General features: G+C 35.5%; 34 protein-coding genes and 1 pseudogene. 5 read left to right on the top strand and 30 right to left on the bottom strand.

Annotated features, from left to right (window positions below; translation table 11 throughout):
• Positions 1-10 precede the first annotated feature (10 nt).
• From VIG73_RS13705 to ahpC, 6 genes are all read right to left on the bottom strand, one after another.
• Entirely contained in the window at positions 11-511 is a 501-nt protein-coding gene (locus VIG73_RS13705) for a hypothetical protein (protein WP_331642964.1), read from the bottom strand.
• 278 nt (positions 512-789) lie between these two features.
• Positions 790-2034 (bottom strand): MFS transporter, encoded by a 1245-nt coding sequence (locus VIG73_RS13700; RefSeq protein WP_331642962.1) that lies wholly within the window; start codon positions 2032-2034, stop codon positions 790-792.
• A gap of 396 nt (positions 2035-2430) precedes the next feature.
• Positions 2431-2691, bottom strand: coding sequence for a hypothetical protein (locus VIG73_RS13695; RefSeq protein ID WP_331642960.1), 261 nt, complete (start codon positions 2689-2691; stop codon positions 2431-2433).
• Positions 2692-2757: 66 nt separating this feature from the next.
• Entirely contained in the window at positions 2758-4896 is a 2139-nt protein-coding gene (locus tag VIG73_RS13690; RefSeq protein ID WP_331642958.1) for a DUF2339 domain-containing protein, read from the bottom strand.
• A 627-nt stretch (positions 4897-5523) separates the two neighbouring features.
• Complete coding sequence (ahpF, locus tag VIG73_RS13685) at positions 5524-7053, bottom strand: alkyl hydroperoxide reductase subunit F (protein WP_331642955.1); 1530 nt, start codon at positions 7051-7053, stop codon at positions 5524-5526.
• A gap of 16 nt (positions 7054-7069) precedes the next feature.
• Positions 7070-7639 carry an alkyl hydroperoxide reductase subunit C gene (ahpC, locus tag VIG73_RS13680; RefSeq protein WP_331642953.1) on the bottom strand — a complete coding sequence of 190 codons (570 nt, stop codon included), beginning with the start codon at positions 7637-7639 and terminating at the stop codon, positions 7070-7072.
• A gap of 906 nt (positions 7640-8545) precedes the next feature.
• On the opposite strand from ahpC, the gene VIG73_RS13675 reads away from it, so the two are divergent.
• Complete coding sequence (locus VIG73_RS13675) at positions 8546-8668, top strand: hypothetical protein (RefSeq protein WP_331642951.1); 123 nt, start codon at positions 8546-8548, stop codon at positions 8666-8668.
• Positions 8669-9171: 503 nt separating this feature from the next.
• Here VIG73_RS13675 and VIG73_RS13670 read toward each other — a convergent pair.
• From VIG73_RS13670 to VIG73_RS13575, 21 genes are all read right to left on the bottom strand, one after another.
• Complete coding sequence (locus tag VIG73_RS13670) at positions 9172-9579, bottom strand: HIT family protein (protein ID WP_331642949.1); 408 nt, start codon at positions 9577-9579, stop codon at positions 9172-9174.
• Between the two features lie 547 nt (positions 9580-10126).
• Positions 10127-11950, bottom strand: coding sequence for an LTA synthase family protein (locus tag VIG73_RS13665; RefSeq protein WP_331642947.1), 1824 nt, complete (start codon positions 11948-11950; stop codon positions 10127-10129).
• 8 nt (positions 11951-11958) lie between these two features.
• The gene (locus tag VIG73_RS13660; protein WP_331642945.1) at positions 11959-13587 is read right to left on the bottom strand and encodes a GNAT family N-acetyltransferase; all 1629 of its coding nucleotides are present in this window, start codon (positions 13585-13587) and stop codon (positions 11959-11961) included.
• Positions 13588-13592: 5 nt separating this feature from the next.
• Positions 13593-14141 (bottom strand): glycerol-3-phosphate acyltransferase, encoded by a 549-nt coding sequence (locus VIG73_RS13655; protein WP_331642943.1) that lies wholly within the window; start codon positions 14139-14141, stop codon positions 13593-13595.
• 498 nt (positions 14142-14639) lie between these two features.
• On the bottom strand, positions 14640-15908 hold the full coding sequence (locus VIG73_RS13650) for a hypothetical protein (RefSeq protein WP_331642941.1): 1269 nt from the start codon (positions 15906-15908) through the stop codon (positions 14640-14642).
• Between the two features lie 26 nt (positions 15909-15934).
• The gene (locus VIG73_RS13645; RefSeq protein WP_331642939.1) at positions 15935-17164 is read right to left on the bottom strand and encodes a M20 family metallo-hydrolase; all 1230 of its coding nucleotides are present in this window, start codon (positions 17162-17164) and stop codon (positions 15935-15937) included.
• A gap of 13 nt (positions 17165-17177) precedes the next feature.
• Positions 17178-18887, bottom strand: a complete 1710-nt coding sequence (locus tag VIG73_RS13640; protein ID WP_331642937.1) for a S9 family peptidase — start codon at positions 18885-18887, stop codon at positions 17178-17180.
• Positions 18888-18907: 20 nt separating this feature from the next.
• Positions 18908-20425, bottom strand: a complete 1518-nt coding sequence (locus tag VIG73_RS13635) for an AbgT family transporter (RefSeq protein WP_331642935.1) — start codon at positions 20423-20425, stop codon at positions 18908-18910.
• Between the two features lie 705 nt (positions 20426-21130).
• A complete protein-coding gene (locus tag VIG73_RS13630; RefSeq protein WP_331642933.1) occupies positions 21131-21772 on the bottom strand; it encodes a DUF1643 domain-containing protein in 642 nt (213 codons plus the stop codon).
• A 613-nt stretch (positions 21773-22385) separates the two neighbouring features.
• A complete protein-coding gene (locus VIG73_RS13625) occupies positions 22386-22691 on the bottom strand; it encodes a carboxymuconolactone decarboxylase family protein (RefSeq protein ID WP_331642931.1) in 306 nt (101 codons plus the stop codon).
• A 199-nt stretch (positions 22692-22890) separates the two neighbouring features.
• Positions 22891-24855 carry a hypothetical protein gene (locus tag VIG73_RS13620; RefSeq protein ID WP_331642929.1) on the bottom strand — a complete coding sequence of 655 codons (1965 nt, stop codon included), beginning with the start codon at positions 24853-24855 and terminating at the stop codon, positions 22891-22893.
• 273 nt (positions 24856-25128) lie between these two features.
• Positions 25129-25485: a hypothetical protein gene (locus VIG73_RS13615; RefSeq protein WP_331642927.1), complete on the bottom strand. Its 357-nt coding sequence runs from the start codon at positions 25483-25485 to the stop codon at positions 25129-25131.
• Positions 25482-26177, bottom strand: a complete 696-nt coding sequence (locus VIG73_RS13610) for an ABC transporter ATP-binding protein (protein ID WP_331642925.1) — start codon at positions 26175-26177, stop codon at positions 25482-25484. The genes VIG73_RS13615 and VIG73_RS13610 overlap by 4 nt, the downstream gene beginning before the upstream one ends.
• 673 nt (positions 26178-26850) lie before the next feature.
• Positions 26851-27486, bottom strand: a complete 636-nt coding sequence (locus VIG73_RS13605) for a carboxymuconolactone decarboxylase family protein (RefSeq protein ID WP_331642923.1) — start codon at positions 27484-27486, stop codon at positions 26851-26853.
• A 267-nt stretch (positions 27487-27753) separates the two neighbouring features.
• Positions 27754-29052, bottom strand: a complete 1299-nt coding sequence (locus VIG73_RS13600) for a dGTP triphosphohydrolase (protein WP_331642921.1) — start codon at positions 29050-29052, stop codon at positions 27754-27756.
• A 172-nt stretch (positions 29053-29224) separates the two neighbouring features.
• A complete protein-coding gene (locus VIG73_RS15765; protein WP_414648418.1) occupies positions 29225-29452 on the bottom strand; it encodes a YgjP-like metallopeptidase domain-containing protein in 228 nt (75 codons plus the stop codon).
• A gap of 135 nt (positions 29453-29587) precedes the next feature.
• The gene (locus tag VIG73_RS13595) at positions 29588-31534 is read right to left on the bottom strand and encodes a DUF2075 domain-containing protein (RefSeq protein WP_331642919.1); all 1947 of its coding nucleotides are present in this window, start codon (positions 31532-31534) and stop codon (positions 29588-29590) included.
• A gap of 80 nt (positions 31535-31614) precedes the next feature.
• Positions 31615-32658: an NERD domain-containing protein gene (locus tag VIG73_RS13590; RefSeq protein WP_331642916.1), complete on the bottom strand. Its 1044-nt coding sequence runs from the start codon at positions 32656-32658 to the stop codon at positions 31615-31617.
• A gap of 354 nt (positions 32659-33012) precedes the next feature.
• Positions 33013-33429 carry a hypothetical protein gene (locus tag VIG73_RS13585; RefSeq protein WP_331642914.1) on the bottom strand — a complete coding sequence of 139 codons (417 nt, stop codon included), beginning with the start codon at positions 33427-33429 and terminating at the stop codon, positions 33013-33015.
• Between the two features lie 127 nt (positions 33430-33556).
• Positions 33557-35287: an LXG domain-containing protein gene (locus tag VIG73_RS13580; RefSeq protein ID WP_331642911.1), complete on the bottom strand. Its 1731-nt coding sequence runs from the start codon at positions 35285-35287 to the stop codon at positions 33557-33559.
• A gap of 153 nt (positions 35288-35440) precedes the next feature.
• Positions 35441-35788, bottom strand: coding sequence for a zinc ribbon domain-containing protein YjdM (locus VIG73_RS13575; protein WP_331642909.1), 348 nt, complete (start codon positions 35786-35788; stop codon positions 35441-35443).
• Positions 35789-36237: 449 nt separating this feature from the next.
• Between VIG73_RS13575 and VIG73_RS13570 the strand changes: the two genes are divergently transcribed.
• The 4 genes and pseudogenes from VIG73_RS13570 (at position 36238) to VIG73_RS13555 (ending at position 38579) form a co-directional block, all read left to right on the top strand.
• Positions 36238-36789 carry a hypothetical protein gene (locus VIG73_RS13570; protein WP_331642907.1) on the top strand — a complete coding sequence of 184 codons (552 nt, stop codon included), beginning with the start codon at positions 36238-36240 and terminating at the stop codon, positions 36787-36789.
• Between the two features lie 72 nt (positions 36790-36861).
• A pseudogene (locus VIG73_RS13565) lies at positions 36862-36993 on the top strand (transposase); the annotation flags it as partial.
• A gap of 3 nt (positions 36994-36996) precedes the next feature.
• A complete protein-coding gene (gene tnpB / locus VIG73_RS13560) occupies positions 36997-38121 on the top strand; it encodes an IS200/IS605 family element RNA-guided endonuclease TnpB (protein WP_331642905.1) in 1125 nt (374 codons plus the stop codon).
• A gap of 146 nt (positions 38122-38267) precedes the next feature.
• Complete coding sequence (locus VIG73_RS13555) at positions 38268-38579, top strand: hypothetical protein (protein ID WP_331642903.1); 312 nt, start codon at positions 38268-38270, stop codon at positions 38577-38579.
• 110 nt (positions 38580-38689) lie between these two features.
• Here VIG73_RS13555 and VIG73_RS13550 read toward each other — a convergent pair whose 3' ends face one another.
• From VIG73_RS13550 to VIG73_RS13540, 3 genes are all read right to left on the bottom strand, one after another.
• The gene (locus VIG73_RS13550) at positions 38690-42316 is read right to left on the bottom strand and encodes a fibronectin type III domain-containing protein (RefSeq protein WP_331642901.1); all 3627 of its coding nucleotides are present in this window, start codon (positions 42314-42316) and stop codon (positions 38690-38692) included.
• A 149-nt stretch (positions 42317-42465) separates the two neighbouring features.
• Entirely contained in the window at positions 42466-43764 is a 1299-nt protein-coding gene (locus VIG73_RS13545; protein WP_331642899.1) for a GntP family permease, read from the bottom strand.
• 915 nt (positions 43765-44679) lie between these two features.
• Positions 44680-45116 (bottom strand): DegV family protein (locus tag VIG73_RS13540; RefSeq protein WP_331642897.1); only part of this gene is annotated, 437 nt, incomplete at its 5' end.

Genomic DNA, 45116 nt, shown 5'->3' with positions numbered 1-45116 from the left:
GTATCATAAACTATTCATTCTGATTCGCTTCATATTCAACGCTATGTTCTTTTGCTAATTCTTCCATTATTTTATGGTATTCATTAACTAAGTCGACATATTCTTGTTCCAATAAAAGTGCTTTCTCAGTTAAACTGTCGTCATTTTCTTCAATTGCTTTAACTTGTGTTTCGAAAGCATCCAAATATGATTCAAGTGCTCTAACAAGTATTTCATGTGGCTCATTTAATTCAGCAATCGTGGGCTCAATCTTTTGTCCCTTTTCAAGCGCTTTTTTATAAAGAGGAATAACATCATTAACATAAACGTCATATAGCTGATCATCCGTTCCTGATTGATCACCTAAAATACCTTGTAAGTGCTGCTTAGCTTCCTCTTCAATAGCCGCTATTTGACCGACCTCTTCATTTACAAAATCTACGATAGCTTCTTGTTTCTTAGAACTAACAATCTGAATACAGCCCGACAAAAATAATAAAGCAGTCGTCAGTGCTAACGCGGTTTTTTTCACTATACCCTTCCTTTCAATCGCTACTTTGAGTTTTGAACCTAAAGCTGACTTTAAGCGAAAACGAAGAAAGTGAAAGGTCAGATGTCACCTCGTTCACTTTCATTCAAAACACTTTCTCAATATTAGTGTAGATTGAGTAATATGTAAATAGTCCTAAAGTTGTGAGTTTATTTCATCAATCATGGTTATAGTGATATATTTATTGCAAAAGAAAGCTTGCAACTTTTAAGTTGTTTCACAAAAAATAATGAGAGAGTAAACCATGCCAATAGACCTGTTTATTTTATCTTTATTGCCCCTTCCTCTTCGACCTCTTGATAAAAAATCTTCTTGGCAGGTTTCAATACAACGTACGAAAAAACAGAAGATAACAACAGCATGACAAGTGATAAACTGACAATTGTTACACGCAGTGACACAAGATCTCCTGCAAACCCAACGGCAAGAATAAAGACAACTTGAATCACACTTTGAATCAGTTGAAAAATGCTTGTCACTCTTCCCATGACTTCAACGGAGACATTATTTTGATAAAAAGTCATCATCCCTGCATTTAAAAAGACATTAAAAAATCCCAAGATAACAAACCCAACAACAATCGATGCGAAAGACCACGAAAATGCATAAATGACATAACCTATCGTCATCATGATAAGGCCGATGACAATCATGTATCTGAGTGATAATTTATTAGAAAAAATGGATAGTAAAACAGCACCGACAACAGACCCAATTCCTGTGATACTAACTAACAAACTATATTCCATTTCGGAAAGACCGATGATCTGTTGCGTGAAAACGACTTCTTGTGCATCCATCGCAAAGGAAAAAATCATAATCATAACAAAGCCGAGATAAATAAAAAAGACATATCGATTTGCCTTCATAAACCCCTGAACGACGGTAAAGTCACGAATCACTTGTTTAATAGTCAATGACGGAATCGTGTCTTTATCAATCTTTTCTTTTTCCGGTAAAAATAATAAACAGCCAGCTGAGATAACAAAGAATAAGGCATTAATCCATAAAGTCGTTTCAACAGATGTTAATAAGATTAGCGAGCCACCAATAGCAGGTCCGACAATAAATGCTCCTGAAGTTGCAAACGAACGAATTGAATTAAAGCGTTTCCGTTTTTCTTTAGGAACAATAATCGTTGCATACGTCATTGATGACGGGGTGAAAAATGCATTTGCCACACTTAAGACAACAAGTATCCCATAGATAATTGCCATATTAGGCGCCAATGGAATCATACAGATAAACACTGCCCTAATTACATACGTCACCATCATGATTTTTCTCTTGCTACGATAATCTATGAAACTTCCCGTCCAAAATTTCGTTACAATATTCGTTAACGGACCAATAATCCACAGCCCTGCTACAGCCGCTGCTGACTCTGTCAACTGATAGACGATTATATTAATTGCAACTAAGTAAATGAAGTTACCTATGCTAGATATTCCAATCGACATTAATAAAATAGCTGGATTCTTCCAACTTTGTATTTGCTTTGCCATATGAATTCTCCCCGGCATGTTACAATTTTTCATATTATCCTATATTTTCAATACTAACATTTGTTACCTCATTTTAACATAATACGTTTATTTAGTTATTTACACAGATATAATTACTTTTCAACCTTAGTTATCATTAGTTAGACATAAGCATTTGCTATTTTAGACTTTCACAAGAAGCAATTGGTGAATTATTCAAAACTGAAGAGCGACTTCTAAATCAGAAAATCCGGTTGATACTGACAAAAGTGAACTCGAAGATTTCGTTGAAAAGGCTAAAGCCTATGACGCTGAAAATTATTATGAATGAGCACAGACGATATTTTCCGGCATCTATTTATTTGTCACATGATTACACCTTAAGCTTATATACACCAATTGATTGACAAAAAGCTTTTAATTACCTGCAATACCGTGTCCTCTATAATGAGAATCTACCCCACCTAGCCAGCTATAGAACTTATTTTTATCAAGCTCATAGCCAATCTTATATCCAACTAATTTTTCACCGTCTAATGCAAGATTAAATAATAACTTCTGTTTGTCTTTGATTTTATTAACCAAGTTATCGGCTCCGAATACATTTTGATGGAGACTGATACCTTCCATTAAATCAGTACGAGGCATTTTATCTAATACAACATACTTTACTCCCAACGTTATCCCTCTCTTTTATACAAAAAGAGCAGACATATCATCTGCCCGCCCTCTTCTATTATAAAGTTATTTCCCATCCTCTTTAATGAGCGTCCGCGAATACAATAAGCCAATAAGCCCAACAACGATAAACAATATTGCACGAATGAAAATAGAAATATTCGCTAAATCAATAAAGAAGAGCTTAAATAAGCTTAATCCAATGAGAACAGATCCGAGAATGGTGACAGGTTTCCACTTCATTTTTCTGCCAATGGAAATGGATAAAAATGCGAACAAGAACCAAATAAACGTATGGACAAAAAAGACATATTCCCGGTCCCATTGATAAGCATTTGTAATGGCAAAATACCATTTATTTAAAAAGATAAAATGCACAATCTGCATCACAACAGCAAAGGTAGGTATTTTATCCATTAGTCCTTGAAAAGCATTGGTTGACTTTTTTCTTACTAGCATAATAAACGCCAGCGTCAACAATGTGACATAAATGATTTGCACCGCTAGATTAAACTCAAACCATTCCAGATCATACCAATCATAAATTGGCCGTGCGATTAAAGCTAAGCCAAGTATAAAATATTCTATCATTGAAGCATATGTGACATACTTTCCATGTCGCCACTTGTGGAGATAATACATAAATGCTAGCACAATGATAAACACAAGTGCATAGAAATGAAACGCCGTAAAGGAGAGCCAATTTTGATTCAATACAAAGAGATGAGCTAGTTGAGCAATGTAAATTAAGGAAATAATTTGCCCGCCAATTAAACCAGCATCAATTGATGTTATGTTTCCTTTCTTAAACAATGGAACAAATTGATAAAGCGAATAGTAAATAAAAGCGAGCGTTAATAAGAACATGATCCAAACGAGATGCTCCAATGAAACAAAATATTCGATATTAATTCCATTCAAAACGACTAATCCCGATATCCCGTAAATGATTGAACTCATAACAATTGTACGTATCGTCTGATAACGTAGCCCGACCCATAAACCAACCGATCCGTTAATCAATAATAAGATTAATTTCACTTGTTCATTGTCTAAATCAAATGAGAGAATAAAGACACTGATAACAAATATTGCTACAGCTGAAAAAATACCTTGAAAATTACTATGTTTTTTAACAAAGGCATTAGCCGCTAGAACAGTATAAAAAACAGCAATCATCCCGTAAGTCATCGTGTCAAATGGTTGGTCAAGTAACTGTACCCAAAACACAGTAAAGACCGTATTCGTATAAATTAATGTTTCAGTAAAAACTTGTTTGGAAACCCGGCGATCCAAGTAAAAAATTAATAAACAAAGATGCTGAACCAAAACCGAGATGACGAGAATGTGTTTGTCATTAAAACTCATCCCAATCACTGAATAGAAAAGTAATGTTAAATGAAACAATAAAAATGTGATATAAAACGATATTTTATGCTTTTGATTAAGTGACATATAGAATAATGAGACAAACAGTAATGTAATATAAGCAAAAAATTGAATTGCGGATGCTTCGCCGCCTTCTAACAAGAACGGCAATAAAAAACCCGCGATTGCTGAGAAGATTGTTAATGTTTCTGAGCGGGTCTTTTTTGATAAATACAATCCAAGTACGATATAAGCGACACCTATTAAAAACGCCACGGCAAAATTAAAAAATCCGTACAAATGATGGGCTGCAAACGTCGTTAAAATTCCCAATGCGATTAAACCGCCTAAAAGTGTTAAACCAAACATTTTTTTACTTTGTTTCACATACCGCATCCCTAAATAATATAAAATAGCGGTAGCAGCATACCCCATCGCAATGCGCACAGCAGGGGAAATCCAACCTTGATCAATTCCTAGTTTCAATCCCCAAAGGACACCCAATATAAGAACAAACATAAAAACACGTGGTAGCCAAATACCCAATAATTTTTCAAGATTTACTTCTTTTTTTGGTGTTGGAGCTGGGGGTGGCGACTGTTCCACCGGTCGTTTGATTGTTATAAAGTCTGATGATGGCTGTGTCGTATGTACCATTTTTCCTGTAGCTTGTGTGACTATTTCTTTGACCGGATCTAGTTTCAATAGTGGCGTTTCCTCTTTTGACTCGATTTCAGTTTGCTCAATCTTGGTATGGACTAATTGACGTTTTAATGATGCCACTTCTTTCTCTAAATCTGAAACCCGCTTCGCCAGTGCTTTTATTTCATCTTGCATTCTTCTCACCTCACACTACTGTTCGACATATGATTGATTAAATATCTTTCTTTAGAACTGCAAACAAAATTCTCATGACATAAACAATTATCTAGTTTGATTTTTCAGAAATATGATGACCTTCTTATTATAACATAATTATGTCTGTAAATTGTAAATTAATATAAGGAAAATAAATATTTTTGAATGAAAAAAGACCCAAATCGAGGTCTTAATTAAAAATGCTTATTCTTTTAAATTTATTAGATTATTAGTCATTTCTTGTAAGACAGAATAAATCGTGTGTGTATCTTCCGTATGAATCAATGTGTGCTTTCTTCACCATGATTGATGCTTTTGTTCAGAATGGTTCTGATTTTTATTTGATTGGCATCCTATGGCGAACACAAATAACGTCGATAATACAAGTACAGTCAATTTCTCATACCGATTTACTTTCATTCATATTGTTATATATTAGAAGTTAATATGGAACAAGTGTAATTAATATTTCAATTAATCAGGTAAAAATATATTGAGACAAAAAAGATGAACCGCTAAAAACGGCTCATCTTTTTGGTAGATAATGGAAATGAAAGTTATATATGTTAAAGAAAATTTTGTTGGTTAAATCAATAACAGAGAATATTATTTTTCACGAACAAGATAATTGAATGCGTTTAAGCTTGCGTTTGCACCTGCCCCCATGGAAATGATAATCTGTTTGTTTGTAACAGTCGTGCAGTCACCTGCAGCAAATACGCCTGGAATACTTGTTTCGCCATGTTCATTAATAATAATTTCACCAAACTTATTACGTTCAACTGATCCCTCTAACCAGTCTGTGTTTGGTAAGAGACCGATTTGCACGAAGACACCTTCCAGTTCGATGTGATGTTCTTCTTCTGTTTCACGGTCAAGATATGAAATACCGTTAACATTGTTTGTACCAGTAATTTCTGTTGTTTGTGCATTTGTAATGACATTCACGTTTGGAAGGCTGTTTAATTTGTCTTGCAGCACAGAGTCTGCTTTTAGTTCTGAGGCAAATTCAAGAACAGTTACATGTTCCGTTATTCCTGCAAGATCAATCGCTGCTTCAATTCCGGAGTTACCGCCACCGATAACAGCGACACGTTTACCTTCAAACAATGGACCATCACAGTGTGGACAGTATGCGACACCTTTATTTCTGAATTCTTGTTCACCAGGGACGCCGACATTTTTCCAGCGAGCACCTGTTGCTAAGATGACCGCTTTACTTTTCAACGTCGCACCATTTTCTAAATCAATTTCAACAAGATCCTTCTTCTCTAAACGTGTTGCCTTTTGCATATTCATAATATCAATATGATACTCTTTCATATGCTCTTCTAAATTGGCAGCAAATTGTGGTCCTTCGATACGTTTCACACTAATAAAGTTTTCAATTGCAGCTGTATCATTTACTTGACCACCTACACGTTCTGCTAACACACCCGTACGTAGACCTTTACGTGCAGCATAGATGGCCGCACTTGCTCCTGCAGGACCACCACCTACAACGAGTATATCAAACGGGTCTTTCTCATTAAACTCAGAAGCATCTGGCCCGCCACCTAATTGTGTGAGAATTTCTTCTAATGTCATACGCCCGTTACCAAATGGTTCACCATTTAAATAAATCGTTGGAACGGCCATAATGTTTTTACTCTCTGCTTCTTCTTTAAAAGCGGCCCCATCAATCATTGTATGTGTCACATTAGGGTTCAGTACACTCATCACGTTAAGTGCTTGAACGACATCTGGACATTTCGTACAGCTTAAGCTGACATACGTTTCAAAATGGTATTCGCCTTCTAAGTTCTTAACTTGATTAATTAAATTCTCATCCACTTTTGGCGTTCTTCCACTTACTTGCAGAAGTGCAAGGACAAAAGATGTAAATTCATGACCCAGTGGAATACCAGCAAATGTAATGCCCGTGTCTTCTCCAACACGGTTTACACTAAAACTAGGCGTTCTTTTAAGTGTCGTCTTTTCCACTTTAATATGGGATGACATGGTGGCAAGTTCATCAAGTAGTGCCACCATGTCACGGGAAACATTATCGGAACCTGCACTTACTTTAAGTACGACATCCCCTTCCATCATTTTCAAGTATTGGGATAGTTGTGCTTTTATATCTTTATCAAGCATGTATGATTGCTCCCCCTTAAATTTTGCCTACTAAATCAAGGCTAGGCGCAAGTGTTGCTGAACCTTCTTCCCATTTAGCAGGGCATACTTCACCTGGGTTTTCACGAACATATTGTGCTGCTTTAAGTTTGCCGATTAATGTACTTGCATCACGGCCGATACCGTCAGCGTTGATTTCAGCTGCTTGAACAACACCGTCTGGATCAATAATGAACGTTCCGCGTTGTGCAAGACCTAATTCCTCATCAAGTACATCAAAGTTTCTAGTAATTGTTTGAGATGGGTCTCCAATCATAATATATTCAAGTTTGCTAATGGCATCTGAATGGTCATGCCATGCTTTATGAACAAAGTGTGTATCTGTTGAAACAGAATAAACTTCAGCACCAAGCTCTTTTAATTTTTCGTAATGGTTTTGTACATCTTCAAGCTCAGTTGGACATACGAATGAGAAGTCTGCTGGATAAAAAACAACAACACTCCACTTTCCTTTTAAGTCCTCCTCTGATACTTTAATAAACTCATCTTTACTTGCATCATATGCATCTGCTTTGAATGGTAGAATTTCTTTACCAATTAATGACATAATAAAATTCCTCCTTATGTATTTAGTAGTTAAGGGTAATAAAATTAATGTAATCACAATTATCTATTTACATTAATTCTAATTACAAACTTATTATTACATAGAATTTAATGTTCGTCAACTAATAACTTTTTTAATAGCAATTCCTTTTATTACGGCTATGATTCGGTTTGTGATAATGATTGAAGCCTATACTTTATAAGCTATATATTATATACTCACACATTGTGTTAAAAATATACCTTGATTGGAATTAATTTTATAATTAAATATCATTTGTTTTTCTCAATTAGACTGTTTAAATGTAAAAAAATCAAATCTTAACATACCACAATACAGCAATCTACTTCCACCAATACCTCTTCTATGTCATAGACATACTGTATCATTTATTTTATGGTGATGTTACACTCTGAATTTATTAGTATCATAAACAAGGACACATCTTTTCTGAACTTATTCTTAGTCCTGCCAACATGAATATTTTATCCATCTCACATTATTGAATAAACATGTCATGTTTTTGTTACTTATAATGTCGCTATTTAGTTTAATGGTAAGTTGCAGTAAACATACGAATTATGCAACAGACGAACCTGAACCTTTTATTATTCTTTGGTTTTCACCCGCAGGGCCAGACCATATTAAAAGTTTCTATCCACGTTATCCTTGAATTTATGATGCTGGCAGACTTGTTTTATATTCAGAGGAAACGGACGATATTAAAATGGGCGATAATGCTCCTACATTTAAAAAGAATATCACTGATGAAGTAGTTGAAGAAGTGAAAGAAGTGTAGAAAATGAGAAAATCTATCCGACGATAATTCTGTAGATGGTGGTTTTTCATATATAACAGTCAACTTAATAGATAAAACTAAAAGGGCCGGTGGATTAAATCCAAATAATGAAAGGTTTTCGGAAATCAAAAAAATATGTATATGGCTTACTGGACGATGGTGAGTATCGTAATTGGACTGAATATATTGAAGCGCATATTTTACAGATGAATCCAGAATTTGCGGAATAAGCGTTTAGTGTTAAAAACTTATCAAGAAAAAGTTGACACATTCCCATGAATCCTTTTATTGAAATAAATATGATTCACATGGTATAATAAAATTATAATAATATGATAATAAAATGACCGCTAGTTATTAGCGGTCATCAATAGACCAACCCCGACAAGAGGGGTAGGCACAGGAAGGAAGTAATCCCTCAAGGCTCCGCTAAAGCACACGAGGGATTACTTTTTATCTTTATCGGACATGATAAAAGCAATTAACATGCCGAATGAAATCATCAGCGTTAATACGCTTTCCATATCCATAGGCACCACCTCCCTCCATAGGATGATCCTAGAAGGTACGTGTGCCCAATCCCTCATGTAAAGCTAGTCTATTGTAAATTGATTATACCATATTAAATCAAATGGTTGACTTTTATCATCATATTATTAATGTTCATGCCAATACAGAAAAAATGTCTACAACACAGCGCATCATAACACTCAATAGACATACTTCGATTAAATTAATCAGCTTTCCTTTTGTTCTTACTCCCCTTAAACATATATCTTATTCCTTTTCCCGCCAAAGGTTCATCTTCATATCTTGGTAAAACATGAAAATGTGCATGGAAAATATGTTGACCGCCAACTTCTCCGCAATTCCAACCAATATTATATCCTTGAGGTTGATATGTTTCATCTATATATTTCTTTACTTCATGAAGCAGTGTGTATGTGGCATCCCATTCCTCGCGCCTCATATCAAATGCAGTTTCTCTATGTTTTTTAGGAACAATTAATCCGGCACCAGCTAATTGAATACCTTTTATTCGAAATTGCTTCAACTGTAAAAACATACAATGCTCATTACTGAAAATGATACTTTGGTTAGGTTCAAGTTCGGGATGACAGAAAACACAATCTTTTACCATCATAAATTCTCCTTACATTTCGTGATCAAGTAGGGCTTTATTTCATAGTCTATAGGGCATTATTATTGTCCAATACAACCTCTCATGATGAAAATTTGCAATGAGAGATTGCATTGAACACCCAAAGCAGCCTCTCAGAACGAAAAACAGCAACGAGACAACGTGTTGAACGATCAATGCAGCTTCTCAACTCGAAAAATACCAACGAGACAACGTATTGAACAATCAATGCGGCCTCTCAGAACGAAAAATAGCAACGAGACAACGTATTGAACGATCAATGCAGACTCTCAACTCAAAAAATACCAACGAGACAACCTATTGAACGATCAATGCAACCTCTCAACTCAAAAAATACCAACGAGACATCGTATTGAACGCCCAATGCAGCCTCTCAACTCAAAAAATACCAACGAGACAACGTGTTGAACGCTCAATGCAGACTCTCAACTCAAAAAATACCAACGAGACAACCTATTGAACGATCAATGCAACCTCTCAACTCAAAAAATACCAACGAGACAACGCGTTGAACACTCAGTGCTCTTCATTTTAAATACTGTAACAGGTCCCCAAGAATAATATCATCTGACATTTTTAATTCTTGACGGACGGTTTCTAAATACGGTTCACACTTAGTATCGTCTGTCATTTTATCTGTTTTTCGGTCATAACAAACATTATCCATATAAGCATAATCTTTAACAATCATACTTCCATCGCGAAATATGACGGGATGATTTTCACTTCTTGCAAAAAGATTTTGGCTAAAGTTCATATGATTCTCTTGTGAAATCCCCAGTAGATGTAGTAATGTCGCATGGATATCAATTTCCCCACCTAGTGTTTCCACTACTTCTCCTTCTTGTCCTGGAATGTGGATGATAAGTGGAATTCGTTGTAATTGTAAGTGATTTAAGGGTGTATACGCTTGCCCCAAAAACTCATGCACACCTGCTTCGTATTTTTTCGAGATGCCATAATGGTCTCCATACAATACAAAAATCGTATGTTCATATATATTTTTTTCCTTTAGTAATGCAAAGAAACGCTCGATCACTGCATCCATATAGCGAACAGTCGTTACATAGCGATTAACAACGTCCTCCTCTGTCTCTGCTTCATCAATCAGTTGATCTGCTTCATCAAGCAAAAATGGAAAATGATTTGTTAACGTAATGAACTTCGCTAAGAAAGGTTCGGGTAAATCTGTTACATATGTCATCGACTGTTCAAAAAAAGGAATGTCTTTAATCCCATAATTAATCGAATTTTCTTCTGTCACATCATAGCTTTCTTTTGCATAGAAATGTTCATAACCTAAATTCGGATATATTCCATTCCGATTCCAAAATGTTGCGTCATTTCCATGAAAAACATAGGATTGGTAGTTACCATCTTCCTGTAAAATTTTTTGCAATGAAACAAAATGATTTTCTGGATGACGAACGAAAACAGAACCACTCGACAATGGATATAACCCCGTATCGACCATTAATTCAGCATCAGAAGTTTTCCCTTGCGCGGTTTGATCATATATATTTGGAAAATAATAGCTCTCTTCAATCAATTTGTTTAAAAACGGTGTGATTTCCTCCCCATTTACTTCACGCTGAATGACGAATTGTTGTAAGGATTCCATACTAATCAGCACAATATTTTTCCCTCTTGCGATGCCAAATGTATCTGTCTCGTTTTGATCTTCCTTTTGTATGAAACTACTTATCTCTTCAGCATCTGCTTTTGTTGAAAATACCTTCTCAATTGGAGCCATCATGCCAAATATCATATTCGCCATTTGATAATTATATAATCCTAATGACTTAACGAGTGCCTGACGATTGTATTCTGTCTCGAATAGATGTTGGTTCTGCATCACCCCGAGAAGAATAGTAAGCACAATCATGGCGATGCTGATCATTCCATATTGTTTTTTACGTGGCATCTTCATATTCATGCCCCGTCTAGATAACATGAGATATCCGATAAAAATAATATCTAAAAAGATGAATACATCAAACAGTGACATGAGTTCAACTGTACTTGCCCCTAGGCCGCCTACATTATCCAATTGTAGGAATACAGAAAATGTGACAAAATCGATATAAAAACGGTAATAAAGTAAATTGGCATATAATAAGCCAGTCACCAAAAGATAGGTCACAAAGAAACCAATTGGCTGGAACCGTTTCTTTATAAAAAAACTGATAGAAAAGAACACCATCAATGTCCCAATTGGACTGATAACCAGTATGATCCAATCCAAGCCATTATGCATCGTGAGTTCAAAGCCAAACAAAGTCACCATAATTGTTTTTAACGTAAGAAGAAAGATAGCAACCACAATTAGATGACGATGCAAATAATCCATTAACCTACTCATATTGTACTTGCCTTTCTCTTATTTAATTTTATAAACCGAACTTTTATTTCCTTCATTGCCTTAAAAATACGCTCCTGATTCAACTCACCCATTAAGGCAATTTGTACCCAGTTTCTTTCTAGTAGATAAGAACTTTCATAACTAAGTAGAATCCCAGCTTTTTTTAGCTGATCACCGAATTCCCTTGATGATATCTCACTCGGTAACTCTATGGTGATCATGCCTGGTGAATAGCTTTCCCCACGAAGTACCGTCATTCCTGCATCCATCAACTCTTCACAAATTTCATTCGCTAACGTTTCGGAAGCATATGTAAGTTGTTTGAGCGCTACTTCTAAAGCAAACATACCGTTAGATGAATGTGTAAAAGGAACCGTTGTCGCAGCTTGATAACGCCCTAAATCTAAGTAGTTCGGGATTCTTCGGTTTGGGAAAATAGGCCGTTCGTGAAATACAATCGCAATTCCAGGATAAGACCCAAGTCCTTTCCCACTCACTAAGCTTGCTAGATACACATTTGTTAAATCAGTTGGTATTACCCCAATGGTACTACATGCATCAATGCATAAATGCACATGATATTTTTCGCACACTTCTTTTAAGGCTACTAACGGATATACATATCCTGTTGACGTTTCACAATGGACCGTCCAAAGCCAACTAATATCTGGATTTCCTTGTAGCACCTCCTCTATTTCGTCTATCAAAATAGGTGTATTCCATTGTTTTTGTATTTTTTCAAATGATAGATTCCAACTTTTCCCATGATCAATGAGTCGCTCACCAAACTCACCGTTTGCCAGTATTAAACCTTTACTGTCTAGTACCGATAATTGTGCTGCCACCATATCGTTTGCTAATGTTCCTGTACCAACACCTATTTCCACATAATTTGCTCCTGTTAATTCGCATAACGCTTGTTGTACATTTTGAAAGACATGTTGAAAATCTGCTGACCGATGTGATATGGCTGGTTTTTCCCATGCCTCTTGCACTTTTTTACATATCGGAACAGGACCAGGAAGGAAATTGATTTCTTCTACTTTCCCTCTCCTTTTTCTCCTTTCTGCTCTCTCTAATAGTCGTTGAAAAAGCCTCGACGCCGATTCAAAATTCTCCTTCGTTAAGTACATCGGCTGATATGCTGCTTGTTTTGTACCTACAAGTGGACCAAAAGGACGGAAACCTATATGCTTATATAACTTAAGTTGCCTTGTTGTTCCAGAAATTAAAGCCATCGTATACCCTTGTTCAACACAATATAAAACAAGTCGCTTACATAGCTCATAAAAAACACGTCCACCCCTATATTCACGTTTAATCGAAAGCAAGCGAATTTCACAGGGTTTTGCATTTTCCGGCAAATAATGATCAAGGTTATTTAGCTTCTGATCTAATGAAAATGGACGATTTCCTCGTACAGTAATCATCCCAATAACTTCATCTTTCTTTTTGGCAATCACGTATATATTTTCATCATGAAAGCGATCAACTAATAGACGTTCCGTATTTACTTCATGTTGTGGAATTTCCTCCACAAATGTTGCGTAATTCAAACGATAAATTTGCTCCATTTCTTCTTTACTGTCTGCTATTTTGTAGCTTATCGGTAATATATGGCCCATCCGAATTAATCCCCTTTTCTATGTAAAAGTATTACAATAACGATCATGACAAAAAAGATACCTGACAGTTTAAACATGGATGTCAATAACAAATAGATTGGAATGGTAAGTAAACCAACTAAACCAACAATCGTGAAGTTCTTCTTTATTTGTAATCCAATTAAAACAGCCAAACCTACAATGATTAATCCGACCGGCGCAAGAATGAGTGCTGTTGCTAAATAAACGACAACACCTTTCCCACCGCGAAACTGCAATTGTACAGGCCAGGCATGCCCCAAGAGGATGGCAATGGCTGTTGCACCTAATATTAGTGCGTTTTCTCCAAAGAAGTATAAAGCTACAAGTAGCGGAATGACCGTCTTTAAAGCATCAATGATAACCGTATAAATAAATGCCGATTTTCCAAATACCCTCCCAGCATTTCTCGCCCCTGCATTTGTACTTCCTAACCCCCTAATATCCTCTTTTGCCATTATTTTTCCAACATAATATGCACCATTCATACATCCACAAAGATAACCGAATAAAATAACCGAAATCTTAAGCAGCACTTACACCCCTTCTGTCTATTTGATACATACCATTATTTTAACATATTCCAATTGTTTGAATGGAGTTTCTTATCACTTTGTTTCAATCATTTTTTCGGTCAAATCAATTCGTGATGGATAGAAATTAACGATATGAACGTACGTTATTCATTCCCTGATTGGTTAAATTTTTATTAGAAAATAAAATACCCCAAATGCTAGAATTTTTTCAGTCTAACTTTTGGGGTATTAATTCACATGATAACTAACCATTATTAGTCCTTATCCTACCGTTTCTACGACATTTCCATCTAATCTTTTACTTCTGTTTTATTAATCCTGAAAACAACATATTTCATTTAAACAAGTTCTAGTACGTCTCATACAATCAAGGATTTTTCATAATCAATCGTTAACATTTAATAGTGAATAAAACAAAAATAGAATAACCATCCTTCAAGTAAATTTTTTAGGATGGTTATTTGTATGTGCATTATTTTAAATACAACGACCCGATATCTATACAAAATTCAATTTATAAACAATACGTGGTCTACCTCTTGATGCAATTTGTTGTTCTCCGACTCGCTTGGCCAATCCACTTTCTTCCCATTGTTGCAATGTTTTTCGTGCGAAGCGTAAACTACTCTGTAATACGTTTTGTAAATCATGAGCAGTCAATTCGTTCGTTGCACTATGGTGACAATAATTCATCAGTTTAGATAAATTCATTGGCGATAGCCCGGGTGGAACATGTTGTGTCGTTTGAACCGAAGTAGATAACAGTTGTTCCTTATTAAGAAAAGTGATTTCTTTCGTCTCATCGACAATGACCCAGTCAATCTTTTCTTCACGTAAAACGGTTCGTGCTATTTCCGATTGATGCTCTGCTTGTAAATTTGTTAAACCATAGCCAATTGATAGTCTAGCATGTAAGCCACTTAATTCCTGAATCGTTTCTATTAATTTAGGTAAACGACCTTCATGAAGAAAAGCTTCTAATTGTCCTTTTGTTGTATAAATCGTATACCAACCGTTTCCTTCCCGAACATAAGAACCCTGAATTTCTTCAGCAAACTTTAGTATGGTCGGTTCAACGATCATTTCTTTTCGCTTTCGTTCGTATGAATATTCTTCACTCATAACCTTTTCACTTTCTAATACGAGAGAGACAATAGCAACGATTGCTTCATTATATATCGTTTCAGCGCCTTTCGCTCTTAATAGATCCAATGATTGTTCTAGCATCATTCTTGAAGGTTGGACTCTATATACTTGTGTTCCACGCTTTCTTAAAGTTTCATATACTTCATCAATACAAGTGAGTACGACTGCTCCATGTTCATAAACAAGTTCTAAATGCTTGTTAACAATTGTGTCAGCCGTATAGTACTTATCGTAATGATGCGACATCAGATTTAAAGTAGCTAACGTTTCATCTTCTTGCAAGTCCTCAATTTCAGAAGCGTCAATTGTATCAATACTAAAATGACGGCTAGTCGTTTCAACTAAAACCTTGACTAACTGTACTAACAAGCCAGGAGTATAGAGTTTGGGAAATGACGCATTTTCTTCGGTTACGAATTGTTTATCCAAGCAGTAATGATACGGAACAGGTCCAGAGAATAACCATTGATGAATATGTGTCGCAGCTGGAATCATACGATCTAATTCACTATGTTTCCGATATGAAAAAGGATACACAGTTATTTCCTCAAAATGATTGGCTAAAGCGATAATTCTATCTACGGAGTGTCTTGGACCTACGACACCAATATTTATTTTCATGAACAATCACCTTGGCTTTTCTCCTATTATACTATGCTCTTTAATTTATAGTAAGCTGCAATGACTTTAGCACCTTCGACGATATGTTCAATTTCTGCATATTCTCTTGGCGAGTGACTAATCCCATCACGACAAGGAATAAATAACATACCAGAAGGCCATTTTTTCTGCATATTCATCACATCATGTCCAGCTCGACTTTCTAAAACTGGAACGGTGTCTCGTGTCTTGGCAATTTCTTTACGCATCGTTTCTCTTATTCCCTCATCTAAAAATACAGATGAGGTGTTCACTTTTCGAACGACGGATATATCGGCATCAAAAGTTGAAGACATTTTCTCCAGGTGATTAACAAGCCGTTCCTTTAAATGGTCATCAACACTTCTAATATCAATTCCTAACACGACTTTTCCCGGAATGACTGAAATTGAGTTCGGAAACGATTTAATTTGACTTACTGTTGCCATAAGCGGGTATTTATGTTCTTCTCTATTAATACGTAATGTTTCCTCTTGAACTTCTTGAATGATATGACTGGCAATGACCAACGCATCACGTCTTTCAGTCATAAGAGTTGTTCCGGTATGACCGTTTTCCCCTTCAATGGTTACTTCTAATCGAATCGGACAAGTTACCGCATCAACTACCCCTAAATCAGTTATCCCTTCAAGACGCTTTCCCTGTTCGATGTGCAATTCATAAAACGAATAAATATCATTGGTATCTCGTTCGGCATTTTTCACATGTTCCCATTTGTAACCTTGTGATTCGACTGCCTCTTTTAATGTTATCCCATTCGCGTCCTTTAAATGTGCGAATGAATTTTCATCAAATAAACCAGCCATTGCTTTACTACCAATCGTTGATACACCGAAGCGATCGGCTTCTTCTAAACGAAAACAAATCACCTCAAGTGGCCGCTCTGGCTTAAATCCCTCATCTTTTAACAATTTTATTGCTGCTAACGAAGCAACAACTCCGGCCGCCCCATCATAAGCGCCTCCACCAGACACCGTATCTAAATGAGAACCACTTGAAACGTAACGTTGGTCTTCACAATCTGTTTCCCAGCGCGCCATTTTATTCCCTATTTCATCTTCATATACCTTTAGACCGAGTTCTTCTGCTATTTGAACAAAATGTGCATGTGCTTTCGTTTCAAGATCTGTAAATCCTAAACGATAAAACCCTTCTTTTGGATGGAGATCTTCTACTAAATTAACTTGTAGCATTTTGTCTTTTACCCAACTTAACAATGTTATCTCTCCCTTAGTCATTCTCGCGAAAAAACTGTACCACTTGTGTATAGAAATGTTCGATGTTTTGCCTTTTACAAAATTCATGACCTTCATCATCATACAATTGAAGGCGAATAGGCTTCTCCTTATCACTTTCATGGAAAAATGCCAATGATTCATCAACACTAACACGAATATCTCGCATGCCATGAGCGATTAATAAAGGTGCTGTTCGCGATTTAGCATGTGTGAGCGGTGCTATTTGTTCAAAGAAATCCTTCATCATATGAACGTCACCATATTCTTTCTCGCGAAGCGGAATTCTCCATGATGCTGTGTTATTAAAGAAAATATTTAAATTCGACATGCCTGCAACTGCAACCGCACAATTGAAAAATGCTGGATATCTTGTTATCATACTTAGCGTCGTATAGCCACCATAGCTTTCACCGATAATGCTAATATGACGTGCATCGATACCATGTCGTTCAATCAACACTGCTATGAGCGCAATAATATCGCGTTGTGCCTCTAGCCGATTCATTCCATCGTCCATCTCAACAAACGACCGCCCATAACCATCGCTACCTCTAATATTTGGTACGAAGATGTTGTAGCCTTCATTTCTTAACCGTTGTAATAGCGGGTAATACTGTTTCATCGCTTGAAATTCAGGCCCACCATGAATATAAATAATCGCCTGATCACTATCTGCTTCATAATGCATATAATGGATAACTGTATCATCAAAACTGTTATACGTGTTATCAGTAGGGAACAAAGCTGGTTGCGACATTGAAAATTGTAACAATGGTTCTAGCTCGCACTGTGATAAATGATAACTCATGACCCTTCCCCAATGAGTCGGTTCATCCAAAATAAAAATCAATCTCTCATCAAGACTTTGCGCATGATGAATGACTCCCACAGGTATAGATAATTGTTTCAATTCATGATCATTCCATATATAAAGCGAATGAGCTGCTTGTTCGTTCACCTGAATAACTAACGAATCTTTATATGGTATCACTCGAGCGATATGACCATTTATAGGCATATCAATCTGGACAAATTGTTGTTCTGTCACACGAAACAATCCAATATACTCTCCGCCACGATCTGTCACGGCATAAAGTTCATCTTGCCAAAAAAACATTTGCTGCATCCGCTCTATCTTCTCGGAAAAATAAACGAATTGATTACTTTTCAAATCATATATCGCGTATTCTACATCCAGTAATGACTTCTTCAACCCGACATGTAACAGCTCGTCACTAGCTACATATGAAATAACTTGTTCATCTAATTTAGCAAGACATGTTAATGAAAAAGTTTCACAAGAAAATACTACCCATTCATATTTTCCTTCCTGATCATCGATTCTTGAGAAGTAGTAGTTATGACCAACCCATATCCCCGAAAAATCAAAATAAACATGATCAGAAGATTGAAAGACAATTCCTCCAGTGTTCACATTCATAATATGCAAGCAATCTTTCTCACTCCCATTCAAATCAATATATAATGCGATATATTGACCATCTGGACTCATGAGAAAGGAACGGACGCGCTCATTGTCCATTCCCTTATAATATATTTCAGTCGATTGAGTGTTTAGATGTGTTCGATACAATTGCGGGCGATTTGCATCTTCGCGCATCCCAATATAGTACATGTATGAATTTTCAACTGCTAAACCACCATGAATAATTTCTCCATCCGCACCATCAATCAATTTCATAGTTTATATCCCTTTCTCAATTAATTTAACGTTTGATATACTCCAGGACCGATTGGTAAACCAAGCAATGCCCAAGCGACAAATAAAATGATCCAGAAAAATAAGAACATGAACGAATACGGAATCATCAATGATAACAATGTTCCAAATCCTGCCTTTTTATCGTATCGTTTCATAAATGTTAATAGCATTGGAACGTATACATTAAGTGGTGTAATGATATTCGTTGATGAATCACCAATACGATATGCCAACTGAACAAACGCAGGGTTATAATCAATCATCGCCAACATTGGAACAAAAATCGGTGCCATAATGAGCCATTTTTCCGCTCCACCAAAAATAAATAAATTCAAAAATGCCGTTAATATAATGAAGCCGACGATTATAGGTAAACCTGTCAAATTCATCTCTTGTAATAAATTAGCACCATTCACACCAAGCCATAAGCCTAGATTTGACCAATTGAAATAGGCTATAAATTGTGCAGCCACAAATACTAAAACAATATACCCTGAAATATCCTTAATCGCTTCAGTCATAAACTTTGGAACATCAGATGTCGATTGAATTTTCTTAACAGCTACTCCATACGACACAGAGGCAATCACAAACATAATAAAAATAAAAGGTACGATTGAACTTAAAAATGGTGAAGGTACAAGCCCACCCTCTTCATTACGCATCGGAGATCCAGATGGTAAAATAAGTGCCAAAACAGCCCCGATATATACGATTGTTGCTATTAAACTAACAAGAAGCCCCTTTTTCTCAATGGATGTTAAAACAAATTCATCTTCTTTTGCTTTATTTCCTTTGAACTCTCCTAAACGTGGCTCAATAATTCGTTCAGTAATGAAACCACCAAGAAAAGTTAGCAAGAAAACAGATGCCACCATGAAGAACCAGTTGTCAACAGACGTAACGAATAAATTCGGGTCCACCGCTTTCGCAGCTTCCGATGTAATACCAGATAGTAAAGCGTCCGTACCAGCGATTAAAATATTTGCCGTAAAACCAGCTCCACCACCAGCAAAACCTGCAGCCATTCCTGCGAGAGGATGTCTTCCTAAAGCATAAAAAGCCATTCCTGCAAGAGGGGGAATAATTACGAATGCCGCATCAGATGCAATGTTTCCAATGATACCTGTAAAAACAACAGCATATGGTACAATACGTTTCGGCGCGCCTAAAATTAGCCGCTTCATCACGGCATCAAGTAAACCTACTTGCTGTGCCATTCCTATCCCTAAAATTAATACGAGAACAACACCCAACGGATAGAATCCAGTAAAGTTTTCTATCATTGAACCGAACATATACTGAATCCCTTCACCTGATAAGAATGACTTTATCATCATTTCTTCGCCAGTTCCAGGGTGAATAACAGATGCACCTAATGACGAGGCAATCGCAGCAATAACGAATAAACCTAAAATTAAGTATAAGAAAATCATAAATGGATGTGGAAACTTATTCCCGACCCTTTCCACAAATTGTAAAAACTTAAAAATGACGTTGTTTAACCTTGATGTCATATCAATATTTTCCTCCTTCCCTAATTAAAGGAACCAGTTCTCTTTTTGTTCCTTTAATAATAATAAACAAATGTTTTGTGTTTGTAAACCCTTTCATAGTGAAAAAGTTGTAAAATGATAAGTTTTTTAGATAAGTTGTTGTAAATTAATCATTACAAAAGATTCAATATCTAGTCATGCCCTAGATAAGAGTAACTCTACATAAGACAAAAGCTAGTTAAGAAACGATTTCTTAACTAGCTAAGAGGAATTACATATATGGTCTTTAGATTATATATTATGTTGATTTGAGCTTTGAGCTTCTCATATATTTGTTTGCTTATCTGTTATAGAGTTTTTGTCTTTCGATTAAGTCTTGTTGAATAAGAATAGTTTGCGAAACTTTCCGTTACTTTTTCATGAACAATCGTCTTAATTTATTCCACTAAATTTAATCGCCCCCGACTGTCGATGATTGCTTAATAAGTTATCCCCTTATTAGAAAAAACAGCTACTTTATAGTACTCTAAATCATCCTTTGATTTGAAATCGTTTATCATATGACATTTAGAACAGCCAATTTTTGCATTAATATAGGGTTTACTTCCTAATATAGAATAAGCGTAAACTTTATTAAAACACTTATCACACATATCTAGTTTAGATTTACCAGGCGGTTCCACTCCACAAATAATACAATTACATAATACGAGATTAATAATTCCGTCATCGTTGTTTTTCCAATTCTTTATTTACAACTTTCTTTTGATATAATTCGTATAGGTCATCTATAATTGCTACTTTCATTTGGTAGATTTTTGGCAATAGATGGTAATAATCCTTTTTATTTTTATGCATTTTGCCAAACATCGGGATACCTACCTCCCGGATTCTTTGTTTCCATTCCTGTTTAGCTCTTTGCAAGTTTTTATAACTACTTTTTGTATTAATTCCCCAAGCACAACAAATCCATGGATGTTGTTGCAAAGTTTGAGGATCAGCTATAGATTCTAAAAGATTAATTTGTTTTTCTTTAACTAATTCCTCAAATCTTGGAATTGCTTCGTTGGCAACTGTATTTCTCAGAGAAAACAAATTGTAAATATGAACTCTACCATTTAAATCATTATTCTCATATATTTTCTTAACTAATCTAATCATTTGTCTCATCGTTGGATCAATTTTAGTTTCATAGAATCTTGCTTCTCCTTCTTCAACAACACCAGTCGATGGGAGGGCATTCCCTGGATTTAACAATAAAAAACTACCTAAAGATTTTTCACTTGTTCTCCATTGTAAATAAGCAGAATGCCGAAAGATAAGATTGTCTCTCTTTTCAAATTTCCCAAATACCTTTACATTTTCCATTTACCTTTCCTCCAATGAATCTTTTTCTCAATCGTTTTTGCATACCTGACAGATACATAACGATATTTTTGAAAATGTTTTCTAGCTTCTTTTATTAAACGATATAATTCAATCCGATCAATACATGGATTGTTTCGAACACATCCTCGTATGGATAGTCATCCTTTTGTAATATCCTGTTCAATCCAGCTGAGTAAAGCATTTACCGTACTGTTATTGACGTGATAGTTTTGTGACATCACCTCGTTTATAAAAATTAAAAGAAGCTTTAGACGATATAAACTATCCATATTGTACACTAAATTTAAACGTTTTGTTAGTGATAAAATCTATTAATTCTGACTCATTATTATATAAAAATACAACTAGCTTTTGTATAAGTGAAACGACATTTTTAATATTCGTGTCATAATAAGAAGATAAATGCGTGGTAAGGATATCATTCACCATTTAACAAGTAAACATAACGATTATGATTCACATGTCGTATTGTATAAAATCTAAAGCTTCATTTCATTTAGTTTCTTGTAACAGAAGAAAGTAGTACCCGATCATTTATCGAACAAAACGAATCTACTTAAACCACAAAAAAGCAGAACGTGAGCTTTTTTGGTCACGTTCTGCTTCTTATAATCAGCTTATTTATCAAAGTTAATGCTATTGGGCTTTTTGTAAAGGCACTTCCTGCATTTAATGCGCTTGCGACAAATACTGCTTCTCCGACTTCTTCTTTCGTCGCTCCTGCTTTTTTAGCGTTTTTCACGTGGCTATCAATGCAGTAAGGGCAACCTGTTATTAATGATACAGCGACTAAGATCAGTTCTTTTTCTTTTACTGATAGTTCTCCTTCTGCACCAGCTTTTGTCGTAAAGTTAAAGAATGCTTTAAAATCTTCCGGGGCTAAGTCACATCCTATCATTGTTCGTGTGTTAATTTACTTGAAAAGTAACGGATTATACCCCATATACTCCGCTTTTTTAGATACAATGATCTGACGCTTCCTTTAACTTCTTTTTACGAATCGTATGTTCAATAAATGTTCCAGTCCAAAATATCAATCTTAACTGATAATGGGACATCTAAAGAAACTTACTATTCTTATATGGATATGTATTTGATTATATCCGACGTCTACTGACACCATTAAAACACCAGCGTGTCGCAAACAGATGGCTAAGAGGAACAGCTAACAAACCGTATATAGCAACAACGCTTACAGCAATATTAAAGTCTGAGCTTACAAGCAATAGAACGACGCCCATGAGAATTACACCTATAAGAATTTCCTTCGCAACACGACTTTGGATGATTCTAATCCATGACCTTCCTGCCACTCGTAATGGGAAATCACGCTTCGCCTGTAATCGTGCGGTAATTAATGCACGAATCGCAGTCGAGACAGTAAAGGCGACAATTAATGCAATCAACGCAAGGAATTGCAACCATACAATATAAGTTGCAAATTGCGCCTGCATGATTCCCTCTTCTGCAATATAAACAATATTTAGTTCGCCTTGAATCCCTTGCTTGCGTAATGAATGCACATCAAGTTGATGTTCTTCTAGCAATTTTTGTGTAGAAGATACACCGGTAAAAATAATATTCTTACTAGAATTCATAGATGTCAAGGCAGAATCATTATAGGTTTCATAGATTGTAGGTACAACGACGAGTAGCACATTATCTGAAAAATGCAGTCTCTCTCCACCACCGCCTTGTGCGATCGGAATCCAAAATCCTTCAACTGGGCGCAGAAACTGAAGCTGTTCCAACAAATCTTCAGAACGTTCTTCTCTTGACAAGATCTCTATTTCTTCTTGAATCATTTTCGTCATATCATCTGGCAAATCCTTTTTTAATATAGGTGTCACAACTGGTTCATTCTTATTCTTCGTTACCAAATCGAGCCAACGCTGATTAACGAAAGAAACAAATGCATACTCTCGGAAATTAGCCATTTCAGGAATGTAAGTGTAAGAGAGACTAGCAGCATCACGTGCTTCTGCACCCTTCACCAATTCTGCAATCCACGGCTCCATTATATCCATATCGCCAATGTCTGTAGCGAATTCAATGGTCACTTGATCTGCTAATTGCTTCCACTGTGCCATTTCATCAGCCATAGCCGATGAGTGTTTATATGCAGACCAAGCAGGTCCTGCAGCGGATATGACTAAAAGAAAAGTTAGAGCCTGAATGACACTTGACACAGAACGCAGACTCTTTACTGCTGGTTGCCTAGTACCAAGCATTGTAGCACTTGGCCAGGAAAAGGTGGACATGATTAGCACTGTCATGATGGATACAGCGATCACAAACAGTTGTAAAGTAATTAGTGCCTTTAAGTATGGACCTACATAAACCGAACCATGAAACACACTTACATATCCCGTTGCAATGAATGTTATGATTCCTGCCGAAACGAACAATAACCCTAAAAAACCGCTAAAATCTTGAAGTTGAATTCGCATAGTTGGGACACCGCCAAGAACACGTAAGGCACGATCACGCGCCTTCAATGACAGCCAAAATAGTGCTAAAGTAATAATTAATGTGAACGCAGATAGAACAGCAGCAGCAAACCCTCTTTCCCACAACACAAACTTTAAACTTTCAAAGATAGAAGCATCTTCGTATCCTACCTTGACACCTTTATGCGTTAACTCCTTCTTGAAAGCATCTGAATGAGTATTATCTCCTGTGACAAGATAAAACCCATCTGGGTATGATGTCTCAAGCCGTTCTTTCCCGACTATTTTCCCCACATCATCGCTACCAAACCAAGTAAATTGATCGGTTAAATCTCCGTCGTTAAGCGCAGCAAAAATCTGTCTATCACCATCGCTCGTAAGATCTGGCGCAATCTTGACTAACCCCATGTCCCAGCGCGCATCTAATTTTTGTAGTGTTGCCAGCGATTCAGTAAATGGCAAGTTTGACTCACTAAAGTCTAAAGTTATTCTGTTTTTAACTCCAATGGCCTGTGGAAAATCTCTATCATATAAATCTGTTATAATAAAAGCAAGTAGCGCAAGCAAACTAAACAACGCGCACGAAACAACAACGATGATACGCTTATACATAAATGTACCCCCAAAAGCTAAATAATACATCCTTGTCTAAGGTTTAATAACGATAACTTATATCATTACAACACTGTAAAACCACACAGCTAGTAGAGAGTAACATGTTGCCATTTTCTTCCTTAATTCATTCGACTGCTTTCTATCATACTCTACTAAATTCCGCCTTCTTTCATTGCTAGATATAGCTGAAAAAGTACTTGGGCGATAACACTAGCCATGAAACGACTTCACCACGAACAGCAAATATGGTATTTAATATTAAAACATAAATTATCGCTTTACTAAATGTACCGGAACACCAAATCCTTCTCGATTCCCGAGAAGATTGGAAACAGCATCACGTTCAGACTTCGAATCATAAATAATCATAACTAAGCCGCGGTCTTTATCATCTGAACAAGGCGTCCCCACTTCGACTTCAATACCGTCACCAAGTGCTTTAATCTCCTCAACAATAGTTTGGTGACTGTTAAGAGCTTCAATAGCTTTCTCTTTCGTTGGCAACTGTTCACATGGCGGATGAGCATCTTTTTCTCCTGAAAAAAAACCATTTAAAAGGCCAACCCCTCCTAATATGAGTATCAAACCGATAATGACACTGATTGTTATTTTTAGACTAGGCTTCATGAAAATCCTCCTTCATTCGCATCATCATTATTTGATAGGTGGTGCGTCTGGCCACTAAAGCCCACTGCATGCTTAACTTCACAAGCCTGGATCATATCGTTGTCATGTGTTGACACGATAACAGTACGTCCACGCGTCGCTAAATCCTCAAATAGTGCGATAACCTTTTTTCGATTACTTGTGTCAAGTGAAGCAGTCGGTTCATCTACAAACAAGACTTCAGCATCCTTATATATAGCGCGTGCGAGAGCAAGCCGTTGTTTTTCTCCTCCACTTAAATGACCGGCTTTTTCAGCTTCTCTCCCCTTAAGTCCTGTTTCTGCTAATGCTTGTTCTAACCGATTTTGATCACCAGTGACACGTCGACCTAACATACTCGACTGCATCGTAACATTAAATGCAACAGACTCATCATCCATAATGCCGTAATCTTGAAGAATAAAGGCTGCATGATCACGCCAAAATCGACGACGTGCTGAGTCGTTATACTTCGTAACATCTTTACCATCGATAACGATATGTCCATGATCCACAGGTAACAAAAGACCAAGACAATGTAAAAGAGTCGTCTTGCCACACCCACTCGGGCCTATAAGAGCTGTCATAGTTCCTGGATGACATCGTACGGTCTCATTTTTAAGTACTTCACGGCCTTCAATGGCTACTGAAATCCTCTTTGCTTCAATCAACAAGATATACATCTCCTATCAACTACAATATCTTTCTTACACATTTCCTTAACTATATGAAGCTATAAGCTATAAAAATCAAAAATATAACTATATAAATATTCGATCGCTTGTCTAAGATTTTACTTCTTACTAAATCATAATCCTTTTTAAATTAACATATTCCTTTTAAAAATTATGTCGAATGATGTCGCCATACAAAAAATAATACATGCCTGCTATTTATCAATGATGGTACCACCAGTTATGTTTTGCAGATGCTTTGTAGTTAAATGCTCCGTCGTAAGAAAAGTACAGCCTTACATAGAAATATGTACTTAAACTTTATGTATTCATGTTCTTTTTCTATAACGATGTAGTCAGCCATCGTTGCTAAACATATACCCGACTATCATTTACATCATATTGAGAAGCACTGCAAAATAACGATCAATAAACACACATATCCTCTACATCTTGTATAAAAAGAGAAAAGCATTTAATTTTCGGCTATTGGATTGATATTTTTCTAGGAGTTTATCTTATTACGAGGATTATTATAACTGTAAAAACATATTGTCTATATGTTACATACGATAAACATATCGTTCACCTTTTATTTTCTAAATTTGGTCTATCATTAGTAATAGAAAAAGCAGAACGTGCTTTTTTGATCACGTTCTGCTTTTTTATCATTTTATTTATCGAAGTTTTTTAATGCTGTTGGGCTTTTTGTAAAGGCGCTTCCCGCATTTAATGCACTTGCGACAAATACCGCTTCCGCGACTTCTTCTTTCGTCGCTCCTGATTTTTTAGCGTTTTTCACGTGGCTATCAATGCAGTAAGGGCAACCTGTAATCAGTGATACAGCGACTAAGATCAGTTCTTTTTCTTTTACTGATAGTTCGCCTTCTGCACCAGCTTTTGTCGTAAAGTTAAAGAATGCTTTAAAGTCTTCTGGTGCTAATTCACGTAATTTCATCGTATGTGCTAAATATGTTTTCTTAAATAACTCATCATTTTCTGTTTCCTCGAAAGTTTCAAATGCATTAGCTGCATGAGCAAAAGCTGCTCCCGCTTTACCTGCTGTTGCAAGCATCAATGCTTCTGCGACTTCTGTTTCCGTAGCACCAGCGCGTTTAGCACCTTTGCTATGTAAATCTAAGCAATATTCACAGCCTGTTGTTGCCGCACAAGCAACAGCCATTAATTCCTTTAATTTCTGTGATAAAACACCTTCCTTAAGTGACACGCCATTCCAACCGTGGAACGCCTCATTAATTTCCGGTGTTAATGATTTAAATTTCCCTAATTGTTTCAATTTCTCTGCCATGAACAAATTCCTCCTTCATATAATCCATAAAATAATTCAAATAATAATATACCCTACTAGGTATGCATTGTCCAATATAATGGTTTAATATGAGTTAATCTTTCATAACAAAGGAATCGGGGTGTTTAGGTTTTAATTTTTGGATAATAGGGAACAAAAAAGTCTACGGTTAGTATCCATTAGACTTTTTTAATAGATAAAACCTTTACTCCAACGTAGTTACATTATTTTCCATTAAGCTCTCTTAGTTAAGATTTTATCTTGTTTTTATCTGTAATCTTTAAAATAATCATTATCATACAATTTTGATATAGCCTGGTCTCCATAAAACTTTCGATATAAATTTATAGCAAAAGAGTCCATCATACCAGAGATATAATCACCTATCACTCTTTGCTTACACTCATTATTATTTCTAAATTCAACCGGTAACAATTTATTGTCCTTATTAAACATATTATCATTCAATGCATCAAATAACCCTTTGATTACTTTTTCACCTTGTTTCTCATATAATTGGACAACATTCGTTCTATTTATACACTCAAATGTATAACTTTTTAAATCTTTAACAAATTTATTGTAATTCTTAAAACCTAACTCGTATTCATTTAATGTTCCTGTAATTTCAATATGTTTTTCATCCACACGTATAACATCAATATCGTTTATTAATAGGTGTACCAAATTTGATATCAGTTCTTTTCTAAATATAAATCCAAACTCTTCTGACGAATTATAGATTTGAGCATTCCGCGCTTTATCATTTGCTTTTTTCACTAAATTTTTTAATATATAAAAAGAATTTTCCGATTTATTTCTAAATTCAAATAAGTATTCATCGATACTAAATAATTTTAGACTTAATGCATCTTCTAAGTCATGAGCAGCATATGCAATTTCATCTGCTAAGTCTATTATTTGAACATCAATTGTTCTTGGTTTAATATCACTTTCCAAAAAATTCTCTATGAACTCATAATCTTCATCATAAATAAACTTCTTTGTTATTCTATTATTTTTTTTAAAATACTTCACTACACTTAATATTGTTCTTTTAGTTAAATTAAGACCACGTGCATCTGGCAGCTTTTTCTCTAAACGATTAATAACTCTTAAAGTCTGAGCATTTCCTTCAAACCCACCATGTGAATCTAATAATTCATTTAAAACTCTTTCTCCATGATGACCAAAAGGAGGATTACCTAAATCGTGGGCTAATGCCCCTGCTTCAACCACATAAATATCATTATCATATATTTCATCGTTATTCGTTCTATCACGGATATATTCACAAATACCTCGAGTAATTTGTGCAACTTCTAAACTATGAGTTAATCTATTTCTATAAAAGCTATCGTTCTTTACACCTAATAATTGCATCTTACCTTGTAGTCTTCTAAAAGAACTCGAGTATAGAACACGAGAATAATCTCTTTGATAATGATTTCTTGCTCTTTCTGTATTTTCTTCATGGATTCTCACTTTGTTATTGTTTGAAGGACAATAATACTCTTTTAAAGGGTAGTAATACTCTCTTAAAAACTCATTTAAAACTTTCCCCATATATATTTCTCCTTTGTTAAATTGTTTTTTATATTTTTAAATCATAAGTATATGATTAAAGATTAATTAAATAAAATTTTAAATTTCGTCACTCTTGAACGTATGACATGGTTGAGGATTTTTACAAAAGCGAAAGACACCCCTCATCATCTTTCTCTTCAAATAATCTCCCTCACCACTTCTTCATCCAAAATCCGCTTTCGTTCCTCCAGTCTGACATATGGGGTTGGTTAAAGAAATGGTAATCATGGTCAGGGTATTTTAAGTGTAATAGTTCATGGAGTACAACGTAATCGATACAATGTTTTTGTACGATAATAAGATGTATATTGAGTATTATCTTTCGTTCGTGTGTTAGACTGCTTCCCCAGCGGACATTCATCTTTTCGAATGTGTAAATTTGGCTTTGGAATGCGCTTGTAACTTAATTTATCATGCATTCTTGTTAGTGAGTCATGATAAATACCCTGACGACCTCGTCATACTAGTTTTCAAGCAATATCTTGGTTTTTAAAGAGTTGGAAGATAAAACACATTATTTATAAGTTGGTTTACTTTCAGCTACATAAATATCTTTTTTAAAAAAATCATCTGCCTTATATTCCCGAACATTCTTGATACGTTCTCTTAAATAATCAGCGAGTGGTTTGTTTGTACAGAATACGAAGCAGCCTTTTTGGCCTCTTGTTAACAATGTTCGGTATGTATTTCTGATAATATCATCTGCAAGTTTTGTTGCTTCTTCTGGTTTTTCTTTCATCATCTTTTTTATACCAAATAAAGAACGATCAGTTTTAGCTCGTTTTGTATAATCTGTTTGAACTCTTCCTTCTTGGTAAATTAAGTCATCTCCTATAATGACCCCTACATAATCAAACTCAAGTCCTTGACACGTATGAATAACACCTGCTTCATTAACAGAATTTTCATCGATTGCCCATGTTTCTGTGTTACCTAGGTTCCAACTAATACCGAAGTTATATTCAGGTATAACAATATCTGGTACATCTGACTGCATTCTCGTATCTTTATTCCAATTCCAGCAATACCCTGCCACAACCCTTGATTTATTATTTATTTTATTTAATTCCTTAATATCATTTAAGAGGATATTGGGGTTGTCATATACTCTAAAATCATAATCTTTTCCAATAAAGTTCATATTAGCAGTTTCTCTAATTTGTAATACATCATCTATCCAAGCTAAATAACCATCAGATCCATTGCATCTAAATTGAGATACTAACTCAGTTTTATACAACTGTCCCTCCAGTTCTTGAGCATATTTTTCTATTAAATCAATACTCCCTATATCCTTAATGGTCACCCTTTGATGTTCATCGATAAAAAATATTGTTGTTTTAGCCGTATTTATTAATTCTTTCACTTGATTTTCACCTAGGTTCTGAAACATCCCAGACTTTTCATTTAAACGATGTGCTTCATCAACAATTAGTACATCAAATTCATCCTTAGGAGCATTAACATAACTTCCTGATCCTTTAAATAAATTATCAATATGAGATTTTCGAAAATCTCCTTTCAATTTATTCGCATAAATATGTCTTGGTGCTGCATTCTTTGTAACATATTGTGCTACCATTCCTCTGTTTGTCAATTCAACTAATAGATTAATAGCTAATACAGATTTACCGGTTCCTGGGCCACCTTCAACAACTAAAACTTGTTTCGTATTTGTTCGCTGTGCATCATTGGCAAGTTGTAAAGCTTTTTCATAAACGACTTTCTGCTCATCAATCATAATAAACTCTTGATTTCCTCTTAACATAGAGTTTAAAGAATCTTGCAAGGACTTAGATGGCCGTATTTTACCTTTTTCAATTTTATATAGCGTTTCCTTTTTATCACCATATTTTATATACTTCTTGATAAAGTAACGAAGTTTGGCTGCATCGCCTTTTGCAAATATCGGAGCCTCTTCAATGTAATAGTTGTATATATTATCAGTTAACGGATCACCTTCATTACGAATAATATAATTATGTAAATATGCACATGGGTACAACTCTATATCCTCTTGTTGTACCGTTTCGTTATAATCTTTTATTAGAGACGCATATGACCATGCTTGATAGGAAGGATGTGTTGTTTCAACCATTCCATACCTCATTGGTGTTTTAACAATTGCTTCTTTGCCTTCAATCTTTTCAACTTTTTCCCATTGCTTAAGCTCGACAATAACAACAGATTCATTTGATTCTTTTGATTTACCTGTTATTAAGAAATCAACCCGTTTGGAGGAATAGGGGATTCTAAATTCAATGGCAACCCCTGAATCTTTAGGTATCTCTGGATCCATAAGAACTCTAAACATAAATTGCATCGAATTATCCCATGACCTTACTTCAGCTTCATTTACTGATCCAATCTTCTCATTGAAATTGTTAATGATATTATTTGTCAATTCATCATTAAAGACGTCTTGAAGAAATTCTTGTTTTGTTGATTCGTATACTAGCATGAAAAATCCTCCTATTTAATAACTCTGGCATTTTATCCCGTTTATGAAGATTATAGTAAATGCTTTTTTTGAGGATGAATTTATTCAATTGTTTTAAAAAATCGAAACATCTCCACAATCCCCTCCCCATATTTCTCTACCTTAAAATCACCAAATCCCTTAATCTTTCTTAATTCAGCCTTAGTCTGTGGTTTATGTATAAGCAATTCTTCTAACTCTTTATTAGTAAACACCATAAATGCTTTGACACCTTCTGTTCGTGATACAGCTAAACGATATTTCTTTAATTTTTCCCGTAACTGTTCATCATCTAGCTCATTTTTTATACTAGATCGTTTATTCTTAACTGGTTCAGTATGTTGGTTCATATATGCTTCGTATTTCGATTTGTAATCATAAGTACGTGGCTGATGGTGTTCAAATAAAAATTGTGCAATATTAAACAAATACTTTTCTTTAACATTTAAAGAATTAGATTTATCCTCTATTTCATTTCGAAGTAAAGTCGTTAATTGATCGTACTTAAAAATACGACTTTGAATGCTTAATGGACTATTCTTTTTATGTATGATTGATTTAGGATTAGCAATAATAACATACGCCTTAACTGGCATTTGGCGAATAAGCTTATGTTCTCGTAAAATTTTTTCTAAAATTCTTGTATGGCGCTCACTTTGAGAAATTGGGCTATAAAATCCTTCTTTTTTATAAACTTTTCCGTATTTATTTTTAAAAATACGATTAAACTCGCCAGACTTTGTTATTTCTATATCACCATTCATTTTTTTCGTTTCTAAAATAATAATAGACTTCTGGGTAATCACCACAAAATCAAGTTGGATATATAAATCTTCGTATCTGAGGCGAATATCATGGAGGCATAATAGTGGTAATAAAGAATGTTCTAATTCAAAAGCAACATTCGCTTCTCCTTGGATACCCGCTTTCGTAAAATTGATTTGCCTCTCAATATCTTTTAAAGCTTTCTCATCAGTTACGTAATCACGAATACTTTCTAATTCTATTAAACGATCGTTTTCCTTTGAATAGCCCTTTATAAAAATCGGCTTTGTTATCTTTCGCTTGCCACCATTTATGACAAAATCCAACATTTTATTTAACATTCAATCACAACCTTGTATACTACTTCAGTCCCATTCGACTACATTATACCAAATATTTTAATTTATTTAGAGTTTTTATATCCAATTATTGGATAAGGGCTTTTAATCATTAGGTTTTTGTCCACATGATTAGACAAGAATTATAAAAAAAGAACCCATACCGAGTGAGTTAGATGCACTTGATATAGGATATTTATCATTCTGTATTTATTAGGACCTCTTCCTTAAAGAGAGATTAATACTTTGTAAATCATAAAGGGAAGAAAAAAATACTTCAACTTGTTCACAGTCATATCACCCCACATAAAAACGTTGCACAACTCAGATAATTATAAGAACAGCATTCTATAATAATTATTTTTTATTTGATTTTCTTTCCAAATAACAATTATAACCTTCTAGAAGACCGCGTCCTATTAAAACCATCTCATCATTGCCTAAAATATTAATATCATAATTAAAATAATCAACACCATAATCTGGAATTGCTTTAGGGTCTAAATCAGGACCTGTATCACGGAATAATATTCTTGACTCTTTTTTATCTAACCTATATTCGAGGTCTCTCTCAAAAAAATTTACGTACACAATACCATCCTCTTTAAACTCAACACCTTTCTGTAATGGAATACAGCTTGGGTCTCCTCTATTTTTACTATCATAACTATCCTTAAGAGTCCAATAACCATGACTTAAATATTCTTCCGTTATCTTTGGACTACATCCCATAAGAAGTAAAAAAACAGGAACTAATATATAAATCTTTTTCATACTCAACCATCCTTTGAGAAACTACTAAACAATGTTTTAACAGAAGTCTGATATTTAGAATAAAACAAATGCTTATTAAACCTAACTGTAATCTGTTATTGACATTAAAATAATATAAGCTTAAACTTTATTTCCCACGTTTAATATAATCATACAAATCATCTGTAATTTTTGTGCTGTGATATAGCCAATATTCAGCTATCTCATACCAATTTTGTGATTGAATAAGGTCTTTTGGATAAGGAATATCTTTATTTTTAATATAAGCTTTTTCCCATCTATCAAGAAATTCAAAGGTGTATGCTGTTGGATAAAATTCAATATCTAATTTTCTATCGAAATCGGGACCAGCACCTGGATAAGTATAATTTTGTGAAATAACAAACTCCAAATCTAGGATACCTGCAGTATTTTTAACTTCCTCAATCTTTATATTTCTTTGAAGTTCCTCTTTTTCTAAAGAAAAGTCTTCCATTGCTTTAATTGTACCCGCCCCAATTTTTTCAAGCAAACCGTTTACAGTGAGCCCTAATATATAGTTGAGTGTATAATTCGCCTCTTCTTCGATCAGTTTTTTAGTTTTTATGTAGTTATTGAAATTGTTAGCATCTACTGTACTAAAATAAGTGATTTCTATATCATTATTGTAAATAATAGGTCCGCGATCTAAGCCATTATCCCTTAATGCATAGTCACGGTATTCTTCAATAGTCATTTTTCCCCTATCAACAGCTCGATATGAAGCAGTCTTCATTGTTGCTTCAATAAAATGCCCTTTAATGCCATACGGATTATTTTTATAATTTAGAGTATCAATCTTTGAAATCCCCATTGATGATTGATGAAAATGTTTCAATAATACTAAATAAACATCCAGCTTTTGCTTAGTATTGCGATCTATATTAACCTCATTAGGCCTCTTTTCCCCCGTGTATACGTAGGCCTGAACCAACAGCATTTCATCTTCTAAAGCGCTATCAGAAATGACCACTTTTTCATTAAGTCGCTTCATTAATTTATCAATATCGTTTTCATTCATGAAACTGGCAATTTCCTCAAGTTCTTTTCTGGCTTGAGCATTCAGTATTTCAGTTTGGAAAAAATGATAGAGAGCTTCACTTTCTAATGCAGTTATTGGCTCGCCATTTTTAAATTTATTTAGAATAATGCCAAATACCCCACCATCACCAAAAACACTTTCTGTAATTGCACGAAAGGATTCCATATCACTAACAGCTGAAACCTTATAATTTCCAATCGACAACTCCCCGCTTTGAAACTTCGACTCCAACTCTGATAAATAAGTCATCATCGTATCTAAGTCCTGTTTCGTTTGTTCGAGTTGAGAAACACTGTAATCATCCAGGCTATATAAACCATCCACAACATTTTTTATTCTGTCTTTTCCACGTTCAACCTGATGAATAACATCTGATTCATCAATCTTAGGAAGAGAAACAATATCACTAACACTAGCGATCACATCATTTGCTTCCCCCGCTAATTCAATCGCCGTCATTTTTACTTCATCTAGCCCAGACTCAACCTCGTGTTCCAAATATGATTGACTAACGTAACCTCTTTCATCAGGCTCAAATTCTCCAATTGCTCGTTGGATATCGATCAATACCTTCCGATAATCAGTTAATGATTGGTTTAAAAACACAAGAAAAGGTTGATGGCAGTCATTATAAAAAGCACGAATAGCTTCCCCGCCTTCTCCACCTAATTCATCGTCTAATGCTGTAAAGTCACGAACCGCTCGTTGTAAAGCTGATAATCTCTCTTGAAAATTTTCAATTTCTTTTTTGTTAGAGTCAATACCAGATAGTAAACTTTCTACATCTAAAATTTTCAATAAAGGCACCTCCTACATATGTGAAGTGTTTCAATTTAATTATATGCTATTATATTGCGATTGAAGAATCAAAATATAATAAAAAATAGATAATAATTCATAATAAAAAGACGTCCGCAATCACCTTCCTAATTGCAAACGTCTTCTCTAAGCCTAAGCCTTCTTCACAAATTCTGATTTTAATTTCATTGCGCCTATCCCATCAATCTTACAATCAATATTATGACCGTCAACAGCATCATGGATGAGGCGAATTCCTTTTACTTTTGTTCCTTGTTTTACGACGGACGAGCTGCCTTTTATCTTAAGGTCTTTGATTACATTTACGGTGTCACCGTCTTCAAGAACTTGTCCATGTGCATCTTTTATTGTTGATTCGTCATCGTTTTCTTCTACTTCATTTCCTATCCATTCATGCGCACATTCAGGACAGACGAATAAATCACGATCTTCATACGTGTATTCTGAGTTACATTGTGGGCAATTCGGTAATGCAGTCATCTCTTCACTCCTAAAGCATTGATAGTCTACTACATTTTATCATGTATGATGAATAATGAGTAGCTTAAGTCAAAGGTTTGGATTGACTGCTATATTGTACTAATAACAAACAATTTTTTAAGTAGTTACAATAATGATTGTGACTGTGTTCAAAGTATTATTACTCTTCATGATGGCCATTTCATTCATCTATGGTTAGTGAAGAGGATAAAGATAAGGACTTAAGAACACAAATGACAGCCATTTGTATCGCAGCGATCATCGCTTTTCTTAATGTGGAGAAGTTTTTATGAAAATACATATGTATAGAGTTCGAAAGCTCTGTCGATATGCTTTTTGTCATATATTCTTCACCTTGAACATCTTGTTTTCTGAAATATCTTGCTACTCATAATCATTAAAGCTATAATTAGAGAAACTTGTATGACTAAATGATTGATGTGGAGGTGTTGTTAATTAAGACGCGATTTAATATTTTCATCTGTTTCATCTGTTTTTACGCTATGTTTTTTGTCGGGTGTAGTGAGCAGAGTGATAATAGCAGTCATACAAAAGCAAGTGCCCATCAGACAGTTCAAAAAGAGAAGAAAAATGATACAACAGAAAAGAAATATAATGAAATTGATGAGGACAAAGCCGAGGAACATTTATTAAAAATGACAGAAGAAATTTATCAGTACCTATTAGAAAACGATTGGAAAAGCCTTCATGATATCATTCATCCCGAGGAAGGCATAATAATGACATTCCATCGCATGCTCGATGCTTACCGTGAATTTCCTATTCCAACATTTGTAGAAGATCCGAACTTTTCTAGATTTGACTTCCTTGATTCTATTCAGCAAAATGAACGTGTTTTTTGGGGGTTTTCTAATACGGATGACTATCATTATTTTTATATGACGATTAGTGACTATATCAATCATTTTTTATCGTTTTCCGACAGAAGACTCCCTCCTCAGTCGTGTGTAGGGCAAAGCCCAGCGACAGGTGGGAGATGAATGTCGGTTAGGCGATAGCCTAAAGTCTTTTTGTTGCTGAAATTAAACCTAAATAATATAATCAGTCTTATAAAGGATTTTCCACAAGTTCGAAAAAAGTTGTGGAAAGAAATGTTTTGGTCAAGAAGTTTTTGCTTACTAACTACGGGTGGCTCTCCCATTGATGTTGTTAGAAAATATATTGAAAATCAAAAAATGGAGTGAGGTATGAGTAATTTGTTAATTAACAAGGCATTCAAATTTCGTATCTACCCAACCAAAGAACAGGAAACACTCATTGTTAAAACAATAGGGTGTAGTCGTTTCGTATTTAATCACTTTTTGGCGGAATGGAAAGATGCTTATAAAGAAACAGGCAAAGGATTAACTTATTCTGCTTGTTCTGCCGAACTAACAAAATTGAAAAAAGAACTGGTTTGGCTAAAAGAGGTGGATAGTATTGCTCTTCAGTCCTCATTGAAAAACCTTGCCGATGCTTATACACGCTTTTTCAAAAAGGAAAATAAAGCACCACGCTTCAAATCCAAAAAGAACAACCTACAATCTTACACAACGAAACATACGAATGGAAATATCGCCATTGTAGAAAATAAAATCAAGTTACCGAAACTAGGGTACGTTCGTTTTGCTAAAAGCCGTCAGGTAGAGGGGCGAATCATGAGTGCGACCATTAGACGTAATCCGAGTGGCAAATACTTTGTCTCTATTTTAACTGAAACAGAAGTACAACCGTTGGAGAAGACAGCATCATCTATTGGCATAGACTTAGGGATTACTGACTTTGCCATTCTCTCGGATGGTCGTAAGATCAATAATAATAAGTTCACGTCAAGGATGGAAAAGAAATTAAAACGTGAACAGCGAAAACTTTCAAGACGTGCATCGAATGCTAAAAACAATGGGATTGACCTACGTGATGCAAAAAATTACCAAAAGCAAAAGATCAAGGTTGCTAGATTGCATGAAAAAGTAATGAACCAGCGTAACGACTTCCTTCATAAGTTAACGACAGAAATAATCAAAAACCACGATATAATCTGTCTAGAAGACTTGAACGTTAAAGGAATGTTACGTAATCATAAGCTGGCTAAAAATATCTCTGATGTATCATGGTCTGGCTTTGTATCAAAATTAGAATACAAAGCAAAATGGTATGATAAAACAATCGTAAAAATAAGCAGATGGTTCCCGTCTAGTCAAATATGCTCTCATTGCGGTCACAATAGTGGCAAAAAATCATTAGACATGAGGGAATGGATTTGTACGAACTGCAAAACACATCACGATAGAGATATTAACGCCAGCTTGAATATACTAAACGAAGGGTTGTGATTACAAGCTTTAGCCTAACGAAACAATAGAACCGTAGGGACTACGGGGATAGCTTGGTAAATAAAAGAAACCACTGTGAGTAAAGAAATACGCTTACAAGTATGCTTTGTTCCCAAGAATCTCCCATCTTCCATCAGACCGCAAGGTTGATAAGTGGGAGTAGTTCAATACACCACTGTGATAACCCACAACTTAAAAACTGTGATAGACAATTACACTACACAACATTCTCCTATGAAGAAATACAGCCAATAAATCATCATGATGAAAATACAGACGCTTTTCTTTTAATAGAAAATATACGGACAGAAATACCAAATGGAAGGTTTGTAGAGTTATTCTCTCCTGCCACTGAGAAGAATCACTGGCAAAAAATGCGCTTTGTCTTCTTACAACATGAAGATGAGTGGTATTTACGCGCCATTATTCGGCATGCTGATAGCTTCGATGAACATTGATGAATACGTGCTTGATGACGATGAAATGTATGATAAATTGTATGAGATGCCATTTGTAAAGTGAAATTTTAAAATCCCCTATCTCTTCATGTGAGAGACAGGGGATTTTATTAATTATATTTTCGCTTGCGATAGATTAGAAGTGCTAGACCTAAGATTGTCATCATGACACCGACGAAAACCCAATGATATATCGATGTTGCCGTGTTTGGTAATTTTTTATGACCGGCATTTTCATTGGAGTCAGCAGATGGATCATTTGTCTTAGCTGCATTATTTTCTGCATTTTTATCTGTGTTGTTTGGTGATGTGACTGTTTTATTGCCAGTATCTTTTTTATCACCTTTGTTATCTTCTTTGTCACTCACTTCTGTGTTGTCTTTATCTGACGGTGTTTCGTCTTTGTGATCTGGTGTTTCTTCCTCGTTGTTATTGTCACCTGGTGTTTCGTTAGTGTCACCCGGTGTTTCTTCTGGACCACCTGGCTTTTCTTCTTCATCAGGTGTTTCTTCAGGTACTTCTTTTGTCATTGTGAATGAATCAACGAGCTCATCATGAATGGTATAGGCTTCGATTTTCAATTCATTACCATCGACTAAGATAGACGTAAAGACTTGCTCTTCTTTCGCATGGAGGACCTTTACATAGTCCGTTTCTTGTCCTGGATAAAATTTCGGTCCAGCAGAGCCACCGATTAAATATTGCGTTCCTTCGCCATCAGGTTGTGGTTCCCCATTGTTAATCAAATGTGAACGCATATAGGCATGGTCATGACCCGTTAGGACTAAATCTACGCCTAACTCTTCTAAGAGTGGAGCAAATGTTTCAGCCGTAGCATCTTGTCCTCTTTTTGGATTACTTTTATAAGGCGAACGGTGAAACGTAACGATTGTCCAAAGTTTATCCGTGTTTTCAACTTCTTGGCGAATCCACTCTTGTTGTTCTCTCATATCTTGAACACCAAATTCGGAATTTAACATAATGAAATGAGCATTTCCGTAATCAAATGAGTAAACGAAATTCTCTTTCCCTTCTGGTCCATTTTGTGGATAAGGGAATAAATGCTTATATGTGTTAGCACCTGTTCCATATACATCATGATTACCGAGAACGGACATAAATGGAATGTTTTCATTTAATCCGTTTGATGCGTTTAAAAATAAATTCCACTGGCTTAGCTTATTTCCTTCTTCAACAATATCCCCCGCATGAACAGTGAAAGTCGTATCAGGGAATTTTTCTAAACCGAGCTTATATAACTGAGTCCATAAAGCAAATCCAGCTTCATCATATGCTTGTGTATCAGCAACGAACATAAAGCGGAATGGATCATTTTCTGAAGATGCCGTTGTAAATGTATTTACATTACTCCAGCCCGAATCGGTTCCATCTCCGACACGATACTGATATGTCGTTCCAGGCTGTAATCCGTTCGCCTCGACGTGATGAATATTCATTTCACCTTCTGGATCAGAGAAAAGTACTTTTTTTCCAGTAAATTGTTCGACTGCTTCACTTTGAAAACCATCCCCGTCTGTCGCTGGAACGACTTCAACAACACTATTTTGGATGGCAGTATTTGTTTTCCACGTAAAATGTTGTGTCGTTTGTGGATCATTTGTCCATGTGAGTGTTACATGTTCAGGTGTTTCTGTACCAAGCTGTGGTAAAATCGTTAAATCAAGCACTTGGCTAACGAGTTCACCTTTAGTCGCTTGCATCCGAAGTGGAATACGCGACAATGTCAGTAAGTCTGTTTTTACTTCACCATTTTTATCTGTTTTGTCAAAGACTGTGCTCCAATCTATTTCTTCAACATCATCTTTTGGCACATGGTAATAACGTTGTTCACCGTTTGGCATGAAAATACGATAATAATCAAATCCAGCATACGGCACTTTAGCTACCGGTATATATGTCCCGACTTCAACCGCTTCATAAGGTTCTCCAGCAACGCCGCTTCCACCTTTATAAATATGAGTTGGCTTTGTAACTTTAATTAATTTTTTATCGTCTAATACATTGATTGTCGCCCCTTCGACCGCTTCACCGTAACGGTCTGTCACTTTAATCATACTTGGTGTATTGACTGATTTCCCTTCGACATCAATTGTTAAAGGTTGGGCAATTTTTGCCTGGTAAGGTACGACGAAAAACGGAATTGTTCCCATTTTATTATCTGTATAATGGTGGTATCCATCTTTCATCTCAATAGCTAGTTCACCTGATGCATCTAATCCTAATCGGAAAGTAAGTGTTGCAAATACTTCTGAACCATCGAGTTTTGCATTTTCCAATTGACTCCAGTTTAACGAAATATCACCTGTTTCTTCATTAACAACTTGCTCAACGTTTGCTTCATTAAAAGCAGATGGAATATTAGCTTTTCCATCGACAAGTTTTAAAAGCTGTGGATCATAATGAAGTTTAAGTTCGGTTTTAGTTAAAGCTTTTGGTTCATTAATTTTAATTTTTACATCGAAAGTCGAACCTGCATATGCTTCTTCCGGACCTTCCCAAACAACTTCGGGTCCACCTGTTGATACATAAAATTGCCATGTTTTAAACGTATGGTTTCCTGCTTTATCAAATACTTCAATCCAAGCCTTGTGTAGCCCTTCAGCAAGTGGTTTTTCTGGTGTATAAGATACGACTCCTGTCTTCGCATCATAAGCAGGTGTGACAGATTGATCATCTATTTTCATAAAAATACGAGTCGGGTCAATGCCAGACCCTGTTTCTTCATCTACCGAAACAGCACGTATTTCAGGAACATTCGAGTAAGCTATTTCATCTTTACCTGGTTTAAAATCTGATAAAACTGGATTTGTGACATCCTCATCAATCGAGTCCGTATAAACGGCACGAATATTGTCTATGTAAATCGTTCCTTTTGTCTTGGCATTATCTTTTGTAGCCATGTAACGTACGGCTTGACTTCCCATTGTAAATGGCGCTTCCCAATGCTGTGGAATTTCCGCTTCAACATACTTCCAACCTTTCCAAGTGACACCGTTCGGATTATCAGATGTGTAGTCAATATTAAAGCTCGTCCCATTCGCATCATATAATTGTTGTCTAAGCCATTGTTTATGACCGTCACCGTAAACCCACATACCCATTTTCTTCGGTTTTCCTGGAATAACAATTTCTTCACCTCGTGACGCATATACGCCAGATACACCTTGTGTACCAATAAAGTCATAATCCATGCGCAGTGCATGCTTTCCAAATCGGGCTACTTCATCTGTTACTGAAACATTAACAGAATGATAGCGGGCACCGCTTGCTGTCCAACTTCCTATTCCATTTTCGAAATCCTCAAGAACAATATAAGGTTTGTCCACTTCTTTAGTTGAACTTATGTTTTCTTTCGTTTGTTTTTCTGTTGTAGGTTTTGTTTCATTTTTCGTAACAGTCTTTTCTTCAGGCTGTTCTTCTTTTGTTGTTACTTGTTTTTGTTCGACGGTTGGTTCTTCTTGCTCCGTCTTTTGTTCATCTTTCTTACCCGGTTCTGTTTCTATAAGATTAGTAGACGCTTCAGTAGATTCACTATGTAATGCTTTACTAGATTCTGCTCCTTCCGTCTCTGTTTCTGTCGCTTCCTTAGTGGTCATTTCTGTTTTGGTATTTCCAGTGTCTACTCCTTCAGCAAAAGCCGTATAAGTCGGGTGTGGTAACACTGTTGTGAATAACAATAATCCTAATAACATGAATATAAATGCTTTTCTCCTCAAAAAAAATTCCCCATTTCTTCATTAATTTACTTGATATAAAAACTATAGCACCCGTTTATTAAGTCATTGTTAAGATAAGATAAATTTAATTTAATAAAAGTTCATTTGTAACAACTGGATATATTTCCTTGTCAATAGAAACAATAGATTTAAAAAAACGTATAGAGTAAAACAACGAAGAACAAAACAATTGTAGGAATCACAACACTAATCATGAAGATTGGTTTGTATGCTTTTTGATGTGTTTCACGGCAAACGCCTTGTACTGTTGTGACGATGTATCCATTATGTGGTAAGGAGTCCAAGCCACCTGAAGCAAATGCTGAAATACGGTGCATCGCTCCCGGATCTAATCCTTGTGCTAGGTAGATGGGCGCTAATATAGGAAGCGCAATTCCTAACCCTCCTGCAGCTGAACCTGTTATACCAGCAATCAAAGTTACCGCAATAGCTAAACCAACATATTCTAATCCAGGCATATTCGTTAATTTTTCAACAATAGTTGAAAACGCAGGTACTTGAGAAGCAACGGCGCCAAATCCGACAACTCCACACGTATTCGCTATAGCAACAAGAGCGTTTTCGGTTCCTTTTGTTAAAATGGTCATATGTGTTTTCGTATATGGAAACATTAATACCCATGCCATCAAGGCACCTATGACTAGAGCGACTAGAACGGCTTCTTCGGTAACAATATATTTTGATAAAATATTGACGACTGAAACGACAATGATGAGTGGAATTAGTGAAATGAGTATATGTGGCAATTTTTCATTTGTCGAGTGCTTGAATGTTGTATCCTTATATGGTAATTGAAACGTTTCGCCATTTTTTACTGCTTTCCCTACCATCTTATGTAGAGCAAAGCCGCCTGCAATCATAATAATAAAAGCGCCAAAAAAACCAATCCACCCGCCCGCCATTGGTGTAGTCCCGAAATGTTGTGTTGGAATGATATTTTGTATTTCAGGTGATCCAGGCGATGTCATTGTAAACGAAATCGAGCCAAAAACTAATGATGCCGGAATGAAACGATGTGGTAAATTAGCATGTCTAAATAGAGAAACCGCGATTGGATAGACACAAAACGCAACAATATAGACACTCACGCCACCATAGGTCATGATTGCACTCGCACCAACTACTGCTAGGACAGCCCCTTTAGAGCCGACTTTTTCTTGAAACCAAAAGGCAATCGATTGAGCTGCCCGAGTATCTTCCATGACTTTACCGAATATAGCACCAGCTAAAAAAATGAGAAACCATGATTTAAAAAAATTCGTAAATCCCTCCATATAATATTCCGTTAAAGCCTCAATGATATTTAATCCCCCGGTCAAAGCTAAAATAAGTGAACAAAAGACTGCAGAAATAATAATGTTAATACCACGCATCGTAAAGTAAATGAGTAATGCCAAGCTACCAATCAAGCCAATGATACTCAACATTTTAATACATCCCCTTTGCTAGCTTTAAATTCTGATTGGTTGTCTGTCGTGTTGCATGAACAAATCCATGAAATTCAAAATCCATGCGGAGTAGAGCACTACACTCCTCACGAAATAGTGAATTAATCGTAATCCGTACGGAGTGCAGCCTCACACCCCACACAAACCTTCATGAATTTCAAAATCCATGCGGAGTAGAGCTCTACACTCCTCGCGAAATAGTAAATTTATCGTTATCCGTACGGAGTACAGCCTCACACTCCACACAAACCTTCATAAATTTCAAAATCCATACGGAGTAGAGCACTACACTCCTCACGAAATAGTGAATTGATCGTAATCCGTACTGAGTGCAGCCTCACAATCCACACAAACTTTCATGAATTTCGATATCCATGCGGAGTAGAGCACTACACTCTTCACAAACTCGTAAGAAATACGAAAACTGTGTGGAGTGCAGTCTTCATAAAACTATGCCAATATGTCCAATCTTATTCGTGGGATTAGCGTTGAAGAGTTACATAAATCTTTCGTTTAGCTTTGAAAGGTTTTAGAGGTTTATTGAGGGGTAACTTTTGTTTTAATGGTTGGTTATCAACGAAGACAGAGGAGTTTTTTAGTTGTTTCTGAGGTGTGCTAGATCAATTTTCGATAAAAATAGTGTGATTTGTTTCTGTCACACAGAAGATACAGCCTTATAAACTATTTTTATATTTTTACAATGATGTAAGTGGAAATAATAGAAAGAAAATAAGATGAAGTCCCTGTAATAGAAAGCAAATTGCTAATTCAGTTGAAAAAGCAATTGTTTTAATTACAAAAAGAACCTCATCCATTTTAGGTAAAATATAGGAAAATGAAGACAAGTAAATGATTGTTTCTATCGATTAATGGATATATCAAAAGAAAATTTACCTATTCTGTCATAAACAATACACCTAGTGTATTTGGACCACAATGAGATGAAATCGTACATCCAGCACGTGTAATGAAAACTTCGTCAAAGTCTACTAATTCTTGAATGGTTTCTTTGACAATATCAATATTTTCTTGGGATGTACCAGAGTGGGTAATAAAAACACGGTCTTTTTTAATTTTGGCATGACTCGTTAGTTGATCTTTCGTATAACGTTTAAATGCTTTAGTAAGAGAGCCGCGATATTTTCTGCCTACGTCCATTTTTCCATTCGTATTATTGACTTCAATAGAAGGTTTAATTTTTAGTAGGCTCGCACTAAAGGCTTGAAGGGCAGAACAACGGCCACCTTCATATAAATAGGTAAGCGTATCAATGACAAAGCTGGCATGTACTTTTGATTTTAATGCATCTACTTCTTCATAAATTTGCGATG

Origin of the sequence: Cerasibacillus sp. (assembly GCF_036516575.1) — a bacterium.
Taxonomy (GTDB): domain Bacteria; phylum Bacillota; class Bacilli; order Bacillales; family Amphibacillaceae; genus Cerasibacillus.
This window is presented reverse-complemented; position numbering and strand designations above follow the sequence as displayed.

What these genes read in the sequence shown, in the direction of transcription:
- VIG73_RS13700 (WP_331642962.1), bottom strand. Translation starts at nt 2,034, where the DNA reads ATGGCAAAGCAAATACAAAGTTGGAAGAATCCAGCTATTTTATTAATG.
- VIG73_RS13690 (WP_331642958.1), bottom strand. Translation starts at nt 4,896, where the DNA reads ATGCAAGATGAAATAAAAGCACTGGCGAAGCGGGTTTCAGATTTAGAG.
- ahpF (WP_331642955.1), bottom strand. Translation starts at nt 7,053, where the DNA reads ATGCTTGATAAAGATATAAAAGCACAACTATCCCAATACTTGAAAATG.
- ahpC (WP_331642953.1), bottom strand. Translation starts at nt 7,639, where the DNA reads ATGTCATTAATTGGTAAAGAAATTCTACCATTCAAAGCAGATGCATAT.
- VIG73_RS13675 (WP_331642951.1), top strand. Translation starts at nt 8,546, where the DNA reads ATGAAAGGTTTTCGGAAATCAAAAAAATATGTATATGGCTTACTGGAC.
- VIG73_RS13670 (WP_331642949.1), bottom strand. Translation starts at nt 9,579, where the DNA reads ATGGTAAAAGATTGTGTTTTCTGTCATCCCGAACTTGAACCTAACCAA.
- VIG73_RS13665 (WP_331642947.1), bottom strand. Translation starts at nt 11,950, where the DNA reads ATGGATTATTTGCATCGTCATCTAATTGTGGTTGCTATCTTTCTTCTT.
- VIG73_RS13660 (WP_331642945.1), bottom strand. Translation starts at nt 13,587, where the DNA reads ATGGGCCATATATTACCGATAAGCTACAAAATAGCAGACAGTAAAGAA.
- VIG73_RS13650 (WP_331642941.1), bottom strand. Translation starts at nt 15,908, where the DNA reads ATGAAAATAAATATTGGTGTCGTAGGTCCAAGACACTCCGTAGATAGA.
- VIG73_RS13640 (WP_331642937.1), bottom strand. Translation starts at nt 18,887, where the DNA reads ATGAAATTGATTGATGGTGCGGATGGAGAAATTATTCATGGTGGTTTA.
- VIG73_RS13635 (WP_331642935.1), bottom strand. Translation starts at nt 20,425, where the DNA reads ATGACATCAAGGTTAAACAACGTCATTTTTAAGTTTTTACAATTTGTG.
- VIG73_RS13630 (WP_331642933.1), bottom strand. Translation starts at nt 21,772, where the DNA reads ATGGAAAATGTAAAGGTATTTGGGAAATTTGAAAAGAGAGACAATCTT.
- VIG73_RS13625 (WP_331642931.1), bottom strand. Translation starts at nt 22,691, where the DNA reads ATGATAGGATGTGACTTAGCCCCGGAAGATTTTAAAGCATTCTTTAAC.
- VIG73_RS13620 (WP_331642929.1), bottom strand. Translation starts at nt 24,855, where the DNA reads ATGTATAAGCGTATCATCGTTGTTGTTTCGTGCGCGTTGTTTAGTTTG.
- VIG73_RS13615 (WP_331642927.1), bottom strand. Translation starts at nt 25,485, where the DNA reads ATGAAGCCTAGTCTAAAAATAACAATCAGTGTCATTATCGGTTTGATA.
- VIG73_RS13605 (WP_331642923.1), bottom strand. Translation starts at nt 27,486, where the DNA reads ATGGCAGAGAAATTGAAACAATTAGGGAAATTTAAATCATTAACACCG.
- VIG73_RS13600 (WP_331642921.1), bottom strand. Translation starts at nt 29,052, where the DNA reads ATGGGGAAAGTTTTAAATGAGTTTTTAAGAGAGTATTACTACCCTTTA.
- VIG73_RS13595 (WP_331642919.1), bottom strand. Translation starts at nt 31,534, where the DNA reads ATGCTAGTATACGAATCAACAAAACAAGAATTTCTTCAAGACGTCTTT.
- VIG73_RS13590 (WP_331642916.1), bottom strand. Translation starts at nt 32,658, where the DNA reads ATGTTAAATAAAATGTTGGATTTTGTCATAAATGGTGGCAAGCGAAAG.
- VIG73_RS13585 (WP_331642914.1), bottom strand. Translation starts at nt 33,429, where the DNA reads ATGAAAAAGATTTATATATTAGTTCCTGTTTTTTTACTTCTTATGGGA.
- VIG73_RS13575 (WP_331642909.1), bottom strand. Translation starts at nt 35,788, where the DNA reads ATGACTGCATTACCGAATTGCCCACAATGTAACTCAGAATACACGTAT.
- tnpB (WP_331642905.1), top strand. Translation starts at nt 36,997, where the DNA reads ATGAGTAATTTGTTAATTAACAAGGCATTCAAATTTCGTATCTACCCA.
- VIG73_RS13545 (WP_331642899.1), bottom strand. Translation starts at nt 43,764, where the DNA reads ATGTTGAGTATCATTGGCTTGATTGGTAGCTTGGCATTACTCATTTAC.